This is a genomic window from Paenibacillus sp. Y951, from assembly GCF_056786395.1.
Genome location: NZ_JBXCIY010000002.1, coordinates 288,358 through 346,028 on the forward strand (window position 1 = coordinate 288,358; position 57,671 = coordinate 346,028).

Genomic DNA, 57,671 nt, shown 5'->3' on the forward strand with positions numbered 1-57,671 from the left:
ATGAGCCTACCAACCATCTCGATATTGAGACACTAACTTGGCTTGAAGGATACTTACGTTCCTATAACGGCGCTATTGTTGTCGTCTCGCATGACCGTTACTTCCTTGATGCCATGACGACGACTATCGTCGAGATCGAGCGTCACCAAGCAAAGCGTTACACTGGTAATTACAGTCGCTACCTTGAAATCAAAGAAGCAGAGTATGAAACTCAGCTGAAGCACTTTGAAAAACAACAAGGTGAAATTGCAAAAATGGAGCAATTTATTCAAAAAAACATCGTTCGTGCCTCTACAACAAAACGTGCTCAGAGCCGCCGCAAATCTTTAGACAAACTGGATCGGATGGATCGCCCCCAAGGTGATCTAAAACGTGCATCGTTCTCATTCGAAGTAGAACGGATGAGTGGAAAAGAAGTATTGAATATCAATCATCTGTCTATGCAATTCCCTAATGCTGCTACTCCACTGTTCAGCGATATTAGTTTCCAATTGCAGCGCGGCGAAATGGTGGCACTAGTTGGACCTAACGGAATCGGCAAGTCCACATTATTAAAGACGCTTGTCGCGCAATTAGAGCCGACAACAGGTAGCATCCAATTCGGATCTCATGTGAAGGTTGGCTACTACGATCAAGAGCATAATGTATTAAACAATAATAACACTGTGCTTGAAGAAGTATGGGGTACTTATCCGCATATGGAAGAAGCTCGTATTCGTACTGTACTTGGCAACTTCTTATTCAGTGGTGAGGATGTATTGAAAAAAATCTCAGCATTAAGTGGTGGCGAGAAAGCGCGTGTTTCGTTATCCAAATTAATGTTAGCTCAAGCGAACTTCCTTATTCTCGATGAGCCTACGAACCATTTAGATCTCTTCAGTAAAGAAGTATTGGAGTCAGCCTTGTTTGATTATGAGGGGACTTTACTATTTATCTCACATGACCGTTATTTCCTGAACAAGATGTCGGAGCGCATTGTCGAACTATCAGCGCAAGGCACTAGCTATTTCCTGGGAAATTATGACGATATGCTGGAGAAAAAACTCGAAATGGAAGAAGCTCGACTTGAAGCAGCAAAATTACAAAACAATAAAAACTCAGTTCAACAGCAAGTGACAGCATCCCCAGTCCAATCCTATGAAGCTGAGAAGCAACAGAAACGCGAAGAGCGCAATAAGCAACGTAAAATAGAGCAGTTAGAGCAACAAATTGCCGAATTAGAGCAACAAATTGCTGACTGGGAAGTTCAACTTACAGATCCAGCCATTTTCAACGATTATATGCGTATTCAAGAAATTCAAACGGAAATAGCTAATCGCAAGGAATCGCTTGATCTTTGCTACGAGCAATGGGAAGAAGTTATGGCTTAACGACGAAGAAGCTGTTCCACTGTAGAGAACTCTACTGTATGGGACAGCTTCTTGCATTAAGCTAGCTGTTTCACTAGTGCAGTAATCATAATATGATTACATTCTCGAGGTTTTTGCTGGAATATATCCCAGTTCAATGGCTACTGTAATAGCTTTTGCACGCGAACGAACTTCTAATTTGTCAAATAATTTACTTAATTGATACTCCACTCCACGTTGGCTAATATGGAATTTGTCAGCGAGTTCTCTATTGCTATAGCCATGTGAGATCGCCTCTAGTAGTTCTTTTTCTTTGTCAGTAATATAGGAGTTTTGCTTCTGCATAAGCTTTTGAAAAGCTCGTATATCCATAATACGTAAGCGTTGTAGCAACTCTATTGGCACTATAGCGTAGCCTTGGATCATACTTTGTATTGATAGAATAAGTTCATCACTAGAACTAGCTTTGTCGATAAACCCATTGACCCTTGCATCCATCATTTCATTGAAGTGTGGTTCCATTTCATAACCAGAATATAGCATTACTTTCACATCAGGCTGCTTGTCCTTCAACAGCGTGCATAACTCAATCCCATTCATAACTGGCATCTGCCAGTCACATAGCACAATATCAACTCGTTGCCGACTAATCATCTCAAGCGCTAATTTTGCTGATTGAACAAAACTAACTCTGACACGCATATTGCGCTCTAACATGTCCTTCGTTCCAATCCCTACTGCTGGATGGTCGTCCACAATAAGAATATGACTATACAATAATAGCCCTCCTATCTATATAAGTTTATAACCATCAACTTTGTGCGACTGCCTTATACATATGTTATGAGCTGGGTGATTTCACTTTTTGAAAAATAAGAGTTTGAATCAGAGTAAACTTAGTGGAGAATACGAGCAGTAATATGAAGTGAATATCGCGGGAGTTGGTGTACGTTCTGCATATATTATAGCGTTAATCATTAACAATATAAACATTTTTTTGAAATTGTTTTTTTATAGCGTAAGCCCTCAACAGTCGAGCGCAACTAGGCTCATCATTGAGGGCTTATTTATACTTTTACAATCTATTGTACATTTCCATTTCGCAATGCATCATTAGAGTTTTTAATATCAACTTTGTCACCGTTAATAAAAATTTCACCTTCATCGGGACTAAAGATACCAAACAAGCATTTCATCAACGTAGATTTACCTGCCCCATTTTCTCCCATCAATGCATGAACCGTCCCTGGCCGCACATTCAATGTGACATCATCTAGTGCCCGTACTCCTGGTAAGCTTTTCAACTTTAATACCCGCTTCTTCAATCGCTAATACAGAGCTACGAAGTATGCTTTATCCCATTTTGCAAGATCATCTGCTAACGGCTCACGGTTAAGGAATACGACAGGAATCTTTGCTTTTTTCGCTTTATCAATAATGACACCAGCAGCTGTACGGTCAACTGGGTTGATCGATCATCACGATCACTTTCATAATCGATTCTAGCAATTGTGCATTAGAAAAAGGCTTTAATAAATATTCTTCTACTTGAAGATGAATCGCCTGCTTCGCATATTGGAAATCATCATAACCAGAAATAATAATAACTTTCGTCAATGGCTAATGTTTTTTCAGTCATTCTGTTAGCTGTAATCCGTTCATATAAGGCATACTGATATCTGTTACAACAATATCCGGCTCTACACGATCGAACAATTCCATCGCTTCCTTGCCGTTAGTTGCCGTATAGATTCCAGTAATACGATAACATTCCCAATCAATTGCCTCTTACAAACCTTCGGTAACTTCAGGCTCATCATCAACAATGAGTAATTTATACAAAGTGTTTCCTCCTAAACTTCTTCTTTTACTCGATATTATACAATTATTATTCACCTATCATAGTATGTTTCGGAAAAAATATGAACTATTATCTAATTATTAATAATTAAAGTTATCAACATACTTATCAACAATAGTGTATAAATTGTTAGTCAATTCTGTCATTAATGCTATTAAGAAAATGCAATTATGAAGGGATTTTTAAGATTCAGTTAAGATACTGGAAGTTGTTAACAGTAGTTATCCACATTGTCCACAATTTTCACTGTTTATAGATGAAAACCTTATACACAACGTCATTTATTTTAGCTTTTCAAAATCGCCTAATTTTACTGTGTTTCACGAAGTTGCCCACATTTATTTGTGACTATGTGGATAACAATATACACAACAACAAAAAATGCAGCATACGATTGAAATTATCGTATGCTGCATTTTTAATTTTTTATTTAGTTAAAGCTACGTTAGCGTAATTACCGTTATCAGACGAATTGTAACAAAACCCAGCAACGTGTACGGCACGAATACACGAGCGGTCAAATGCTCGAAACTTCCAATAAAGGTTCAAAACATTCACTTGTCAGCATCAAGAAGATGACCCACAGCTAAAACGAGTAGCTATGTGTACGTTATTGGTACACGAGCACACGCAATGTAACAAAACCCAGCAACGTGTACGGCACGAGTACACGAGCGGTCAATTGTGCAAAGCTTCCAATGAAGTTCAAATGAAGGTTCAAAAAGCGGGCTTTCAGAACCGAGCAGGTGAAGCGTTACTTGAGAAAGGCGGAAGCGCAAGTGTACATGATTACGTACACGCGGCCCTACAATGTTTCTGCAAGAAACATGCATCGGAAGCTTATGCTATACTTTCCAAGTTCGCTTCAGATGCGATGCCAACTAAGCTCCGTCAGCATCCGCTTCGTTATCAAAGTCCGCTTTTTGAACTTCCCCTTCAATTAAAGGTTCAAAAAGCGGGCTTTCAGAACCGAGCAGGTGAAGCGTTACTTGAGAAAGGCGGAAGCGCAAGTGTACATCATTACGTACACGCGAACCGTACTTTCCAAGTTCGCTTCAGATGCGATGCCGACTAAGCTCCGTCAGCATCCGCTTCGTTATCAAAGCCCACTTTTTGAACTTCCTCTCACCAGGCTTCTAGTGAAAGTCCTGGATCCGCCCTCATATCAAGTCCCGCAAACTCCCCTTGCTTATATTTCACATGCGCCGCGGCACCGATCATTGCTGCATTATCTGTACAAAGACCTGGTGATGGGATAATCAGAGGCATCCGTTTCTCTTCGCATTTTTGCTGCAGCGTAGCACGCAGCCCACGATTGGCCGCCACACCACCGCATAGTACAACTTGTTTCACTTCATATTGCTTGGCTGCCCGTAGCGCTTTCGTTACAACAACATCGATAACTGATTCTTGGAAGCCGCGCGCTAATGCTGCTTCATTCAATTCCAAGCCTTTCATGCGATGCTGATTAATTTGCGATAGTACTGCTGACTTCAAGCCACTAAAACTGAAATCATAGCTTTCCTTCTCAAGCCAAGCTCTCGGCATCGCAATCACTTCATCTGCTTGATGTGCTAGACGATCGATATAAGGACCGCCTGGATAAGGAAGTTTCAAAGCACGAGCGACTTTATCATAGGCTTCACCTACTGCGTCATCACGCGTTCGACCAATAATAATGAATTTACCCTCTTCAGGGAGAAGAACTAACTCCGTGTGACCACCTGATACAACAATCGCCAACGAAGGAAATTGCAAATCATGCTCTAGTTGACTAGCATAAATATGCCCCGCAATATGATGTGTCGCAATGAGTGGAATCCCCAGCGACAAGGCTAAGCTTTTTGCTGCTACATTTCCAACTAATAGTGCTCCAACTAAGCCTGGACCTTCGGTTACAGCAATAGCATGCAAATCTGTCGCTTCATAGCCTGATTGTTCTACTGCCTGTTCAATAATCCGTGTAATGCTTTCAACATGCTTACGGGAGGCTATTTCAGGAACAACCCCGCCGAATCGCTCATGAATATCGATCTGACTAGAGACGATATTAGAACATATAACTTTGCCGCCTCTAATAACAGCAGCACTTGTCTCATCACAACTTGTCTCTATTGCCAAAATTAGTTCATTATTCAAGTTCATTCACTCCATTCACTGACTGCTGCAATTGTGCCCACATAATAAGTGCATCTTCGTTGTTATCTGAATAATATTGTGGACGAACACCAGCATCCTCGAAACCAAATTTACGATAGAGCGATTGTGCCCGCATATTACTTACTCTAACTTCGAGCGTCATCTTTTCCGCACCTAGAAATTGTGCAGTACGCTGAATTTCATAAATTAATTTCTTGCCGAGACCAAGCCCGCGATAAGGTGTTAGGATCGCAATATTCGTAATATGCGCTTCATCAATAATAATCCACATACCTGCATAGCCAATAATCTCGTTCTTATATTCCATCACCATATATTGTGCAAATAAATTATTCATTAGTTCATTACGAAAAGCCTCTTCCGTCCATGGTGTTTCAAAAGCATCTAGCTCAATTTGCACAATAAAAGGGATATCCTCAAGCGTCATTTTTCGAAAAATAAGTTCATTTTCTATAATGTTCATGCTTGACCCTCTTCCTGCTCCTTAGCATTTTGCTTCACTTCAGCCTCTGTCAGTTGAGCGTAATTAGGTACAAGATCATGAACGGCCGTAAGCTCCGCTTCCGTCATTTGCAACAGCTTCGCTGCTCCTAACTGCGCAATAGCCTCGCCGTACATCGCAGTAGTTAAGCTACGCACTGTCAGCGACTGTTGATTAGCAATGATCGTCAATCGTTCTATCGCTTCCTCATGAAGCTGCACATCGCCAACAAACCACAGCTCTGTCATCTCTTCTTGCCCATAATGTTGAAGCTGCTCTTGTAATAACTGACACCAATCATTCATCAATACAATGTGGTCGTTATGCAGCCGATCCCACTTACCCGCGCCATCGGCTTGGAAAGCAGCCGTATATACTTGTCCTCTACGAGCATCCATCAGTGGGATAATGACAGCCGTAGTACTATGCTGTAATGGGTCTTGTGCTTGTGTTTGAAGTGATGCGCCATAAGCTAGACCTTCCAAGCTGGATACACCAATAACCGGCTTCCCCGTACTCCATGCCAATGTCTTTGCTGCAGTGACCGCAATACGAACTCCAGTATAGGAGCCAGGTCCAATTCCCGTAACAAACGCAGTAATATCGCGAACCGACATGCTCGCTTCCTTCAGCATACTCTCGATATTAGTCATAATATGAAGAGAATGGTTACGCTCTGCCTCGGTCTGAACTTCCGCTAATACTTTCCCCTGCTGCAATATAGCACCTGCCATCATTGCAGTTGAAGTGTCGATCGCTAGTAGCGTATGCTGTTTCATCATTGTGATGTGCTCCCATCTATCAATTTCTCTAAACAGCCAACATAACGTTCGCCGTATGCTTTTATTGTAATTAAGCGCTGCTCATCATCGACATATTCAATGAATAACGATAAATAGTGCGGCGGCATAATGTCAGTAATAAGACTAGCCCATTCTATGACCGTTACACCTTGACCATAGAAGTAATCGTCCAACCCTAATTCATCGGCTTCCTCTATCGATAGTCGATATACATCCATATGATAGAATGGTAAGTCTCTACCTTCATATTCCTTAATAATAGTAAATGTAGGACTGCTTACAATACCTTGCACCCCTAACTGATCTGCATATGCTTTACTAAAGGTTGTCTTACCAGCACCGAGATCACCATCTAGCGCAATAACCATGCCACCCCATGCCAGTTCTGCTAAAGTTCTTGCTAGTTGTTCTGTTTGCTGCTGTGATGTCATATTCAGTTCCCATTGTTTCATCTCAATATTCATTATCTATCACCACTCATTTATGTAAAATGATTGTATCCTCTATTCATAATTTGGTTCCGTTTCTGCAATTGAAGCCCATCATTCCAGCTATCCATCCAGACTTCACCATTTCCAGCTATTACTTCTCCAATGGCGTAGAGTTGTAGTTGTTGCTCACGAAAGCTTGTCTCAATGCTCGTAAACTGTTCTCGACTAGCGGTACCAACTAGAATATAGTCTTCCCCACCATAGAGAACCCAATCAAACATCGATTGACCACTTTGCCCAGCATATTGAGACATATAATCCGATAGCGGTATGTTATGCTCGTCAATAACGATATCTACATGAGAAGCTTTCGCAATTTCCGCAAGTTCACTTATTAAGCCATCGCTAATATCATTTAAAGCATGACATGCATTAGAGGCATTCAATAATCTTCCTGCCTGTATATGTGGCTCAGGCTGCTGATGTGCGCGAATTAACGACTGTACGAGTGCTACTGGATACTCACTCGTGTTAGCATGCTGCAGAAAGTGCAAGCCAGCAGCAGATTGTCCAGGCACACCAGTCACAAATACGATGTCTCCTACATTAGCACCACTGCGCAAAATAGCTTTACCTTGCTCTACCATGCCAATAACAGTAATAGTGAGGATCAGGCTATGAGGTGATGACGTTGTATCTCCTCCAACTATTGCCACCTTATATCTGTTCGCACAATCATATATTCCATTATATATTTGCATGACGTGATCGGCTGAATAATGATCTGGTATACTTATCGCAATTAGTGCATGTAAAGGAATTCCACCCATTGCAGCAATATCGGATAAATTCGCAGCTAATGCCTTATAACCAATATGCTCAAAATCGGTCGTCTCGCTTGAGAAATGTATATCTTCAACCATCGTATCTACCGTGTATAGCGTTTCATATTGACTTTGATTCCGCCGGACTTCATATGGCAAAGCTACAACTGCCGCATCGTCACCAATATCTACTTTCACGCCTAAGCTTACCTTGAGGGCTTGCTCTTGCCGCTTGGCATTCCAATATCGAATTCGAGAAAACTCATCCACAAGCTTCCACTCCTACCTCACTAGTCATCGAATCGGTTACTCTCCATGCTATTCTTCATTTTACCTTAATCATCGCTACTTTCAAATACTACTAGAGGTCGTTCAAAACAGCAAAATAGGTCATACGAAACTTCGAATGACCTGATCCTATAGCTACCATATTTATAATTCCTTCACAATCGTAATATGAAGCTCATTTTTCAAATCTAATTGATAAGGCGTTGTAGGCGTGGAGCCATCGGCTTCTTTCAATACTCTTACCGTTGGGCGATGCAGAGCTAATTCGCTATTATGTACAACAACGACGGTCTGACCAGTGTTAAGGAGCAGCATAGTCGCAATCGGGTAGATTGATATATGACTACAAAATAATTTAATTAATTCATGGTCAAAGTACGTTCCTCCTGCAGCAAAGAGAAACTCTATCGCTTCACTTGTTGTATAGCGTTTTCGATGTGGACGCGGAGAGATTAAAGCATCATACATATCAGCTAACCCGACAATTTGGGCATAAATATGTGTTTCGTCACCTTTCAATTGTCTTGGATAACCTGAGCCATTGAATCGTTCATGATGCTGCAACGCACAATGCGCTGATACTAATGATACATCATGATACTTACGTAAAATTTCAAATCCTTCACGAGGGTGCGTCTCCAATAATTCACGTTCCGCTTTGGTAAGATCCCCTGTTTGCTTCATTACCTTATCAGGCATTTTCGTCATACCGATATCAAACAATAATGCTCCAACACCTAATTCCTCTAATTGGTTGCGATTGAATCCTTTCGCAAGTCCGATAATCCCTGAAAGTATTGCGACATTGACCGAATGCTGAAAGAGATAAGAATCTGCCGAATGTATGCTGCTTAAATTAACAAGTATATTGGGACGAGACGATAAATCGGACATAATACTTCCAAAAACATCTCTAAAGTTCTTTCCTATATTAGGAGCAATAATTCTCCCCTTGCCTAGTTCATTATCTTTGAACGCATTCATCGTCTTAAACACTTCATTGACTGCGACTGCACGAGTAGCCTCTGAAATCGGTTCATCAGGGATAATATCTTCGGTAAGCTTATCTTCAATATATAAATAATCGATGCCCATATTACGAAGTCTATTGATGTAACGAACTGTAAGTTCAACACCTGCTCCAAGCAATACATTCCCGTTCTCTTGGATGATAGTTCTCGCAATAACATCGCCTGCACTCACTAAATCTATGTGCAATCTTTTCATTACAACTTCCCTGCTTTCTTCTCTGCCTAGTAATATCTATAGGTCGTTATACGTATTGTATAACGACCTAATCTCTAGATAGCAAAACTACGATTGACAATCAGATTTCGCCCTTTGTATTTTGCTTCATATAATGCTGTATCGGCTAAACTCATAATCTCATGTAATAGAACTTTAGAATCAGTAATGTGAAATTGGTCATAATCTTCAATCGTTACAACCCCTACACTGATCGTTACTGAAATCTCATCCTTTACTTCCTCAATCCATATTCGATTATACTCAATTTCATTTTTGATATCCTCAGCTTTTTGTTGTGCCTCTGCTCTAGATAACTGCGGTAAATACACAATAAATTCTTCGCCACCATAACGGGCTAATATATCATGTTTGCGCAATGCTTCACTAACTTTACGTGCTGTTTGAACAAGAACAATATCACCATTCAAATGACCATAGGCATCATTAATAAGCTTAAAATAATCGATATCGATAATAATAATAGTAAATGGTACTCTATTCGTAATATTACGTGGTAGTTCATACTCCAAAAACTGCATAAGATACCTTCGATTATAACATTCCGTTAGCACATCTGTAACTGCAATTTTTTCTAACTTCTTATTCGCTTCATATAATTTTTCTTGAGTTTTAATTAATTCGGAATTTCGCTGCTGTAGCAATATATTTTGTTTCTTCGTACTTTCCGCTAATTGCTTAATTTCCGTCACTTCTTGCATCGTGAACATATAGCCCATTAACTTCGATCTTTGATTCAATATCGGAGTAGACTGAACTTGTAAATGACTCTCTTTAGGCATTCTCGTATATACTTCAAATTCAAGCTTATAATAAGGATCATGTTGTCGAATAATGAATTGTTTCTCGATCTTACCCCAATCCGTATCAGGAATATGTTCTTGAATACGTCTAATATCGAAAAAGCTACCAATTTGCAATGGAATAATCGCCTGCACATGTTGGTTCATCTCAACGATAAAATTATCTCGATCTAATACAAGAATACCGACCGACATCGTATTCATAACATCACGATGTGCCAGATTAATAATATCCATTACATTGATTCGATTCAATTTAAAGGTCATGTAGGAAGCAGCACACATCATGCCAATCGATAAAATCGGGAAGTATAGACTAAACCATGAAATATTAATAATATTAACAACAAGATCAAGGATACCGAAAATAAACATAAGTCCAATTCCAATAATTGCAAATTTACTTAGTTTACGAGTTACACTTCGCTGCCCGGACTTGCTATAAGACCATATTAACATACATAGTGAGGCGATAACATAAATAAACAGTTGTCCAATCGCCAAACCGAATAGTTTACCGTATGCAGATAGTTTTTCAGAATCACCAACTTGATATAACGTTATGAAGAGATCATTCGGATTAATTAATATAAATATAGTAGTAATTATGCATGGAAGCGATAATAATTTAAATGTGAAGGTTTTGATGAAGGAGCTTTTATTCATAATATACAATGTTAATACCAATGAACCTAAACCTGTTAGCGATAATGCTGCATAAGAAGCTTGTAAGTACATAAATTTATACGGTAAATATGAGGTGGTATCCGCAGCAAATTGCAAAAATGCCCAATGCATAAATGCAAGATGCAACGCTAAATACACCCGATGAAGTATCGACATTGTTTTAGTAAAAATAAGAAAAACTAGCAAGGCTAATAGGACTAGAAAAACACCTAAATCGATTAACATCGTGATTCCCATCAATTTCACCCACTTATGTATCCAACTTATCCCACTATATCAAACTATTTATAAAACTACAATTACAATAACAGTATACTATATGAATACAAGAGACTTTAGACTAGTTTTTTAACGGTAAATGAGACTTAAGAACTCCCTCTAGCGTGTGCTGAACAGCGATAAATTGTTTGAATTGTACGTATTGATCCCACTTTTGTTCATTAAAAGTTAAGACTTCCGGTCTAACCGCACGAATCAATAAATTTTTCGGAGTATGCTCAGGATCGATAAATTCTAGCATCTGCACGCGATAACCAATACTTTCAAGCAACTGACCACGAATCGCATCCGTTGCTAAACTCGCAAAACGCTCCTTCAACAATCCTTGACTGAGTAATGGAGTAAGAATATCATTGCTCACTTGTGGAAATAATTCATGCTGACAACACGGTACAGACATAATAACCGATGCACCCCAATTGACGGCTTTGCCGATCGCTGCATCTGTAGCCGTATCACAAGCATGAAGCGTAACGACCATATCCACTTCCGATAATCCTTCATACTCAGCAATATCACCTACTAAAAATGATAAGGATTTATAATCTAACCTTTCTGCAAGGTCATTACATAATTGAATAACATCACTCTTCAGATCAAGACCAATAATCTCAATATTACGTTGCTGCTGGACCGTTAAATAATGATAGAGGGCAAACGTTAAGTACGATTTTCCACAGCCGAAATCTACAATTTTCAACGTGCGATCAGTTGGTAAATATTCAAGAACATCTTCAACCATTTCTAGAAATCGATTAATTTGACGGAACTTATCTTGCTTCTTCGCATGAACTCGCCCCTCAGCCGTCATAATTCCTAGTTCAACGAGAAACGTAATTGGCGTACCTTCTTCAAGCACACGACGCTTTTGGCGATTATGCGGCTTTATAGTCTGCTCAGGAACTTGCTCTTCATTACGTTTTCTTTTAATAGAAAGCTGACCTTTTTTATTACTAAGAATATGAAGCTGCGTAGATTTCTCTTTAATAAGAATTTGCTTATACTGTTCTTGAATAAGAGGAATTAACGTTTCGATTGCTTCCGCTGCAGCTATATTTTGATGCAGCACCTTATTAGTATAGTATGATTCAAACTGATAAAATAAACCTTCTTTTAATTGAATTGGGCGCATCACAACTTTATTAGCAATTTGTTCACCCTTTATTTTCGGAGAGCTAAAAATCGCTTGATATAGCGTACCTGCTATTAACGATGGCTGAAGCTCCTTATGCAATTCCATTAGCTGATTATCTACGTTCACGTGTTGTATATCCCCTTCCAAATAAGTGTTGCTGTTATTGTTCGTTCACAAATTGTTGAATGATTGTTGCAAGTTGTACTGGCATCTCTAGCATACCCATATGTCCAGACTCCTCAATGATATGACAGTGGGTATGCTGATTACTCCCAGCAAACGTGCCCTCTGAATTAACCACTTTATCTTTGCCGCCTGATACTAGCAGCACTGGCATTGAAGCATTGCTAATTATTGCCGTCCGGTCTATTCGTTGCTGCATCCCTCTCGCATAGCTAATAACAGCGTGAGATGACGCTAATGTACCAATCTGCTGCGCGTAGTCTAACAACTCTGTTTGTCGCTCAGGCGCTGCAAATAACTTCACAACTAAGGCTGATACAAAGCTTACTACGCCTTGTTGCTGGACTGTCGCAATAGCTTGATCACGATTAGCTTTTGCCTGCTCACTATCTGGCAAAGCGGTGGAATGAAGTAACCCGAACGAGCGAAGATAACCCGGATTACGCTGGGCAACAGCTAAAGTAATATAACCACCAAGTGAATGTCCCAATATATGTATATCGGCTATTCCGATATTAGTTAACCACTCATCGATCCAAGAGGCCGCAAGCTCCATCGTGTAGATCGCTTGCGCACTAGCTGTAGAATGTCCATGTCCGATAAGATCAGGCACGAGAATACGATATTGATCGCTTAACAGTGGTATAAGCTTCGAGAAATATGCTGAGCTGCCACAATATCCATGCAGCAGAACTATAGTTGGCATATGCTCGGATGGTTGTGGCGCCGAATCGAAATATGCGATCGTTTCACCATTTAATAATGTATATGTTTTCGTAGCTAACGTTAATAACAAATCTTGTTCGTTCATTATGCTATATCTCCTTATCCAATGCCCAAGTATCGATCACCGCTTGTCGCAATGTAGCAACCATGCCTAGTACAGTATACAGCGACGTATTTTGAATTTTCCAATAAGCTTTAGGTCCATTTTCATTAATAATTGCTGCAATACTATAATGCCCAACTGGTGGTAATCTTCTTCCCGTTGCTGCTCCTGGTTGAAGGGAACCTTCTCTAATAATAAAGGTACCGACTGTTTTCTCATTACCAAGGCAAGCATCGATAGCAATAATTAATTTATGTGATGGAAGCTGTTGTACGGCTTGTTCTACTTTATATGCATCACATGGCTTAGCTAATGTGCCGATTACATGTGGAAATGCTAATTGTTGTAATACCGTGCCCATAAGTGGCCCAAAAGCATCTCCAGTTGAGCGATCTGTACCAATACATACAAATACAACATCCTCTTTCCTTAAGCCTTTACTATGAATAGGCTCGAGATCCTGCATTACCTTAACATAGATATCCTGCTCGATCGCAATCGGCTCGATCAAAAGTTGCTCCATGAATTGTTGCATTACAATGTCCTCTCTATCATAACTACTTTATTCGATCCCCAGTGCATACTGCTATTGTAGCGAATTTTCTAAGGCAGTTCAATTTGTTAAGCTTCATATAGCAAATCATGTTACAATAAGTGATAACTGAAAACTTGAAGGGGTGTTTAGATTGGCAGATTTACAACAAGCATCAATGGAAAATATGGTTATTATGATCGAAGAAATTAAATCCAAATTAAAAATGGCATCTGCTGCGGCGATGCAAGCTTCAAGTTATAACTTGGATAAATATGAAGATATTAAGGACATATATGAAGTGATTACTTCCAAAGATAAATTCAGTATTAGTGAAGTAGAAGCGATTGTCTCAGAATTAGGGAAACTACGTAACTAATACGAAAAAACCGCCTCCGATGTCATCGTCATCGGAGGCAGTTTTTATAGTAGACATGTACAATATACTAATCTCCAGAATTTCCTTGTTCTGTAACAATAACGGATAATTTCACATCGACTTCCTTCGCTTCACCGCGTAAGAAAAAAGCAATTCTTTCTAGCTTATCTGCTAGTTCTGTCCCTGAAAGTTTCGTATTGAGATGGAAGTTAAAATGATCTCCTGGTGTATTGAAGCTATTACCTCCGTAATTTCTCCAGATGCCATCTGTACCTAGTCGCTGATTATCAGGTTGTGGATAAAACTTATCAGACTTATTCACAACGCGCTCATAGATACGCAATTTCTTCAGTAGCATATAATACTGTGCAGAATGTTTAAAATTCCACGTTTCACGAATATCTTTGAGCGTGTAATCCATTTTCCAACGTTTTAACTTCTCAACTTGATCATCAGAGTCAAGCTTCAGAAATTCTTCCAGTGGTAACATCTTTTCAGCCATTACAACCCCTCCATCCTAAACTTTTATGTTCTTCATTGGATGCGACTTCTTATCAATAAAAGTAACATCGAAAGCACTAGCTTAGACAATTGTATAATAAATCACTATGAAATTTCATAATTACATAAAAAATACCATACCCCTTATATAATTACAACAAAAAAATCCCATTTGTTAGAAACAAATAGGATTTTTCTAATAATTCATCACTTAAACATATTATTGTTGAAAGCCCATCGACTTAATAAACGCTTTAAATGCTGTTTGACCAGCTTCTGTACGTTTATACACTCCTGCATCATGCAATACTTCAAGGAATTTTCCACCAGTTTGCGATTGTACAAGCGTATTAGCCTCTTGCGCAGACAAGCTAGTACCATGCTGCTCCGCTAGTTCAACAATCCAATGCGAATGATTATGAAGCGGATGAGTCGCCTCTGCTGTTGCTTGAATAGCTGCAGCGTCATCATTACTCAATAGATCAGCAATTTGAGACAGTTCTGCCTTCAAGCGACCAGGCAATACGGCAAGCCCCATCACTTCAATTAAGCCAATATTTTCTTTTTTAATATGATGTAAATGTTGATGTGGATGGAAAATACCATCTGGGTACTGCTTGCTTGTACGATTATTACGAAGTACAAGATCAAGCTCGAAATCACCATTATCCAGCAATCTAGCGATTGGCGTTATTGTATTATGAGGTGTAAGCTTGCCATCTTCTTCTTCCGTAAAAGCATAAATGTCTGCAGATGCATCACTGTATGCTTTCCATTGGTCAAGAATAGAAGCAGCTAGCTGTTTCACTTCTTCTTTAGAACTACTTTGCAGACGAATGACTGACATTGGCCATTGTACAATGCCTAGTTTCACACTCGGATATTGCTTAGATGTGAAGCTTAATTCGATTGGCGCTGTTTCCATTGGGAAAACATGTTTACCTGCTTGGAAATGATCATGCGATAGAATGGAACCACCAACGATCGGAAGATCTGCATTTGATCCGATAAAGTAATGTGGATATTGTTCTACAAAATCAAGCAAGCGCGCCATTGAGCTATGCGAAACAACCATCGGCTCATGTACACCTTTAAATACAATACTGTGTTCATTGTAGTACACATATGGAGAATACTGTATATGCCATTGTTCGTTTTGAAGCACAATCGGAATCGTTCTTAGGTTTTGTCTCGCTGGATGATTAACCCGTCCTGCGTAGTTGACGTTTTCTGCACATAATAAACATTTCGGATACTTTGCGGAAGGTAATGTTTTCAACAAAGCAATTTCCTTAGGATCTTTTTCTGGCTTGGACAAATTAACAGTAATTTGAAGATCGCCATAATTAGTAGCATGTAACCAGCTTGGATTTTTTGCGATACGATCCATGCGGATATAATTACTATCAATACTCAATTTGTAGAACATATCCGTTGCTGCTGAAATCCCTTTTTCCTGAGCAAGCTTATTGAAAATAGCGATTAACTCTGAAGGACGAGGCATCAATAAGCCCATTATTTTCGCATCAAGCAAATCACGATACGTTAATGTTTCTTCAGGAATTAAACCAATTTCAAATCCATAATCAAGTAAACCTTCCAATACTTCTACTGGAGAAGTTAATTGTTCTGTAGGAACTTCACCCTCGTATGGCTCATCGAATTTGAAAAGATCTAATAATGCATTTCTTGCGTAATCAATATCTGCTGTTTGAATCATCTGCTGCTGATCCGCAAATTGTACAAGACGTTCAATTTGTAATAATGCTTGCTCTGCGGTTGTAGTCGTTTGTGTAGTCATAAAGATACTCCTTCCTGCTGCGCAATAATGTTACTCGTTATATCCGTTTGGATGGTTAACATGCCAACTCCAAGCGCTTGCGATAATATCCTTCAAATTACTACGGTCAGGACTCCAGCCAAGCTCTTCACGTGCACGAGTTGATGAAGCGACTAGAACGGCTGGATCACCTGCACGACGTTGTTCCATGACAACTGGAATTTCACGACCGGTTACTTCACGAGCAATATCGATAACTTCTTTCACTGAGAAGCCATGGCTGCTTCCAAGATTATATACAGCGCTGTCTGAACCTTTACGCAATGCATCAACTGCACGCAAATGTGCATCAGCAAGATCACTTACGTGAATATAGTCACGAATACATGTACCATCTTCTGTCGCATAGTCATCGCCGAATACAGAGATATGCGGTCTTTTACCTAAAGCTGCTTCCAATACGATTGGAATAAGATGAGTTTCAGGATCATGTGCTTCACCAATTTTTCCGCTATCATGAGCACCAGCAGCGTTAAAGTAACGAAGTGAAATGTACTTAACACCGTAAGCAACATCAAACCATTTCATCATTTTTTCCATAGCTAGCTTTGTTTCACCATAAGCATTCGTTGGCGTTGTACGATCGTATTCATCGATAGGAACACTTTCAGGCTCGCCATACGTTGCTGCAGTAGAAGAGAATACGATTTGCTTAACATTGTATTCGTTCATCTTTTCAAGCAAGCAAAGTGTTCCAAATACGTTGTTGTTATAATATTTACCCGGATTCTTCATACTCTCACCAACTAGAGAGTTAGCTGCAAAGTGAATAACCGCATCAATTTCGTTTTCAGTAAACACTTTATCGAGAATATCATTGTCACGAAGATCGCCAACATAAAGCTTACCGCCTAGAAGCGCCTCTTTATGACCTTGTTGCAAATTATCAAGAATAATGATTTCTTCTCCACGCTCATGCAAAGCCGCTACCGTATGAGACCCAATATATCCCGCGCCACCTGTTACTAGAACTGCCATGATATCATCTCCTCAAATTTTTGTTTACTAAATGTACTTCTCGCCTTCGCCAGCAACGTGTACGGTATAAGTACACGAGCGGTCAATGCACGAAACTTCCAATGAAGGTTCAAAAAGTGGGCTTTCAGATTCGAGCAGGTGAAACGCTACTTGAGAAAGGCGGAAGCGCAAGTGTACGTAGTTGGTACACGCGAACCGTACTTTCCAAGTTCGTTTCAGATGCGATGTCGAATACGCTACGCTAGCCTAATCATCGATATCAAAGTCCATTTTTTGAATTTCCTCTACAACTGCTCTACGCCGTTGCCTATTGTGCACACATAGAACTCAGCCACAAGTCCCGTTTCAGCTGTATATTCACTAGCTACTTGCTCTTTGAATTGCTCGATAGAATCCTGATGAACAAGAGAAACTGTACATCCTCCAAAGCCTGCTCCCGTCATACGAGCACCTAATACGCCTGGAACCCTGCGAGCTGCTGCAACCATCGCATCTAACTCAGAACCTGTTACTTCATATAGATCACGAAGTGAATCATGCGAACCATTCATTAATTGGCCAAATTGCACAAGATCATTCGCTTTTAATGCCGTCATCGATTGCAGTACACGATCAATCTCTTCAACAACATGCTGTGCACGCTTCAATACAACTTCGTCTTTAATTAGATGCTTAGATGTATTGAATTGCTCAATATTGAGTTGACCAAGTAATGTTAACGCTGGGTGGTCAGCACGTAAATCTTGAACTGCCTGCTCACATTGTGCACGGCGCTCATTGTACGCAGAGTCAACTAATCCACGGCGTTTGTTTGTGTTCCCGATAACTAATTTATAATCACCAGAGTTGAAAGGTACTAGATCATATTCAAGCGTATCGCACATAAGTAGAATGGCATGATCTTTCTTACCATTAGCTACAGCAAATTGATCCATAATTCCGCATTGTACGCCATTAAACTCATTTTCCGATTTTTGAGCCATTAATGCGATTTTCACAGTGTCTACTGGTTGATTTTCTAATGTAAGTAAAGCAAATGCTGTTACTACTTCGATCGAAGCAGAAGAAGAAAGCCCAGCACCATTAGGAATTTCACCGTGGAATAGAAGATCATAACCGGAACTGAACACAACTCCCGTTTGAAGAATTTCGTTAACGATTCCTTTTGGATAGTTCATCCAGTCGTCTGCTTCATCATAGACAACCTTGTCTACGCTCAATACTTTCGTGTCTGCGAAGTTTGTAGATGCAAGGCCTAGTCCTTTATCTGCACGTTTACGTACAATTAATGTTGTTCCGAAAGTTAGGGCAGCTGGGAAAACATAACCGCCATTGTAATCTGTATGTTCACCAATTAAGTTAACGCGACCTGGAGCATGGAATACTTTAATTTCTTCATTAGAGGTTCCGAAGCGTTGTACAAATTGTTCTTTTAGTTCTTGAATATTTGCCATTGTTATCACATTCCTTTTTCATCAAATTTGTTAAGTGATATTGCATTCAGTATATAGTAGTTTAAGTACTAACAAAATGGTGGCAAGTGAAGTCTATATGGATTAATGTGACTTTACTACACATTTCATGATAATATGTAGACAAGAAAGGAGAGGTGATCTAATGGAAAAGTCCTCTCATGAGCTTCTGAAGCCGAATCAACATTATGCAGACGATGAAAGCACAAAAGAATCGTATCGTGTAGCTTCGAATCCTGATATGACTGAACCTAATCAGCAATGGCTTCATGTGTTGTTTGCAGGTGAAAGCTATACGAAACCGAACCATCGACTTGGTCCTAAAGTATATGACTTTTATCTTATGCATGTCATTCTTTCAGGTAGCGGAAGCTTTATTACAGAGCATAAGCGTTACGAATTAAATGCAGGTGATACCTTTCTTATTCGCCCTAATGAATTAATTTCCTATGAATCCGATAATAATGATCCTTGGCACTATCGCTGGGTCGCTTTTCGAGGCGAGCAAGCAGAACAACTCGTAACAATAGCTGGTTTCACTTCTGGTTGTGAAGTAATGAATAATGTTCCCGTTGAACCGGTCGGTTCCTACTATCAAGATATTTTAGAGGCATTCCGTTATAGCCACCCTACTTCATCGATATACGCCTCGGGATTACTACATATGATCATGTCCGAATATGGAAGAGCTCAGCAACCATCTGATCATGGATTGCATCGACAACAAATTAATGAACATCAGCTGCATAATCAGATTGTGCATTATTTGACAACTCAGTATACACACCCCGTCTCCATCGAACATATGGCAGAAGCACTCGGTTATAATCGTGCTTATCTTTCCCGTATATTCAAACAAAAAATCGGAGTTACTCCTAGCACTTTTTTGTTACAGTTACGATTAGATAACGCTAAACGTTTACTTAGAGAACGTCATGAACTAACGATCGAACAAGTATCTGCTTCCGTTGGTATTCAAGATGCGCTTTATTTTTCTAAACAATTCAAAAAGCGTTACCAACAATCTCCTACTTCATATCGCAAACGAGTATTAGATCAAATGTAATAATGGATATACTAAGCTCAGAGGTGAATATGATGAAAGAGCTTCATACAGGAGATTTTTATTGGAATACATTTGATACGATGCCATCCAACTGGCCTACATTAGAACAATCTCTAACAACAAAAGTACTTATTGTTGGTGGCGGGATATCTGGATTATTAATGGCCTACACGCTTCAAGAACAAGGTATTGATTTTGTCTTGCTTGAAGGCGATCAAATCGCAGAGGGTAGTTCCTTGGCTAGTACTGGCTTGTTGCAATATTGTAATGACATTATGTTACACGAATTAAGAAGTACGATCGGTCGTGAAAAAGCAGATATTTACTATCGCTACTGTTACCTGGCATTAGACTGGCTCAAGCGTATCGCCTCTACTCTCCAAAAACATGTGGGTGATGCTCATTTCTATCCTCGGACAAGCATGCAATACTGTAGCAGCGAAGAGGATATTATTAAGCTTCAGCAAGAATATGAGGCATTGCTAAGCTTGGATTTACCTTGCGAATTATGGGGTTCACAACAAATCGAGCAGCATTTTCCATTCTCAAAAGGTACTGCATTAATTACACATGGCGATGCCGAAGTCAATCCTTATCTGTTTGTATTAAGTCTTGCACAATACTTAGCAGAACAAGGCTGTCATTTGTATGAAAAATCGTTAGTTAGTGACCATGAACGATTATCTAACGGGAAATATCGAGTTACCGTCAATAACATTCACAATGTTGAATGTGAATATATTGTCTATGCCATTGGCTATCAGCCTGGACAACTTCATCAACAGTTCTTTCATTCTGCTCTTAACCGTTCTTATGTTATTGTTACAAATCCTGTGGACGATCTAACGAGCTGGTATGAAAAATATATGATTTGGGAAACTGCCCGTCCCTATTTATATTTGCGAACGACGATTGATTCAAGAATTATTGTCGGTGGACTTGATGAAAATATCCAGACTCCAAATCATAATAATGCATCTGTTGATGCCCATAACAATACATTGTTAGCAGAATTACGTAAACTTTTTCCCGAATATGATCTCCAGATTGATTACAGTTGGAATGCAACCTTTGCGGAAACGGCAGATCAGCTTCCCTATCTCGGTGTAGACCCTGCTGATGAACATATTATGTATATTCTTGGTTATGGCGGTAACGGAACTATATCTAGTATGCTTGGCGCTGAATTATTAACGAATATTATCTCTGGTTCGGGGGATATGGATGATCTAGCCGAAATCGTCAAGCTTGACCGCTAAGGGTAGTTCAAAAAGCGGGCTTTGATAACGATGAGTGTGCTAACGTAGCATATTCGACATCGCATTTGAAACGAACTTGGAAAGTACGGTTCGCATGTACGTAATCATGTACATTTGCGCTTCCGTCTTTCTCAAGTAGCGTCTCAACTGCTCGGTTCTGAAAGCCCACTTGTTGAACCTTCATTGTAAGAGGCAGTTCAAAACTAACATGGCCTAACGGCCACCACCTGAAAGGAGTTTTTCTGGGAAGACACCGTATAAAAAAGCGGACTTTGATAACGATGATTATGCTAGCGTAGGTTATTCGGCATCGAAGATGAAGCGAACTTGGAAAGCCCGCTTTTTGAACCTTTATTGGATATTTCGGGCATTTAACCGCTCGTGCACTCGTACCGTACACGTTGCTGGGTTTCGTTTCATTATATATTATCCAATATTTGAACTGCTTTGGTGTTGGGTATCCAATCGTTGTCGTCAGAATTGGACATATATAAGCTATCAAACAATGAGCCTCCGATTGCATCGTCGGTAATACATAGTAATAATTGTCCATGACGCAATGCTTGTAAGCAAGTACTTGCTACATCGTCATTGAGACCGTATGCTCGAAGCGCCTCCATACCATGTTGTTCATTCGCTTCACCGACAATTACACCAGGCATCCCATTAATCGGAATTTGCATCGAAGCTTGAGACACGAAGAAAGGTGTAATAAATATATTTTCATTATCTATGCCACTATTAGAGTTAGCTGAAGCAATTTCTGAGAGTAGATCTATATGAATCGTTGTTTCTGCATTAAGTAATTTGCTATGCTCCAAATCCGAAGCAACAATTTTCAATCGATCCTTCGTAAATCCATTGGCTTCTAATGTTTGAAGCGCCTCTGCTACCCCATGTTGACTTTCAAACAATAATACTTTGCTGATCATAATAAGCAGCCTCCTAAAACTTTTTGTTAACTTCCTTGAACAACTTCTACGTGAACAAAAAGTCACTTCGGAAGCATATACCAAACTTTTTGTTAGCTTTCTTATACAACTTCTACGTGAACAAAAAGTCACTTCGGAAGCATATACCAAACTTTTTGTTAGCTTCCTTGAGCAACTTCTATGGGAACAAAAAGTCGCTTCGAATGCATATACCCAACCTTGTGTTAACTTCCTGAACCAACTTTGCATTCTGCGCTAAGCTTATACGACTCATTGCAACCAAACCGTTATACTAGCGGACTGTAAGGACGTTATTGCTGCGTTTTCTGCTTATTTTGAGTTTTCGCGGACTCAGATGACCTTATTTACTCGTTCACTAGTGAAATATCAGCGGAAGACGATCAATAGCGTATCGTGTGTCCTCTTACATCCTAAAGTGTTGGTTTTAAACTAATTAGCGGTCTGTCTGTCCGCTCATTCACACACTAGTGTGCTACTGCGGCTTAATAAAGCCAAAAGGTTCACTTAATGTACAACAAATAGAGCTAATGCGACGCAACCAGTTTATCCACTCATATTTCATTAAGCGCTGGTTTTGAGCAATCATCCATATCATTTAATATTGCCCAAACAGGGAATAATCACTCATAATGTCGAAATATTAGAGATTTGTTCTAAGAATGTATATTTTGTTCGATTAGGTTGTATAGCACTTATCATTACGTTATGATGTACTGTAGAGAATATCTATACAAGCACATGCTTTCGATGCTACTTTTTATTTCAGGAGGTTATATCGAAAGAAGTATATAAAAAGTTTAAGGAGGAGGCAGATCATTTGATCCATCGAAATCTTCGTTATATGATGGGCTGGGAATGGAATGTTCTGCAGCTTCAACACAAACCAGTAATTCATGAGCCTCGTCCTAAATTTCAATCTAATATACATCACAATAATAAGCGCTTTTCTAGTGAAAAATATGAACTGATGCAAACATATCCAGAGGTATCTCAGTGGATCGAATCAAGTTATGATCGCACTACTAACAATATCGTGCTGCAGCATGTTGAACAACATGGAGTCATCGTTCAAGGTACTATTCTTATTCAATTATCTGAGGACTCGAAAGATACTACTCCTTTCCACTTCTGGTTCTCATCTAATAAATTATTTACGATGCAAACAGATACGAGAATTCCACTGCGATTGCAAAATCTTGATCATGTATCCCTCTATGAACAATGTCATAGTGCTCCCGAAGCATTCTTTTGTATGATCGGTATTTTACTCGAGAGCTTAGATACTGGCTTAGATCAGTTTGAAGAACGATTAGGTCAATTAGAAGCGGATATGCGTGAACGTAACCGTAAAGACTTGCTAGATGATATTATTGAACGAAGATATGAACTGCTTCATTTCAGTCATTTGTATTTACCTGTTCGTGAAATAGAAGGGCTGGCGAAAGAAGCTTTTCTAGATATACTTACAGCTTCCACTAGCTACGTCCGGATGCAGCATCGATTTGAGCGTATTGATAATTTATTGAATCATTACGCAATGGAAATTGATACATTGATCTCGGTAGATGATGCATTATCTAATTTTCGTGGTAATGAAATTATTCGTATATTAACGATTTTCACTGTTATTTGTTTGCCTATTACTTTATTTGGCGCTATTTGGGGTAGCAATTTCATAACGTTACCATTCAAAGACGATCCGCTTGGTTTTATATATACATTAGGCGCAATTATGCTCATCACCAGCTTTATTTATTTTCTATTGTGGAGACAGGGCTGGACAGGTGATATCCTTATGCATCGCAAAAAACATAAATCTTTGGCTAAATTAAGCTTAAATATACTTAAACCGTTGGAATTAGAAAAAGGAACTCAGCTTCCTTCTCGTAAATTGCGCAACAAAAAAGTAACACCATCCGAAAAGTCAAAAGCCGTATTGACCGAATATGCCAATGATGAGCCACTACCATCAAGGAAGCTTCGGCAATGAAATAAGGGAAGTTTACGCCATCATAATGACGTGAACCTCCCTTTTTTTGAATTTCAGCAATGCTACACGCTAAAGACGAATCGTTCGCGGAAAAGCACTAGCATAACCTAGCTTAATTTGATCACTTGACCAGTAGCCGCAGATTCATTGGCAGCCATTGTTACTAGATGAGTACGATGTGCATCCTCATACGTAGATCGAATAAGCGATGTATCTCCTGTCCGTACAGCATGTAAAAATGCTTTTGTTTCATTCTCATAAGCATTACTTTGGTTGTGGTAATCGATTGTTGAAGCGGTCGTTATGTCCTTTACGCCACCATGTCCAATCTCTAATTTACCCGCATCTGTATAAATATGAAGCCCACTAGCATAGCCAGTAGGAATAACACATGTATTACTAATCGTCGCAATGTTACCATTGTCTAGCTTCAACGTTACTGTGCCCGCATCGGCTACATTCGCGTTCGCGTCTTGCTTAGTTAATATTCCCTCGCTATATGCCGCATATACTTCCGTTACTTCACCAACTAGATAACGAAGCAAGTCAACAATATGCGTTGTTTGTTCGACGAATTGACCACCTGAACGCTCTTGTCTACGCCACCATGTGCCACCTGGTGCCCCACCCATCCAATAGCCTAGCGACATTGCTATATTACGATCAGCAAGTAATTGTCGCGCTTTGTCTGCGCTGTCCATATATCTAAAGTGATAGCCAACTGATGTAATTAATTGCTTGGCTTCAATCTTCTGTAGTAATTGTGCAGGAAGATCTGCTTCGCTGGAGAGTGGCTTCTCTATTAGAAATGGAATGGATCGCTCAATTAATGCTTCTTCGATATGTCCGTGTGCAAAAGGTGGTGTGCATATGTATACTGCATCTAATTTTTCAGCGTTAAGCATATCATCAACATTTTGAAATCCTTTCGCGCCGTTAAAGCGACTAGCAAATTCATCCGCTTTCTGTTGCGAACTACCCACTATTGCCGTTAGCTGTACATCTTCCTGTGCAGCTATTAATTTCGCATGTGTATCAGCAAACCAACCAGTGCCGATCAGACCAACTTTTAATGACATATCCCATTCCCCCTGAATATTTTTTTTGAACGACCTTTTATGACGAGATTATAATGATTGTCTACGCTTTCATTATAACCCTATTCGAATGTTGTGCAAATATTAAGCTGTGCAGTTACCCATTGCTATTTGCTGACATAGTATAGAGAATACTTACTCCATTAGAGACGGAGGTAATCAACTATGACTAATCTACAGCTACAAGCGCAAGTACGAGAACCTGATCTACCTAGTGCTTTATTTCTTGCAGCAATTTGCGGACAAACACATGTACAATTTACCAATAAAGAAACAGGACTGTTTATTATACCAGATGATTATAAGCTCGTTGGAGCAATTACTACGTCTACTATGGGAATTGATAATGATCGATATGGTTTTATTATTAACTCTAATCGGTACTCCATCTTAGCATTTCGTGGTACGAGTACTTCCGTTGACTGGGTTCATGATTTTAAGGCTCAGCAAATGGAGTTTACCCCAACAAAAAATGTCGGTAATACCCATAAAGGATTTACCGACATTTACTTAGCTCTACGCGAGAAAATATTCCATTTTTTATCATTACTTCAGCCTGACTTACCTTTGTTCATTACTGGCCATAGCCTAGGAGGAGCGCTAGCCACTTTAGCAGCCATCGATATTGCTACCAACTCTGGCTTCAATGCTCCAATTGTATACACCTTTGGTGCGCCGCGTGTAGGTGATCCTACCTTTGTGAAAGCCTACAACGCTACCGTCCCTACTCATTGGAGAATACAGAACAAATTCGATATCGTCCCACATTTACCAACATTAGTTTACCATTCACCTCAAACCGATGAAACTTATTTCTATCTGCATGTGAAAGGTGAAGTACAACGCTCATTCCGACATGGCTCTGTTTCATCCAATCATATACTATCCAGTTATTTCCATAATTTATCAGAGGATATGCCACAAATCGCTTCAGCTATTTGTGCCTCACCATTAGGTTTCTGTCCTAATGTCGAAGTAACTTAAGCAGGTAAAATGTAGAGGAAGATGGCAAAGAAATGGACGATCGAACCCGCAAGAACAAATAGATGCCATACTGCGTGATGATAAGGGAAGCTACGCCACATGTAAAATACAGTACCTACCGTGTATAAAATACCACCTACGACTAGTAATGTTACCCCTTCAGCTGATAAATTCGTAGTTAGCGGCTTCCAAGCAAATACGATACACCAACCCATTACTATATAAAGAATAGTCGATGTGAATAAGAATCGATTAGCGAACATTGATTTGAATACGATTCCTATAACCGTAATCCCCCATACAATCCCAAAGAGAACCCAACCTAGCGTACCTTGAACAGTATGAAATAAGATCGGAGTATACGTACCCGCAATGAAAATATATATGCATGAATGATCTAATGATTCAAACACTCTTTTTGCTTTTCCTTCAGGAAAGCTGTGTACTAACGTTGATGCGACATATAATAACAGCATCGATGAACCATAAATCGTAAAGCTAACTACATGTAAGGCCGTTCCCTTAAAAGCAGCAAATACAATGAGTAACACTAATGCTGCAATACTTAATAAAGCACCAATTCCGTGAGTTATTGCATTAGCAATTTCCTCACCTTTTGAATAGGTATGCGTGTTAGCCAATTTCCCACCCCTAACGCGTCATACTTTTCGTTATCTTTCTCGATAATGAGATGGACAACGGAAATCATGAGCTAGTATCCAATACTTATTAAGTGTATCGGATTACAGCCATTCCTTCAAGTAAGCATCAAGGCTAGTCATGGTCTTATCTAAATTACACGCACGATGTTCATCACTAAATTGTTCGCTTTTCCGAAAATAATCCGCATGTCCACCTATCGTATGAATACCTTCAATAAATCCGGGAGCATATTTTTGCGAATCCCAATGTAGTAACGGTCGCTTTGGAGTAAAGGAACTCCAACCGCCCCAGCTTCCTAGACGGCTTATCGGATCTTTCATTTTTCCATTATTATCAATGGAATGTATATAACCAACCCGCTCCTTCAGCTGCGGAATAATTTTCGTTTTCGGCGATCCTATTTGTACAACTTTAGCATTAATCGGCAGTTGATCCTCATGAAGCTTTCTTGCGATCTGATATGCGGCGACTCCACCGCCACTATGACCGATGAACAATAGCTTTGGAACCGTACCGTATGAGCTAATACGCTCCCATACCTTCCTCCCCCCATAACCCGCAAGCTTTGCCCTTCTTGAAAGATCAGCACGTACTTCATACAACTGACGCATTAAACTGCGCTCTGCCTCACCATATGGAAACAACAATTCAATATCTGGTGTAATGCCCTTCTGATGCAAATGGTTAACTAATGCTTGTTCAAGTGCATGAAAGGCAGACGGTGTTGTCTTGACACCAGCTAGTAAAAAAATTTTAAGTGACTGACTAGCTTGCATAAGTAACCCCTCCGTTAGTATGCTCATCGATTCATTCTCTTCCTTACATTATGCTAGGAGAGCAAGTTTTTCATTCAACCATTTGTTAGCATTTTCATCATTAATTAGAGCGGATACCGAAACACAAAAAGCCATGATCTAAGATCATGACTTTTTGTGGCATCCCGTAATCATTAAACCTTACAAAATACATTGCAAATGGATAGCAAACATTAAACTCCCATTTTTTTACGTTGGTTGTTAACTTTTTTTGTATTTTGGCTAGTTAATTTTTTCGTACCAGTTGACAAATCTAGTTTGCCAGGCCCACCTTGCTGTTGCTTACGAGCTGCAAGAAGCTGTTTTGCACGATCAGCTTGCGAAAGCTGCTTCGCTTCAACTTCTGGCTGTTGTGAATTTTCATTAGACATATATGTCCACCTACCTTTAGAGTTACATTTAATTATATTTTACTACAGATTGGCACCTTAATGATAGCATATCCTTCAACTATTGGAGAAGAATAACACACTCGTTTAGTATATGCAAAATAAGACAAACTATTTCTAACCTTTTTGTTGCTCTGTTTCCGTTGGCTTTACTTCTTCCACAATAACTTCCTCTTGCTCTATATGCTCAACATGTTCATCAACAGTGGAACCGGATAATTGTTTCTCATACTGCTTTACTTTACGTTGAAGAACATATACTCGCACTAGCCCTAATGCACCTACAGTTAATCCACCGAATAATGTAGAGAATAGGATAACAAGAATAAGTGGAGCCGTCGTTTTTCCAAAAAAGAAATTAACATCAGTAGGCGTGATGTTAATAACAGCAAATACAGCTATCACTAGTGCAAATACAAAAGCTAACAACAACATCCATTGACTTTTCATCATATTCCTCCTAAAACTTTTCATCTGCTGCCCGAAATACTACTTTGTAATGAAAAGTAGCATCGGAAGCATAAAGCATTTTTTATGTACGAAAAAACAGTATACATACGATCATCCATAACTAATAGCTTGTCCAATTAAGCATCATATTTAACAATTCATAACTTACAATACGATGTTAGCGTATCTTGTAACAAATGTACATAAAAAAAGCTAGTTCAACGTTATTTTCATAACTTTTGAACTAGCTTATATGCTGGTTGATAGCTATCTCCTATACGATGCTGTAATGCGCCTAGATAACTTCTTAATCTGCCACGATAGTGAAGTTCTAGTTGTGCATCAAGAAAATCACCAGGAGTAACGAGTGTTGTTTCTTTATTGAATAATTCTAGCTCCGCATTAAAAAGTATGGTTGAAACAAATTGTGAACAAAAATAATGATTCTGACGATCCCATGGGATATTAAAATAAACTGCGATCATCCCGAGAAAGTTATAATGATAATGATTAGCATAATGGATAAAATGATCAATTTGTGTTCGTAACGTATCATATGATTGCTGCGAAACCTTCATCCGGTATATCACACATTGCGAACGTAAAAATACTGGTCCTGTCACATCCTCTTGAATAAATCCACCAATGAAAGGGTTGCGCTGGTACTTACGTCCAAAACTATATACCTCTCTTAGATCACTATCAAATGCAATAGATACGTGACTAAGATGCTCTTTCGTACAATATGAAATAACATTGGCTAGAACAGTGCCAGTATTCGTTAGAACAATATATACTTCTCTTTCCTTCGCCATAGTTACCTCCCTGACATGTAAGCTCGTATTAATAGTCTAACTTGTAGTGGGAAACACTGTAACCTTCTAAAGTAATAGCGTATACTAGACTTAAGTCTTATTGACTCTTAATAATGAACCAGATATTTACAATACATTAGAATTTTACTTCATTTCACCTTTTGAAACAACAAAAAAATTTAAGAAGGGATGTTTTGATTAATGCCACAACCATATGATATGCCTCTAGAACAGCTACAGCAATATAAACCAGCTGCAACAGCAGCTGTAGACTTTGATGACTTCTGGGAAGAGACGCTTCAAGAGCTCCATACAGTGCCTCTTACTTATGAGCGTCATGAAATTTCATATCCTGTAAAAAATATGAAAGTATACCAAGTGTTTTTCAAAGGATTCAATAATGCACAGATTGAAGCGGTGCTTGCTATGCCTATCACCGATACGCCGCTACCCGGAATAATCGAATTTCACGGATATAACTGGGTAAGTGACCGTGATACACATGATGTCGTTAATCTTGCATTGAAAGGATATGCAGTTATGCGCCTGTTCTGTCGAGGTCAATATGCAGGTTCCATTGACAATGTCATTTCCAGTAACGGTCATGTCGCAGGTTGGATGACAAAAGGTATCCAAAATAAATATGAATATTATTATCGTGCTGTCTATATGGATGCTGTACGAGCTATCGATATTCTTGCAGCTATGCCTGAAGTTGATGCTTCACATATCGCTGTTACAGGTGGTAGTCAAGGAGGTGCTATCACATTGGCAGCGGCAGCTCTTTCTAGCGTTCCGATTGTCGCAGTAGCTGATCATCCTTACTTGTCTCATTTTGAGCGTGCAATTGATACGACACCTACTGGTCCTTACTACGAACTCAATGAATATTTCCGTAGATATAGTGGTAGACCTGACTTAGAAGAGAATGCCAAGAAGACATTAAGTTATTTTGACATGATGAATCTTGCTCCTAGAATCACTTGTTACACATGGATCACCATTGGACTTATAGATGATATTACCCCGCCGTCCACTGTTTTCGCAGCATATAATCATTTGCAATGTAAAAAAGATATTGCTGTATATCGTTACTATGGGCATGATCAAGTTCCAGCTTCAATCCCAGTAAGATTACAAATCTTTATGGATTACTTACAAACTACATAAACCTTCGTGCTAGTAGCTTATTTTTGTCAGTTGCTAGCTTTTTTATTAAGCAATGCCCTTCTAATATCATATCATGTAATGTAATAATGATCACTCACTTCTTAATGTATTCCTTTAGTTCATCTCTAATCATATTAATGTCATTGTTGCATGATGCAAAGTACGAAAAAATCTAACAGATTATGTATCTGCTAGATTTTTTCGTTACCTATTGCTTTCTATTCAACAGCTTCCTCAGTTGCTACATCTTCGGTAGCCACGTCTTCAGTAGTTATATCAGATGTTGTTGATTCGCCTGCTGCTTCACGCAGTATTTGTTCCTCGCTCATGTTCATATATTTTTGATGCTGCTCTTCCCAATATTTCTCTTGCTCTTCTTTTGTCATCTTCTCAGTTGCTAGCAATTCATTACCTCGTAATTGTAATTCTGCTAACGCCTCTGCAACAGTTATATCTCCAGTATTTAATTTATTGAATGCATCATAAGAAATTTGATAATACTCATATTGGTATCTTTCAGGGACCTTATTATAATCTACAGTTACATTTAATGGCTTTAACTTGTAGAATGCCGCATAATTGCGATCCCCACCTAATTCCAAATATTTCGTTCTTAGCGTCAAGTTGCCCCACGATAATTTTGATTTTACGCGTGCATACTCGTCACCAGTAATATACGCAATAAATTTCCATGCTTCTTCGGCATTTGTTGAAGCGGCATTAATAGCAAATAAATTGTAATAGTTCGTATATGCTGAAGAATCCGGATTTTGTGAACCTACTGGAGCAGTAACGATATCCCAGTTTTCAATAATATCTTCTGGATTTTGAGAATATATTTTTGCATCTTCAATTTGATTTACAAAATAGTTGCCGTCAACTCGCATCGCAAGTCTACCGCTCATAAACGGATCCATGCCATTATTAGCCTCGTCTTGCTTGAAGTACACTAATCCGTCTTCTCCACCACCCCATAACATATCATCATAAAATAATACATCGGATTTCAACACCGATTGCGCTTGCTCAACAATACTTGCCCATGCTGGAGTATCTATTGTCATTTGCAATGTATTTTCATCGAAAACTTTCAAACCTTCCGTATTAGCAAGTAAATTAACCATTTCACTCAAATCTTTATTCCAACCCATTTTCAATCCAAATATACGATCTAGTGGGTCTCCATCTCTAGGGAACATATTCGCAAGATTAATAATTTCAGTCCATGTCATCTGATCCGTTGGATATGGTATATTGTATTCATCGAATAGATCTTTGTTATAGAAAAGCGCTTGCGTAGAGAAGTTCGTAGGTATAGCGTACAAATTACCGCCGCCATATCCTTTCATAGCATCAATAACACCCGGAACTAGTCCCTCTGCATCATATTTGCTATCTGTTACATAGCTTTCGATATCATATAGTTTTCCTTCAGTTCCTAGTTTTTCTAATTGTGTCTGCTCAAGCATCAAAACATCTGGCTGCTCTTTTTCTATAAATGCAGCTAATGCTTTGTCATAGTCATTATCGTTTTCTTCCATCAGTGTGTTATAAATCTCGTTCGTGTTTACAACTTCAATTTCAATATTAGGATAAAGTGCACTATACAGCATTCCATAATCTTGGAAGAAACTGTTCTCGTCATAATACATAACCTTCAATGTACGCGCTTCATTTTCTTTACCAGAATTATCTTTTCCAAATCCAAAGCTACATCCCGTTAACATAGCTACAGTCAAACATAGAGCAATTCCACCTCTAAGCCATTTTTTCATCTCTCGGTTACACCCCTCAATTGAAATCGTTATATTAACATAACGTACCAGTAAGGTAAAAGGTTGCAGAAAAGCCAAATTTTCCGACCACTAGAAACTTTCATGATAGTTTCAATGAGGCGCTAGTGAAATTATTACGTCATGTATCGCTCAAACCACCAAAAGAACTAGCAGATATTATTATCTGCTAGTCCTCTTGGTTAATTTATTGCTTTCTATTCATCAACTTCCTCTATTGTTACATCCTCAGTAGTTCCTTCTTCAGTCGCTACCGATTCATCCTCTTCAAAAGGAATCATTATTTCTCCACTGGAGCTTCTCATATAGTTCAGATTCTGTTCTTCCCAATATTTCTCCTGCTCTTCTGGAGTCATCTTCTCTGTTGCTAGTAATTCATTACCGCGTAATTGCAATTCTGCCAACGCCTCTGAAATATTAATTTCATCATTAGTTACTTTACTAAAGGTTTGAGTGGCAATATTGTAGTATTCATATTGGAATCTTTCAGGAATCTTTGTGTAATCGATATTTTGAATTGCCGGTTTCAACTTATAAAATGCAGCATAATTTCGTTCCGAATCTAATTCCATATATTTAGTTCTCATTGGTAAGTTACCGTAAGATGATTTCGACTTCACACGTGCATACTCATCACCTGTAATGTAAGCGATGAGTTTCCATGCCTCTTCCACATTTGTTGAGGCTGCATTAATCGCAAACAGATTATAGTAATTTGTTGAATAGGAAGTATCCGGATTTTGTGATCCTACTGGTGCAGTAACCATATCCCAATTTTCAATAATATCTTCTGGATTTTGAGAATACGATTTTGCATTTTTAATTTCTTGCAAAACGTAGTTGCCATCTAATCGCATCGCGAGTCTACCAGAGAAAAACGGATCTCTGCTATAATAATCTCCTTCTTGCTCAAAGTAAACTATTCCGTCTTCGCCACCACCCCAAAGCATATCATCAAAGAATAATACTTCAGATTTCAATACGGATTGCGCTTCCTCTACAATGCTTGCCCAAGCTGGTGTATCTATCGTCATTTGTAATGTATTTTCATCATATACTTTCAAGCCCTCAGTGCTTGAAAGTGTATTAACCATGTCACTCAACTCTTTGCTCCAACTCATTTTCAGACCAAATATACGTTCTAATGGGTCACCGTCCGCCGGGAACATATTGGCAAGATTAATAACTTCGGTCCACGTCATTTGATCTGTTGGATAAGATACGTTATATTCATCGAATAGATCTTTGTTATAGTAAAGTACTTGCGTATGGAAGTTAGTAGGCAGAGCATACAAATTTCCGCCACCATATCCTTTCATAGCATCAATAACACCTGGAATAAGTCCATCTACATCATATTTTCCATCAGTTACATAGCTTTCGATATCGTATAGTTTACCTTCAGAACCCATTTCCTCCAATTGAGTCGTATCAATCATAAGTATATCTGGCTGCTCTTTTTCTATAAATGCAGCTAGTGCTTTGTTATAATCGTTATCGTTTTCTTCCATCAGTGTATTATGTATCTCATTTGTGCTAACTACTTGAATTTCAACATTAGGATAAAGTGCACTATACAACATTCCATACTCTCGGAAGAAACTGTCTTCGTTATGATACATGACTTTCAATGTACGTTCTTGATTTTCATTATCTGAACCCTCTTTGCCAAATCCTAAGCTACATCCTGTTAACATTGCTACAGTCAAGCATAGAGCAACGCCACCTTTAAGCCATTTTCTCATTTCTTAATTACACCCCTCTATTAAAATACTTACATTAATATAACGTTACATTAATGTAAAAAGTTTCATATTTTACATTATTTCATCAAGAAAGGCTAGCAGATACTATTATCTGCTAGCCTTTTCCGTTATTCTATTGCTTTCTATTCATCAACTTCCTCTATTGTTACATCCTCAGTAGTTCCTTCTTCAGTCGCTACCGATTCATCCTTTTTAAAAGGAATCATTATTTCTCACTGGAGCTTTCCATATACTTTTGCTGTTGTTCTTCCATGTATTTTTCTTGCTCTTCCGGAGTCATCTTCTCAGTTGCTAGTAATTCATTACCGCGTAATTGCAATTCTGCCAACGCCTCTGAAATATTAATTTCATCATTAGTTACTTTACTAAAGGTTTGAGTGGCAATATTGTAGTATTCATATTGGAATCTTTCAGGAATCTTTGTGTAATCGATATTTTGAATTGCCGGTTTCAACTTATAAAATGCAGCATAATTTCGTTCCGAATCTAATTCCATATATTTCGTACGTAACGATAAATCACCGGAAGAAGATTTTGATTTTACACGTGCATATTCATCACCTGTAATGTAAGCGATGAGTTTCCAAGCCTCTTCCACATTTGTTGAAGCTGCATTAATTCCAAATAAATTATAGTAGTTCGTAGAGTATGATGTATCCGGATTTTGCGATCCTACTGGTGCAGTAACAATATCCCAATTATCAATAATATCTTCTGGCTTTTGAGAATAAGATTTGGCATTTTCAATTTCATTTACAAGATAGCTGCCATCTAATTTCATCGCGAGTCTACCAGAAAAAAACGGATCACTACTAAAATAATCTCCGTTTTCCTCAAAATAAACTACACCGTCTCCCCCGCCACGACGCATATCTTCATAGAATAATACATCTGATTTCAATATGGATTGCGCTTGTTCTACAATACTTGCCCAAGCTGGAGTATCAATCGTCATTTGTAATGTATTTTCATCAAAAACTTTCAAACCTTCTGTGCTTGAAAGTGTATTAACCATGTCACTCAACTCTTTACTCCAACTCATTTTCAGACCAAATATACGCTCTAATGGGTCACCATCTGCTGGGAACATGTTTGCAAGATTAATAACTTCGGTCCACGACATTTGATCTGTTGGATAAGGTACGTTATGTTCATCAAATAGATCTTTGTTATAGTAAAGCACTTGCGTATAGAAGCTAGTAGGCATAGCATATAATTTACCACCGCCATATTCTTTCATTGCATCAATAGCACCAGGTACAAGTCCATCTGCATTATATTTGCTATCCATTACATAGCTTTCGATATCATATAGCTTTCCTTCTGAACCCATTTTTTCTAATTGTGTTGGATCAATCATGAGGACATCCGGCTGCTCTTTTTCAATAAATGCAGCTAGTGCTTTGTTATAATCGTTATCGTATTCTTCCATCAGTGTATTATGTATCTCATTCGTGTTAACAACTTGAATTTCAACATTAGGATAAAGTGCGCTATACAGCATTCCATACTGTTGGAAGAAGCTGTTTTCGTCATAATACATAATCTTCAATGTACGTGCTTCATTTTCATTATCGGAACCGTCTTGTCCAAATCCTAAGCTGCATCCTGTTAACATTGCTACAGTCAAGCATAGTGCAACGCCACTTTTAAGCCATTTTCTCATTTCTTGGTTACACCCCTCTATTAAATTACTTACATTAATATAACGTTATATCCAATAGATATGTTTCATTTTTCCATTTTTTCCTCAAATGACTTTTTAAGTTATATTGTTACTACTCAGGAAAGTAACCACTTTATGGGGTGTATAAATCACGAAAAGGCTAGCAGAAATTATCATCTGCTAGCCTTTTTTCGTTAACATATTGCATTCTATTCCATAATCTCAGTCGTTACAGCCTCAGTAAACTTGCCTCATCTACAGTTGCTTAACGAGCCATTTCTATACTTCCACTATTGCTTTCCATATACATTTGATTCTGCTCTTCCCAATATTTCTCTTGTTCTTCTTTCGTCATCTTGCCTGTCGCTAGCAATTCATTCCCACGTAATTGCAATTCTGCTAATGCCTCTGCAATCGTAATTTCACCATTATTTACTTTATTAAATATTTCAGTAGAAACATTGTAGTACTCATATTGATACATTTCAGGAGTCTTATTATAATCAATATCTACATCCAATGGTTTAAGCTTGTAGAATGCAGCATAGTTACGATCTGTACCTAATTCCATATATTTAGTTCTGAGTGGTAGATTACCATAGGATACTTTTGATTTTACACGTGCATACTCATCGCCAGTAATATATGAAAGTAAGTTCCATGCTTCCTCAACATTTGTTGAAGCTGCATTAATAGCAAATAAATTATAGTATCTTGTATAGACAGAAGCATCAGGATTTTGTGAACCTACTGGAGCAGTTACAATGTCCCAGTTTTCTACAATATCTTCTGGATTTTGAGCATATGTTTTTGCATCTTCAATTTGACTCACAAAATAGTTACCATCTACGCTCATTGCAAGTCTACCAGAGAAGAACGGATTATTGCTATAATAATCTCCGTCTTGCTCGAAATATATTACTCCGCCTTCGCCGCCACCATAAAGCATTTCATCATAGAACAATACATCTGAATTCAATACGGATTGCGCTTGCTCTACAATAGATGCCCAAGCTGGTGTATCAACAGTCATTTCCAATGTATTTTCATCAAAAGTTTTCAAGCCTTCTGTACTAGCAAGGATATTAACCATTTCGCTTAACTCTTTACCCCAGCCCATTTTCAGACCGAATACACGCTCTAATGGTTCTCCATCCTTAGGGAACATATTTGCAAGATTAATAACTTCCGGCCACGTCATCTGATCTGTAGGATATGGTACGTTATGTTCATCGAATAGATCCTTGTTATAGAAAAGTACTTGCGTAGAGAAGTTTGTTGGTATCGTGTATAAATTACCGCCACCATAACCTTTCATAGCATCAACAACACCTGGAGCTAGTCCATCTACATCATATTTACTATCTGTTACATAGCTTTCTATATCATATAGCTTACCTTCAGTAGCTAATTTTTCTACCTGTGTTGGCTCAAGCATCAGAATATCTGGCTGCTCTTTTTCGATAAATGCAGCTAGTGCTTTATCATAATCATTCTCATTCTCTTCCATCAGTGTATTGTGAATTTGATTTGATTCTACAACTTGAATTTCAACATTAGGATAAAGTGCACTATAAAGCATTCCATACTCTTGGAAGAAACTGCTTTCGTCGTAATACATAACCTTCAATGTACGTGCTTCATTTTCTTTGCCTGCACCATCTTTTCCAAAGCTGCATCCTGTTAACATAACTACGGTCAAGCATAGTGCAATTCCACTCGTCATCCATTTTCTCATCTCTTAGTTACACTCCTTAGTTGATCTACTTACACAATACTTACATCTATATAACGTGCAACAAAGGAAAAAGTTGCATATACCGATAACGTTCAGCTATTTCAATACTTTTTTCAGCAGTTTTAATTTATCCTTGTATGGCGGGAATAAAATACCAGGCTCTAACAGCGTCGTACGCTTCAACATACTTTTACGATGAGAAAATTGATCAAAGCTATGTTTGCCATGATAAGCACCAAGACCAGACGGTCCAACACCACCAAATGGAAGTTCATAATTAATGTAATGACTCAATGTATCATTAATACAACCACCACCGAATGAGATCGAAGCAACAATTCGTTGTTCAACCGCAGCATCTTCTGTAAATGCATATAAAGCGAGCGGCTTATCATATTGCTTGATAAATGCGATCGCTTCATCCAATGTATCATATTGAATGACTGTACAGATTGGTCCAAACACTTCTTCTTGCATCGCCTTCAGCGATGTAGGCTGCTTACAAGTCCCTCCACTTAGAAATGTTGGTGCAATATAACGTTGCTGTTCATCGTACTGACCACCGTATATGTAATGCTGCTCCACATTTTCTAACATCGACTTCAATCTTAAGAAATGAGTATCGCTCACAATTCGCCCATAATCTTCGCTTTCTAGCGGATTACTACTATAGAACTTGTGAATTGCCGCTCCCACTAATTTCATAAACGGCTCATAGATTGACTGCTCTACAAGTATGTAATCTGGTGCAATACAGGTCTGACCGTTGTTTAACAATTTGCCCCAGACCACTCGCTGCGCAGCGATTTCAAGCTTGGCTGTACGGTCCACAATAACAGGACTTTTGCCCCCAAGCTCTAAAGTTACCGGTATTAATCTTTCAGCGGCAGCCTTCGCCACAATTTTCCCAACCTTCGTACTTCCTGTAAAGAACATATAGTCAAATGGCGCATGAATTAACCAGCTTGTTTCTTCTTGGGCACCTTCTATTAATCGGATATATTGAGCATCAAATGTTTCTGCAATAAGATCGCGAAGTGCGGCTGATACATTGGGCGTATGTTCTGATGGCTTCACAATTGCACAATTTCCTGACGCTATTGCCGCTACTAATGGCTCTAATATAAGAGATGCAGGATAGTTGAACGGACCAATAATGAGTACGGAGCCATAAGGCTCCGATACAATATAGCTTGCTGTTCCAATTAGTGGTAACGGTGTCTTCACACGCTTCGGCTTTGCATAGCGATGTAAATTTTTGATCATATGAGAAATACTGTACAGCACTAAGCCAAGTTCCGAAGCATAGCCTTCTGTTTTACTTTTTCGCAAATCGAGATATAGTGCCTCTAAAATATTATGCTCGTGCTTTACAATCGCTTGCTTTAATTTCTGCAATTGTTGAATGCGAAATTGAAGCGAACGTGTTTCTCCACTTTCATAATAAGCCTGCTGCTGCTCCACCCATTGCGTAATCATTGTCTCCGTTACTTGACTCATACTATTCTCCCCTTCATATGCTATTATTATGGATTGCTCATAGGCAACTGCGCTGAATAGAGATCTGACATTTTCATTAATTCTAATATATAATCATAGTCGGCTCGCAAATCATTTCCAATATCAACCTGTTCCAATGTATTCAGATCAGTCGCTATACCATCGTTGAAGCCCAGACCTGGTACAAATAATACATCATCATTATAAAATGTACCCGTTGGCAAATAATATCTTACACCAATAATATTTGTTTCTGCATTCAGTAGATCAGTACCGAATAACGCTTGCTGATGAGCATCCATATCGATACCAAGAACATTGTAGATCGTTGGCAGCATATCAACTTGTCCAGCTACCGTCTCAATGACTTCGCCTTCCACACCAGGGATTGATAAAATAAATGGAATATTCATCCGACTAATTGTGCCGTGATAAGGAATTCCCAATTGCTCGGTAACCCAAGCTGGATCATTTTCTTTGGTTTGCAAGCCAGCGTGATCACCATATATGGCCATAATCGATTGCTCCCAAATACCAGCATCCTTCAATTGCTGAATGAAAATACCTAGTTGCTCATCTGTATAGCGTGCAGCCTGCAAATAATTACCTAGCTGTGTTTCAGCATATGCGCTAGGTAATATTAATTGCTGCTTTTCCTTTGGAACAACAAAGGGATGATGACTTGATGTCGTCAGTAGTTGCGCATAAAAAGATTGCTCTTCTTTGTGAAATTGCTTAAATTGCTGCAACACCACTTTATAAAATTGTTCATCCGAAGCACCAAAGCTATTGAAATGATCATTTTCAAAGCTTTTTGCATCGAAGTACTTGTTGAAACCTAGCGCAGGATACATTTTATCACGACTCCAGAAAGTTACATCATTAACATGGAACGTATAGGAGTCATATCCCTGTGTAGCCAATGTTCGTGGTAAACTTGGAACGATCTTTCCTTCCACAAAGCTACTCATATTAGGAGCCCCAAGCGGATATACTCCCGTATTCAGTAAAAATTCTGCATCTGACGTATTTCCTTCACCAATCTGCTGATATATACGCGGGAAATAGAAGCTATCTTGAATTAATGCGTTCAAATTCGGAGTAACCTCTTGATCTCCGACCTTCAATCCGATCACAAAGTTTTGAAATGATTCCAATTGCACTACGATAAGATTTCGACCTTCTGCTACACCATGATACATGGATTGATCAGGCTTATCCTGCTTTGCAAACCATTGCTGAATCTGCGCTAAATATTGAGCGCGCTCTTCCTCGCTCATTTTATCTACTGAATCCGTCTTTCCTTGTCCTAACACCGCAAATTGATACGTAATTACGCCTAAGCGATTAGCAAGCGCATGCTCATTTTCAATACTTGTCGAAGTGAAAACAATTGTACCGCTAACAATAAAGCTAAGTGTAAAAATAATTAATGCTCTAAATTTTGGACGTTTTTTCCTAGTTGCTGCCGTCCAATAAAGAGTTCTAACTTCTGGTCGACTGCCCCAAATAATCTTCATTATCGCCAGTACAATAAAGTCTACAAAATACAGACTCATATACGGCTCAATTGCTGACGTGATACTTTCACTAATTTGACCAACTTGCCCCAAATGAGTCAATGTTAAATAGGTAGGAATACTTCCATAGTAGCTATAGTATATTGAGGTAGCAAACCATATTAGTGATAACAGCATCGCGATAATATATTGTAGTGCAGTTCTCGCTTTACCACGCATAAAGATCGCTGGCAATGCCATCAGACAGATCATTGCTGCTATATCAGATACTACACCCCAAAGCGATAGATCTTGAATGGCGAATTGTCGAAACATAACTATTTTCAACAATAACATAATTGCTAATAAGACCCCTGGAAATTTGGTATACCATTGTACAAACTTTTTCATACTGTCCACTCCTTGGCTACGCATGTAGCTTACTTCATTACTTGTGTTCTTTCGATTATTGTCATTTTCAATGAGCAACAATAGTACAATCTTATCGCAACTGAGTGATCGATGAAAGCTTAACGATTAATCTATATGAATTCATTGTTGACATCATTAATATTTGCTATGATAGATATTAGAAATTTCTGACCCATTTAAGGAGGGCGAATGATGAGCGATCAATCCAATCAAAAAGATTTCCCTTACGGAAATCCAACAAGTAATAACGACTTGACCAATTCCGAGAGCCAACAATCAGACCAACAAACGAATCAACAAAATTCGAATAATGCTAATAACGAACAACATCAACAAGTGCCTTATAATAATCAATTCCAACAGCCTGGTCAACAAAATTTTCAACAAGCACAGCCACAATATCAACATTCTCAACAGCAACAGCAATATCAACAACAGCCACCTAACTATAATAATCAGCAGCCGTACAATGGGCAAGATCAATATTATGGGCAACCGCAAAATGGTAACTACCCCAATTATCAGAACAATCCATATCAGCAACCGCCTATCGTATATCGCACTAACAAAACGAATACGAAATCAATTATTGCGTTAATTCTCGGTATCGCTTCTATTAGTATTCCATATATAGGTTTTTTCATCGGGATTGCTGGAATTATATTAAGTGCGATGGCATTGAAAGAAATTCCTCGCAAGCAGGAGGATGGTAGAGGTCTAGCTATCGGCGGTTTAGTTACAAGCATTTTAGGTACACTGCTATACGGTATTTTGTTAATCTTTGTTGTTGGCGTGTTAATATTTGCAATGGATTCAAGTTCAAATATATATTATTAAAGCCTTTGAGGAGCAGCAAGAATGAAACTAAAATGCGTATCTTGGAACGTGAACGGCTTGCGTGCCGCTGTTACTAAAGGATTTCTCGATATTTTTCATGAGCAACAGGCAGATTTTTTCTGTTTGCAAGAAATTAAGCTACAAGCTGGCCAAATCGAGCTCGATCTAGGTTATTCATACCATCAATACTGGAATTATGCTATAAAAAAAGGGTACTCCGGTACAGCAATCTTTACGAAGCATAAACCATTATCCGTCTGGTACGGACTAGAAGATAATAGTGAAGATGAAGGTCGGATCATTACTCTAGAATATGAGAGCTATTATATATTGACTGTCTATACACCTAATGCGAAACGCGACCTCACTCGCTTACCTTATCGCCTTGAATGGGAGCAACGCTTCAAAGATTATGTGACGAAGCTCGCTGCCAATAAGGCTGTTATTATTTGCGGTGATCTCAATGTCGCCCATCTTGATCATGATGTGAAAAATGCGAAGGCTAACCTCGGTAATTCTGGTTTCACCTTTGAAGAACGTGCTTGTATGAGCAATCTACTGCGAGATAGCTTCACAGATACTTTCCGACATCTACATCCACTGGTTGAGGATAAATTTTCATGGTGGTCCTTTATGCCGAAAGTTCGCGAACGTAATATCGGCTGGAGAATTGACTACTTCCTTGTCTCTTCACAGTTAAAAGATCAGATTATCGAGGCAACGATTGAGGATCGTATACTAGGCAGTGATCATTGTCCAGTAACACTCACCGTAGAGGTAGTTTAACTTCCCGGCTCCATTAGTAAATCCACAACCAAATGAGGTTGTGGATTTTTGCTAATTTTGGAACGGATAAAGTTTCTATAAATTGTAGCGCAGTAGAAGGTTATTAATGTAATGGGGCGAAATCAGGAATTCTAACCAGAATTCAGTGGTGCTTACACTTATGCTATAATTTAATAAAGCGCTTCTGTGCTTTCACGAAAAATTGGATAAAGGATGCATTGACCAACCATGTATGAGAATCAGACTTCTATGCACCACAAGCTGTTTATTATCGGCGCAGGTGCTGCAGGACTAATAGCCGCTGTTACTGCGCGGGATCTGGGTATCGATACTGCCATTCTGGAGAGTAACGACCGGATTGGCAAGAAGATATTAACGACAGGTGATGGCCGTTGCAACATTACGAATGAATCCACTGCGACGGGTACGGATGAAGCGGCCGCTTTATCGCGCAAGTATCACAGTAATCAGGCCGGATTTCCATTGACGGTATTGCAGCAATTCGGCATCCGTCAAACCATTGACTTTTTCTACTCCCTCGGGCTTCCACTTACAAGATTGAAGGAAGGCTTGATGTATCCGATGTCGCTGCAGGCTGCATCGGTGCTGGATATTTTTGAGCTAGCGCTGAAGGATCGGAATGTTCCAGTATACCTCAATAACAAAGTGTTGGATGTTACCGTTTCGAAGGATCATCCCCGCTTCACGATTATATGCCAAACGGAGACAGAGGAGCAGGTTGTTTATACTAGCGAATATCTGTTTTTATGTGCAGGTGGCCTTACTGGTCCGAATACGGAAAAAGATAGCCCTAGTTATACGCTTGCCGAGCGTCTGGGACACACCTTGGTCGAGCCTATGCCGGCTATTGTGCAATTGAAGCTAGAACATCCACATATGAAGGCACTGGCCACTATCAAATTTCAGGGACAAGCCCACATCATCGTAAATGGTAAAGTCATCAGCAGCGCATATGGTGAAATTGCCTTCACGAACTATGGAATCTCAGGCCCGCCAATTCTCCAGCTAAGCAGGAAGGCAGCGTATCATCTTGCACAAGGAGACTCTGTAACCGTATCGGTTGATTTGATGCCGGGTCGGACCGATGAAGAGCTAGTTGAGTTTTTGGAAATGCACTGGGTGGACTTCGGACACCGGACTGTTGTTGATTCCCTCGTCGGCATCTTCAACAAGAAGTTGGTTCCCGCCCTGCTGAAGGAGGCAGGCATCGATCAGCAGCCAGACCTGCTTTGCCAGGATCTACCGCGAAAAGCCAAGGTGAAACTTTATCGAATCTTGAAACATTGGGAATTTAAAGTGACTGATACCAATGGCTTCGCGAATGCGCAAGTGACAGCGGGCGGCATCGATACGACTGAGCTAATCGAAGGAACGTTGGAATCTAAGCTAGTACCTGGGCTTTATTTGGCTGGCGAGGTGATCGATGTGGACGGGGATTTCGGCGGCTATAACCTGCAATGGGCCTGGAGTTCTGGTTATGTAGCCGCGATGGCGCTCGCTAAGCAAATGTAATGAATTTATAGGAAAAGGGATGCATCGATCACTATGTATAAGAATCAGAAGGCTAAGCACCATGAGCTATTAATTATCGGTGCAGGTGCTGCTGGTATAATGGCTGCCGTTACTGCGCGGGATCAAGGTATTGATACCGCAATTATTGATAGCAATGACCGGATTGGAAAGAAGATATTAACGACGGGCAATGGGCGCTGTAACATTACGAACGAATCCACTGCGACGGGTACGGATGAAGCAGTCGCTTTATCGCACAAGTATCACAGCAATCAAGCTGGATTTCCACTGCATGTGCTGCAGCAATTTGGTGTACGCCAAACGATCGACTTTTTCGCTTCGCTCGGGCTTCCTCTTGTAAGCCTGGAGGATGGTCGGATGTATCCGATGTCGTTGCAAGCTGCGTCTGTGCCGGGTGTTTTTCGACTTGCTCTCGAGGATCGGAATGTGCCGTTATATTTCAAGAATAAAGTGTTGGATATTACCGTCTCGACGGAACATCCGCGCTTCACGATTAAATGTCAAACGGAGACAGAGGAGCAGGTCATTTATACCAGCAAATACCTATTTCTATGTGCAGGTGGTCTTACCGCTCCGAAGACCGGAACAGATGGATCGGGTTATACGCTTGTCCAACGTCTAGGGCACACTGTAGTCGAACCAGTGCCGGGCATTGTGCAATTGAAGCTAGATTATCCGCATTTGAAGGAACTATCCGGCGTCAAATTCGAGGGACATGCCCATATTATCGTAAACAGTGAAGTCATCCGCAGCGAATATGGCGAAATTCTTTTTACGGACTATGGCGTCTCCGGCCCACCAATACTCCAGCTAAGCAGGAAGGCTGCGTATAATCTCGGAAGAGGAGAATCTGTGACTTTGTCGGTTGATTTGATGTCGGACCGTACGGAGGAAGAGGTAGTTGAATTTCTAGAAATGCACTGGGGGATCTTCGGACACCGGACTGTTGCGGATTCCCTTATCGGCATCATCAACAAGAAGTTGATTCCCGTCCTGCTGAAGGAGGCTGGAATTGATCAACAGCTTCACCTGCTTTGTCAGGATCTATCGTGGAAAACCAAGGAAATATTTTATCGAATCATGAAGCGTTGGGAGTTTAAAGTGACCGATACCAATAGCTTCACGAATGCGCAAACAACAGCCGGTGGTATCGATACGACTGAGCTGATCGAAGGAACGTTGGAATCTAAGCTAGTACCTGGGCTCTATTTGGCAGGCGAAGTGATGGATGTGGATGGAGATTGCGGTGGCTATAACCTGCAATGGGCCTGGAGCTCCGGATATGCCTCTGCTATGGCGCTTGCTGATCGACGTACAAGGCAACCACGTAAGTGAATAGAATAACCAAAACTAATATGTAACTATGATAAATGCCCTTGTCAGTAGGAATTTACCTCCTACTGACAAGGGCATTTATCATGGGCAACCTAAAGATTAGTGGTGCAATTATGCTAATGGAATACGATATTCTGAATGGGTTTCAACAATATGTTCCCCTTGATCGAATATCCAGCTGAAGTGAAATTGATTCCCTTCATAACTAGTACGCTGACGAATATCAGGTATAATCGTCGTTTCCAAATGAGTCTGGATCACTTGCTCCATATCTTGCAGCTTCTGCAACGTTTCCTGAGCTAAAGCGTTAGCCTCTTCTTCCGGTAAGCTCTGCAAAAAATAGATTTGTGCAACGTCCTCTGTAGTCAAGCCATCCTCAAGAACAATCCCACCACCACGAAATACTTCCTTCACAATACTGATCCAATCCGCTACTAGATCCATTTCAATCTCATACATATGTTTTTATGCTCCAATCTGTCATATAAGTTCGTGATCACAAGCGAAAATCTTAATCGAGTTCTACTTCGCCTGAACCACCATTCGCAAACTGACTCATGTATAGCTCCGCATAGAATCCACCACTAGCTAGCAATTGATCATGAGTACCTTGCTCGATTACCGAACCTTGATTCATTACTAGTATAAGATCAGCATCTTTAATTGTCGATAGACGATGCGCAATCACGAAGCTCGTCCTACCTTCCATCAAGTTGTTCATCGCTTGCTGAATATGAAGTTCTGTACGTGTATCAACACTACTCGTTGCTTCATCAAGAATAAGCATCGCTGGGTCCGCAAGAATAGCTCTAGCGATCGTAAGTAATTGCTTCTGGCCCGAGGAAATATTAGATGCTTCTTCATTCAACACGGTATCATAGCCTTCTGGAAGCGTACGAATAAAGTGATCCGCATGAGCTGCCTTCGCTGCTGCAATAATTTCTGATTCAGTAGCGCCAGCACGACCATAAGCAATATTATCGTGAATTGTACCGTTGAATAGCCATGTGTCTTGTAGTACCATACCGAACAATGAACGGACGTACGAACGCTCCAATTGATCAATGGGTTTACCATCAATCGTAATTGCACCAGCTTGAATATTGTAGAAGCGCATCAATAGATTAACGAGTGTTGTTTTCCCTGCACCTGTCGGTCCAACAATCGCAATCATCTGACCACTTTTCACATCAAGATTCAAATCTTCCATCAGTACGGCATCATCCTTATAGCCAAACTTAACATGTTGGAATGATACATCGCCCTGTGGATTTTCAATTTTCACATTAGTGTTCACATCTTTTTGTTCTTCTACCTCATCCAGTAATTCGAATACACGCTCTGCTGAGGCAATCGTCGATTGAATAATGTTAGCAATATTAGCTGTCTGTGTAATTGGCATTGTAAATTGTCTAGCATATTGAATGAAGGCTAGTATACCACCGACGTTAATGCTGCCTTTCGTCACTTGAATACCGCCGACTACACAAATAAGTACGTAGCCGATATTACCGATAAAGCCCATTAGCGGCATCATAATCCCCGACATAAACTGGGCGCGCCAGCTCGATTGATAAAGCTTATCGTTCATTTCCTCAAAGTGCTCAATCGATTCCTGCTCACGACCGAATGCCTTCACAATGATATGACCTGTAAACATTTCTTCTACATGACCATTCAATTCGCCTAATTCTTTCTGTTGATTTTTGAAATGGCGTTGTGATTTCTTCGCGATAAAGGCAATCACGACAAAGCTTAATGGTAAGGTAAGAATAATAATTAGCGTCAATAACGGGCTAATCGTTAGCATCATAATGATAATCCCGATAATGGTTACAACGGAAGTAATCATTTGCGTTAAGCTCTGTTGCAGAGTGTTTGCCACATTATCTACATCATTGACAACTCGGCTAAGAATATCTCCATTGGAACGAGAATCAAAAAACTTAAGTGGTAATCTACCTAATTTATGATTCACATCTTCTCGCAGCTGATAGACGACACGCTGTGCTACTTTTGCCATGAGAAACTGCTGGACAAACCCAAATACCGCACTAATTACGTATAAAAGGGCTAATATCGCAAGGAGAAAAGTAATCTGCTTAAAATCGATTCCAGCATCGGCAGCACCCTGTATTTTGGCAAACCAACCCTCAAAAATAACATTAACAGCCTCACCTAATATTTTAGGACTTACAATGGCAAAAATCGTGCTTAAGATCGCCGTTAGGAACACAACAAGCAGCCGTACTTGATATGGCTTCAAATATTGCAATAATCGCTTGAGTGTACCTTTAAAGTTTTTCGCCTTCGCTCCTGGCATCATCATGCCCGGAGGGCCACCACCTGGGCCACCACGAGGTCCGCCTGCACTATGTTTATTATCTGTGTGAGTTGCTCTTTCACTCTTACTCATGCGCTCTCCTCCTCTGTTAACTGGGATTGCACAATTTCACGATAGACGTCTGATGACTCTAACAGCTCCGCATGAGTTCCTTTGCCAACAAGCTCGCCTTCATCGAGCACAATAATTTGATCGGCGTTCATAACCGTACTAATACGTTGTGCAACGATGATCATTGCTGCATCAGATACTTGATCCTTGAGCGCATCTCTAAGCGTTGAATCTGTCTTATAATCTAACGCTGAGAAGCTGTCGTCGAACAGATATAGACTAGGACGTCGAACAAGTGCACGAGCAATCGATAGACGTTGCTTCTGTCCTCCCGATATATTCGTTCCACCTTGAGCTAATATCGTATCAAAACCTTGCTCCATTTTCTCAATAAAGCCAATCGCTTGAGCAATCGTTGCCGCTTCGCGAAGTTCCTCATCTGTGGCATCTTGCTTTCCTTGACGAATATTTTCAGCAATCGTTCCACTAAAAATGGTCGTTTTTTGCGGTACCAGTGAAATATTTCCTCTTAATTGTTCAATCGACCAATTTTTCACGTTAACGCCTGAAAAGTCAATGGAGCCTTCATTACAATCAAAGAAACGCTCAATAAGGTTAATAATCGTCGACTTACCTGAACCCGTCCCACCTATAATTGCCGTTACTTCTCCAGGTCTACATTCAAAGTTAATATTCGAAATAGCGGGTTTTTCAGCCCCCGGATATGTAAATGAAACATTATTAAAGTTAACTGTACCTAATGCTTGCTTAGTACTCACCGCTTGTGCATGATGATCTGTAATCGTTGGTTCTATATCTAATACCTCATTAATACGAGCAGCCGATACTTGCGCACGAGGCAACATCACAATCATCATCGACATCATCACAAGCGAGAACATAATTTGCATCGCATATTGGATGAACGCCATCAGATCACCTACCAGCATTTCTCCCATATCAATCCGCTGACTACCAAACCATATAATACCAATTGTAGATAGATTCATAATAAGCATCATTAGCGGCATCATAAATGCCATAATTTGATTGACTTTCACAGCCGTATTCATAAGATCAGCATTGGAATCTGTAAATCGTGTTTGCTCATAGCCCGTACGGTTAAATGCGCGAATAACACGAATACCCGTTAAGCTTTCACGAAGCACTAAATTAATACGATCTAGTTTCTTCTGCATAATTTTGAAGAACGGCATACCTTTTCTAATGATTAGCAGAATCGTTACTACTAACACCGGAATTGATATTAATAGTACCATTGAAAGTTGACTATCTTTGGAAAATGCCATAATCAGACCACCGATACACATCATCGGTGCCATGACCATCATTCTTAACATCATTAATAATACTTGTTGAACTTGATTAATATCATTCGTCGTCCGCGTAATAAGCGAGGCTGTTCCTACTTGATCAAACTCTTGCAACGAAAATCCTTCTACTTTAGTAAATACCTTTTTCCGTACAATTTTCCCGAACACTGATGATACTTTAGCAGCAAAGAAGCTTGCAAATATGGCTACGATTGTACCCCCGATGGAAACGAGCAGCATCACTCCACCCATGCTCCAAATATAATTGAGATCACCTTTATTGATACCTAGATCCACAATATCTGACATCAATGTGGGCAAATACAAATCCGATAATGCCTGCAATAGAACCAATATTAAAATGCAGATAATTGTAAACGTATAAGGCTTTAAGACTCGAAATAATTTTAGCAATTAAACACTCCTTCTTTCCTTATGTAGATACACTCGACCATACATTTAACAATATTAACTTCTTTTAGTTCTAAAATTTATTCGCTAAGCAAATTATATCAATTCTTTCATTAAAATATCAACTTATTGCAAATGGCATCCATCCTCAACAAAAAATCAGTTCTCCACTCTTTATAAAGAGTGGAGAACTGATTTTATTACGTCTGCTTCACTTTTTCAAACGATAGCTTATTTCAGTTAACCTTCTAATTAAAGGAGCTAGACGACTATTGGACTCATATTGACGATTAGTGGCAGCTGCAACCACTTTCGTCTTTTCTTGAATTTCCAGTGTGAAATTGCTCATTTCGATAAGCGAGGTAGAGGCTTGCATCGTACTGGCTGCTACTTTCTCTGTAGCTTGTGAAGCCAGTTGAAACTTTCCCACCGACTCATCGATTAATGTTATTATCTCCTGTAGTAATTGACCCATTATGGCAATACGATCGATCCCTTCCGTTACCTCATCGACAACTAATTGCATCGCTTCGACGGAACGATTCGTTTCATCCTCAATCCCACTAACCAAGCTGCTAATATGACTGGCAGCTTCGCTGCTTTGATCTGCAAGCTTTCCTACCTCATTAGCTACAACCGCAAACCCTTTACCATGTTCACCCACCCGTGCTGCTTCGATCGATGCATTAATGGCAAGCAATCGAGTTTGCTTCGCAATTGCTTTAATCGTTGTCGCAATCTGTTGCACCGTACCCGATCTTTCGTTCAAGCGGCTAATCGTGTATGATGATGTTGTTGAAACATCATTGAGCTGATCCATTTGGACTAAAATTGTATTCATCATTTGTTGACCTTGACTAGCTTTGTGCGACATATCAGTTGCCAGCTGAACGACTACAATATTGGCATTCGAAATCTCTTTAAGCCCTGTTGAAATATTATATACTGCTGCGGATGTATTAGAAGAAAATTGACTATTCGCTTCGGCATCATATGAGATGCTTTGCACTTTCGATACAATTTGTTCTAGCTCAGTTTGCGTATTATCATAAAGTGTCTGTAACTGAACAGATGCTTCCAATAATTGATCCGAGCTAACAAGCATTTGCTGCATTATAGTTTGTAGCTGAGCTTGCTCCTTCACTGTCTCGTCTAGTTGTAGCCTTAATTGACGTTTGTGATAAATTTGCCAACTTAATGCCCCAGATGTCGCAACAAGGAAAATCGCATGATAGGCTACCATCGATAAGCTGTATTTCCCTGCTGGAACTCCGAATACATACAAAGTAAATACAAAGAAACCAAGTATATGCTGAATTGTAAATAGTATGGTCATCGCAGCTATTATTTTAATATTTTCATAGTAGCTAATCATAGCTAGCACCATAAATATAGAAAAGTGATATTCAATCATTCCATTGCCTGCTGCAATCATGCCGATACTAGAAAACGTCAGCGTCAACATATTGAGCCATGATATTCCATTACTTTCAGCATTCCATCTCAATAGCAGCCATGTCATACTATAGAATATGGCAGGAATCATTACTAATATTAGCGTAACTCGTTGATCTGTAAGTATATGATACGTAGCACCATGAAATTGAAATTGACGATGGAGAAAATAAACAGCTATCGTAGCGATAACTATAATTAAGGATAATCTTGTCACAACTTTATGTTGCTGCATAGCCATCATCCCTCCTAAATTAATTAGTCATTTACATCTCTATCTAATCCTTCTATAATTGTATAATTGAAATTCATGAAAAGAGAGGACAACATGAACAAGCATAAGTTACACATATTATATGTATCCCTACTAACAATGGTGCTTCTCATCGTTTCTTTCGGGCCAGCATTTTCTGCTTTTGCTGAAGAGGCTACTTCGCAACCGAAAAAAGTATTAGTTATGGGTACATCACCAGATTTCCCCCCTTATGAAAGTGTCGATGCCAAAAATAACGGTGAAATCATCGGATTAGATATCGATATAGCCAAACATATTTTGAGCGAGCTTGGCTATGAATTGAAAATCGCTAGCATGGACTTTTCTGGACTAATTGCTGCAATGCAATCAGGTCGAGTTGATTTCATCATGTCCGGTATGTCGGCAACGGAGGTAAGAAAGCAAAGTGTTGATTTCTCTGATCCATATTACTTCGCACGGAATACAATCGTCTCCAAAGAAGGTAATATCTTCGATTCCATTGAAACACTACATGGAAAAATTATTGGAGCACAGCTTGGTTCTGTTCAAGAAACTATCGCTAACAGCATAGAAGATGCCGCCGAAGTTCGTAAGCTGAACAAAGTACCAGATCTAATACAAGAACTCAATTCTAATCGTATTGATGCTGCAATCGTAGAAGATGCGGTAGCCGTTGAAATGACTAATGCGAATGCAAAGCTAGTCATGAACTTCCTGCCTGCTGATAACAACGAAAACGGCTATGCGATAGCATTTCCGAAAGGATCACCTTATGTTGCTGAGTTCAACACTGTTATTGCGCAAATGAAAGAAAGCGGTAAGCTTGATGAGCTACTATTGAAATGGTTCCCTGACGCTAATGCAAAGTCAGCTCGTAATGATAAACTTATCGACTTTAGTACATTACAAGGCTATGTTCCTTATATTGTAAAAGGTGTCGGCGTTACATTATTGTTCACGCTAGTGTCTGCTGTCCTTGGACTTATTCTTGGTAGTATACTATCACTTTTCAAAATTTCAGGTATTAAGCCATTAGAGTGGTTTGCTACTGCCTATACATCAATTTTCCGGGGCACACCACTGCTTGTCCAACTACTGCTAATCCATTATGCTACGCCACAGCTTACTGGATTTGATATTCCAGCTTTATTGTCGGCAGGTCTTGCCTTCGGATTAAACTCTGCAGCTTATCTATCAGAGACGATTCGTGCAGGAATTATGGCCGTTGATAAAGGGCAACGCGAAGCAGCGATTGCACTTGGCATTCCTTATCGTAAAATGATGATCTCGATTATTTTCCCGCAAGCGCTGCGTAATATTTTACCAGCACTGGTGAATGAATGTGTTGCACTAATTAAAGAATCATCGCTCGTATCGGTCATTGGTGTTGCCGATCTGTTGCGTCGTGCTGATTTCGTACGTGCTACTACGTTCCGCTCATTCGAAGCATTATTGCTCGTTGCAGCGATCTACTATGTGCTAGTACTTATATTGACTTCGTTAGCTCGTATGCTCGAAAGGAGATTACGTCGTAGTGATTAATATAGAGAATTTAACCAAATCATTTGGTAAAAATAAAGTACTTAACGGAATTACAACCTCGATTGCAAAGGGCGAAGTTGTTGCTGTTATTGGTCCGTCGGGATCAGGTAAATCGACTTTTCTGCGTTGTCTTAACTTGTTAGAGGTTCCTACTAGTGGCGTTATTACAATTTCCGGAGATGAACTAACTGCTCCGAAAGCTAATGTGGCGGCGATTAGGCAAAATATCGGGATGGTATTTCAGCATTTCCATCTCTTCCCACATATGACGGTACTGCAAAACATTACGTTTGCACCAATGCAAGTGAAAGGCATTTCACTTGCCGCTGCTCAAGCAAAAGCAATGGAGTTACTTGCCAAAGTAGGCTTGTCTGATAAAGCAGATAGCTATCCTTCGAAGCTGTCTGGAGGTCAAAAGCAACGTGTAGCTATTGCTCGTTCGCTAGCTATGGAGCCTGAAATTATGCTATTCGATGAACCTACCTCGGCACTTGACCCAGAGATGGTCAAAGAAGTACTTAATGTTATTAAAGACTTAGCAGACAGTGGCATGACGATGCTAATTGTGACGCATGAGATGAAATTTGCCCGTGAAGCTGCTGATACGATCTACTTCCTAGATCAAGGTATGCTCATTGAAAAAGCTACTCCGGAACAATTTTTCACACAGCCACAAAGTGATCGTGCTATCCGTTTCCTAGAGCAAGTATTGTAATAGTCGCTATATTTCATAGAAATAGAACAGACAAAGGGAGTTCACACAATGATGAAAATCATCGTGTGAACTCCCTTTGTCTATGCAGCACCAGCTCCGTATGGTGCATATTAACGAAACTTTTTGCTTTATTTCGATGCACCAGATCCGTATGGTGCATATTAACGAAACTTTTTGCTTTGTTTCGATGCACCAGCTCCGTATGGTGCATATTAACGAAACTTTTTGCTTTGTTTCGATGCACCAGCTCCGTATGGTGCATATTAACGAAACTTTTTGCTTAATTTCGATGCACCAGATCCGTATGGTGCATATTAACGAAACTTTTTGCTTTATTTCGATGCACCAGCTCCGTATGGTGCATATTAACGAAACTTTTTGCTTTGTTTCGATGCACCAGCTCCATATGGTGCATATTAACGAAACTTTTTGCTTTGTTTCGATGCACCAGCACCAATCCTCTATGCGAGAAAATGGTACTGTCGTCGAATATGCTCTACATAATCCCTCGTAATTTGCTCGCCTTCATCAATATATTGTTTGAAATCTTTGAAGCCATTTTGAATATGATCTAATTGGGGTCGAATAACGACATCAGCCATTTGAAGTTCTTCCTTCACTATCTTCGCACTCATAATATCGATCGTATTGAGCAAGGATTTCACAAAATTCGTAGGCGGACCTTTCGTAAAGTCTTGTGAGCATACATCGACTGCAATGACAATATCAGCGCCCATACTTCTTGTTAATGCCGCAGGAACGGGATGCACAAGGGCACCATCTACAAGTGTTTTCCCTTGATATTCCACAGGCCGCATTACCGCTGGAATAGCTGTACTCGCTGCGATCGCTCTCGCTAACGAACCTTTACGCATAATATGTGCCTCACCTGTATTAGAATCCGATGCAACTGCGGCAAATGGTATCGACAATTGCTCGATTTGAATATCACCTAAGTAGCTTTCAATAAAACCTACTAATGGATCATTATGTACAATTGATTTTTTGGGAAAGGTGGGACTAACGATATTGTTCCATTTCAGCTTCATCACAGCTTTTTCCAGTTCATTGACCGTCATTCCAGCTGCAAAAGCTCCACCAACTAATGAACCTGCACTTGTTCCTGCAATAATATCAATCGGAATTTCTGCTTGCTGTAGCGAGCGAATCACCCCGATATGTGACATGCCGCGCAATGCACCACTGCCAAGCGCTAAGCCGACGGTCGGTCTTGTGCCTTGCTTTCGCGAACGATTGAATTTCAGATGTGAGCTTTGAATCGTTCGACCTTCACTTACAATATAGGCTGCTTCCACAATTGCAATCAGCTCTGCTATATTTTGTGTTAGATATGGGAAAAGTGCCAGCATTCGAAGTGCCTCTTCCGATATCGACTCTGACAGCTGTTCATTCGTTGCTGTATGTTGTGTCTTCTGCAAATAATACTTTGCCAAAAGCGGTATATCTTCCGCTCGTTCACGTAATGGCTCAATCGCTATCATATGGCAGTCTGCTAACACTCGGTCTTCGCAGCAAGTCATAATCAGATGCATTTGTCCGCTCCGCTCAACTAATTGTTGAATCGTCGCTTGATCTAATTGTTCGATATGTTCAAGCAATAATGTCCCTCTTTGACTTGCTGCTACGAGCGAATCCCATTCACTCCATTGAAACTGCACGGCATCTACAGCGATCATCGGCTCTGATTGACGGCTGGAGGTATAATGTAGCCGCTTCGCTACATGCTGCTTGCCTACGCCAGCCTCACCAGTAACAACGATAATCCCCGCTTCATTGCTATACCGCTTAATTAATGAGCGAATTTTCACCATATGATCACTGTTACCGACCAATTCACCGTAACGATCTCGATCATCTAGTTCATTTCGCTTTAATAAATATAAGCTTTTCGAATATTCTTCACTTACTCTTACATTAGATTGCTGAATACGTTTAACCATTGCCTCGATCATATGCTGACGAAACACTGCGCTACTATTCATCAGACTTAGCATACCATCTCTACTTAATGCAAAAGCTTGTACATCTGATCTAGCGGTAACTTTCGCGCTAATCGGATCTCCTGTAAGACAAGACATTTCACCAAAAAAGTCTCCAACTGTAAGTGTTGCAATATGAATATCGCTCGGTTGCTCCAACGATATATCTACCGTTCCTGCTTCAATGATGTACAGTCTTGCTCCGATATGCCCTTGTTGTATAATAGTTACATCCTGCTGAAAAAACTCACTTGATATGTAAGGTAATAGTTGCTGTAGTTCCTCTTCACTCATTTGCTGAAATAAGGGAAGCTTCTGTAATCTATCAATCATGTAAGTTATTATTCTCCTTTTGTCATCATTAATTTCCGATACTTAATATTACATCTATTTCATAATTACAATAATCTATTGTTCAAAATGATAAGGTACACACTCTCTTATAACTATAGACTCTTGCTTTATAATAGTAAATAATGAAAAGTCCATCCATAGAAATTACCCCTTATACGATTGGAGCTTAACTTATGATAACCATTACCCCACCATATTCACTTATTACTATGCCTGAAGATCATGCTGCGGAAATTTGCGAATGGCGATATTCTGCACCCTACCATATATACGACTGGCCTGAACTATTGACCGTTGAATATTGATTATTAACCGCTTAGCTTCGCGGTAGAATAATAATACTAATATTAGCCATAATATCCCTAAAGCTATTAAAGTCATATGGAGGGGTATTAAGATGAGCAATCGTAAAGACGAACAACTAGAGCATTATAGAGTTCATGATGAAGGAAAAATATTAACTACGAATGAAGGTCTTAAAGTTACTGATGACGAATTCTCGCTCAAAGCAGGTGTTCGTGGTCCTACACTTATTGAAGATTTCTACTTTAGGCAGAAAATGACGCATTTTGATCATGAGCGTATCCCTGAACGTGTCGTACATGCTCGCGGCTTCGCAGCACATGGACATTTCAAAGTATACGAATCATTAGCACGCTATACGAAAGCTAAGTTTCTTTGTGACCCTTCGATTACTACTCCTGTGTTCACTCGTTTTTCAACGGTCGCAGGTTCAAAAGGCTCCGCAGATACCGTTCGCGATGTACGCGGATTTGCTACCAAATTTTATACGGAGGAAGGAAATTACGATCTTGTAGGCAATAATATGCCGGTGTTTTTTATTCAAGATGCGATTAAATTTCCTGATGTTATTCATGCTGTAAAACCCGAGCCACATAATGAAATGCCACAAGCCTCTTCCGCTCATGATACATTTTGGGACTTTGTAGCCAATAATCAAGAGTCTGCTCATATGATTATGTGGGTTATGTCTGAGCGAGCACTGCCACGTAGTTTTCGGATGATGGAAGGTTTCGGCGTACATACGTTTAGACTTATTAATGAGCAAGGTGAAGCGCATTTTGTCAAATTCCACTGGAAGCCGCTACTAGGTAGACAATCGCAAATATGGAAAGAGTATCAGAAGGTTGCAGGCTATGATCCAGATTTTCTTCGCCGTGATCTTTGGGAAAACATTGGGATGGGCAATGTTGTGGAATACGAGCTTGGTCTACAAATTATTGCTGAAGATGAGGAATTCAAATTCCCTTTCGATATTCTCGATCCGACAAAAATATGGCCTGAAGAAGATGTACCCGTGCAAATCGTTGGTAAATTAACACTTGATCGTAATGTCGATAATGTGTTTGCTGAAACTGAACAGGTTGCCTTCCACGTTGGCAATATTGTGCCAGGTATCGATTTTACCAATGATCCGCTGCTGCAGGGGCGTTTATTCTCATACACAGATACACAGCTTATCCGTCTAGGCGGACCTAATTTTCATGAGTTGCCGATCAATCGACCTGTTTGCCCGTTCCACAACAATATGCGCGATGGATTTGGCAGAC

The 57,671-nt window shown here is 39.6% G+C and carries 52 protein-coding genes and 2 pseudogenes (2 of these 54 only partly in view); 16 read left to right on the plus strand and 38 right to left on the minus strand.

Annotation, left to right across the window (positions count from 1 at the left end):
• On the plus strand, positions 1–1,370 hold the 3' portion of the coding sequence (locus tag AC1TPB_RS04090) for an ABC-F family ATP-binding cassette domain-containing protein (RefSeq protein WP_482075311.1). The gene continues 568 nt to the left of window position 1, outside the view; 1,370 of the gene's 1,938 nt are visible here — the last part of the coding sequence; its start codon lies off the left edge, out of view; its stop codon occupies positions 1,368–1,370.
• 96 nt (positions 1,371–1,466) lie between these two features.
• Here AC1TPB_RS04090 and AC1TPB_RS04095 read toward each other — a convergent pair whose 3' ends face one another.
• The 5 genes and pseudogenes from AC1TPB_RS04095 to AC1TPB_RS04115 form a co-directional block, all read right to left on the minus strand.
• A complete protein-coding gene (locus tag AC1TPB_RS04095) occupies positions 1,467–2,126 on the minus strand; it encodes a response regulator (protein WP_482075312.1) in 660 nt (219 codons plus the stop codon).
• 317 nt (positions 2,127–2,443) lie between these two features.
• Positions 2,444–2,674 (minus strand): annotated as a pseudogene (locus AC1TPB_RS04100) (ATP-binding cassette domain-containing protein); the annotation flags it as partial.
• 15 nt (positions 2,675–2,689) lie between these two features.
• Positions 2,690–2,821 (minus strand): annotated as a pseudogene (locus tag AC1TPB_RS04105) (methyl-galactoside ABC transporter substrate-binding protein); the annotation flags it as partial.
• Positions 2,808–2,966 (minus strand): response regulator, encoded by a 159-nt coding sequence (locus AC1TPB_RS04110; RefSeq protein ID WP_482075313.1) that lies wholly within the window; start codon positions 2,964–2,966, stop codon positions 2,808–2,810. The pseudogene AC1TPB_RS04105 and the gene AC1TPB_RS04110, both read right to left, overlap by 14 nt.
• Positions 2,967–2,984: 18 nt before the next feature.
• Complete coding sequence (locus AC1TPB_RS04115) at positions 2,985–3,131, minus strand: response regulator (RefSeq protein WP_482075453.1); 147 nt, start codon at positions 3,129–3,131, stop codon at positions 2,985–2,987.
• 788 nt (positions 3,132–3,919) lie between these two features.
• Between AC1TPB_RS04115 and AC1TPB_RS04120 the strand changes: the two genes are divergently transcribed.
• Entirely contained in the window at positions 3,920–4,285 is a 366-nt protein-coding gene (locus tag AC1TPB_RS04120; protein ID WP_482075314.1) for a hypothetical protein, read from the plus strand.
• Positions 4,286–4,335: 50 nt separating this feature from the next.
• Here the strand turns inward: AC1TPB_RS04120 and tsaD are convergent, their stop codons facing one another.
• The 10 genes from tsaD to yyaC all read right to left on the minus strand — a co-directional run bounded on the left by tsaD (position 4,336) and on the right by yyaC (position 13,914).
• Positions 4,336–5,349, minus strand: a complete 1,014-nt coding sequence (tsaD, locus tag AC1TPB_RS04125; protein ID WP_482075315.1) for a tRNA (adenosine(37)-N6)-threonylcarbamoyltransferase complex transferase subunit TsaD — start codon at positions 5,347–5,349, stop codon at positions 4,336–4,338.
• Positions 5,342–5,833 carry a ribosomal protein S18-alanine N-acetyltransferase gene (gene rimI / locus AC1TPB_RS04130; RefSeq protein WP_482075316.1) on the minus strand — a complete coding sequence of 164 codons (492 nt, stop codon included), beginning with the start codon at positions 5,831–5,833 and terminating at the stop codon, positions 5,342–5,344. Before rimI ends, tsaD begins: the two co-directional genes overlap by 8 nt.
• Positions 5,830–6,633 (minus strand): tRNA (adenosine(37)-N6)-threonylcarbamoyltransferase complex dimerization subunit type 1 TsaB, encoded by an 804-nt coding sequence (gene tsaB / locus AC1TPB_RS04135; protein ID WP_482075317.1) that lies wholly within the window; start codon positions 6,631–6,633, stop codon positions 5,830–5,832. The genes rimI and tsaB overlap by 4 nt, the downstream gene beginning before the upstream one ends.
• The gene (tsaE, locus tag AC1TPB_RS04140; protein ID WP_482075318.1) at positions 6,630–7,118 is read right to left on the minus strand and encodes a tRNA (adenosine(37)-N6)-threonylcarbamoyltransferase complex ATPase subunit type 1 TsaE; all 489 of its coding nucleotides are present in this window, start codon (positions 7,116–7,118) and stop codon (positions 6,630–6,632) included. The genes tsaB and tsaE overlap by 4 nt, the downstream gene beginning before the upstream one ends.
• A gap of 17 nt (positions 7,119–7,135) precedes the next feature.
• Positions 7,136–8,179, minus strand: a complete 1,044-nt coding sequence (gene thiL, locus AC1TPB_RS04145; RefSeq protein ID WP_482075319.1) for a thiamine-phosphate kinase — start codon at positions 8,177–8,179, stop codon at positions 7,136–7,138.
• Between the two features lie 162 nt (positions 8,180–8,341).
• Complete coding sequence (locus AC1TPB_RS04150; protein WP_482075320.1) at positions 8,342–9,424, minus strand: HD-GYP domain-containing protein; 1,083 nt, start codon at positions 9,422–9,424, stop codon at positions 8,342–8,344.
• A gap of 74 nt (positions 9,425–9,498) precedes the next feature.
• Positions 9,499–11,190: a sensor domain-containing diguanylate cyclase gene (locus tag AC1TPB_RS04155; RefSeq protein ID WP_482075321.1), complete on the minus strand. Its 1,692-nt coding sequence runs from the start codon at positions 11,188–11,190 to the stop codon at positions 9,499–9,501.
• Positions 11,191–11,293: 103 nt separating this feature from the next.
• Positions 11,294–12,493: a class I SAM-dependent methyltransferase gene (locus tag AC1TPB_RS04160; RefSeq protein WP_482075322.1), complete on the minus strand. Its 1,200-nt coding sequence runs from the start codon at positions 12,491–12,493 to the stop codon at positions 11,294–11,296.
• Positions 12,494–12,527: 34 nt separating this feature from the next.
• A complete protein-coding gene (locus tag AC1TPB_RS04165; protein ID WP_482075323.1) occupies positions 12,528–13,361 on the minus strand; it encodes an alpha/beta fold hydrolase in 834 nt (277 codons plus the stop codon).
• A gap of 4 nt (positions 13,362–13,365) precedes the next feature.
• Positions 13,366–13,914, minus strand: coding sequence for a spore protease YyaC (gene yyaC / locus AC1TPB_RS04170; RefSeq protein WP_482075324.1), 549 nt, complete (start codon positions 13,912–13,914; stop codon positions 13,366–13,368).
• Between the two features lie 151 nt (positions 13,915–14,065).
• Here yyaC and AC1TPB_RS04175 point away from each other — a divergent pair, with 151 nt between their 5' ends.
• The gene (locus AC1TPB_RS04175) at positions 14,066–14,290 is read left to right on the plus strand and encodes a DUF1128 family protein (RefSeq protein ID WP_482075325.1); all 225 of its coding nucleotides are present in this window, start codon (positions 14,066–14,068) and stop codon (positions 14,288–14,290) included.
• A gap of 67 nt (positions 14,291–14,357) precedes the next feature.
• Here the strand turns inward: AC1TPB_RS04175 and AC1TPB_RS04180 are convergent, their stop codons facing one another.
• From AC1TPB_RS04180 to galE, 3 genes are all read right to left on the minus strand, one after another.
• Positions 14,358–14,792 (minus strand): hypothetical protein, encoded by a 435-nt coding sequence (locus AC1TPB_RS04180; RefSeq protein WP_482075326.1) that lies wholly within the window; start codon positions 14,790–14,792, stop codon positions 14,358–14,360.
• A gap of 219 nt (positions 14,793–15,011) precedes the next feature.
• A complete protein-coding gene (locus tag AC1TPB_RS04185; RefSeq protein WP_482075327.1) occupies positions 15,012–16,592 on the minus strand; it encodes a UDP-glucose--hexose-1-phosphate uridylyltransferase in 1,581 nt (526 codons plus the stop codon).
• Positions 16,593–16,622: 30 nt separating this feature from the next.
• On the minus strand, positions 16,623–17,609 hold the full coding sequence (galE, locus tag AC1TPB_RS04190; RefSeq protein WP_482075328.1) for a UDP-glucose 4-epimerase GalE: 987 nt from the start codon (positions 17,607–17,609) through the stop codon (positions 16,623–16,625).
• 101 nt (positions 17,610–17,710) lie between these two features.
• Here galE and AC1TPB_RS04195 point away from each other — a divergent pair, with 101 nt between their 5' ends.
• A complete protein-coding gene (locus AC1TPB_RS04195; RefSeq protein WP_482075329.1) occupies positions 17,711–17,854 on the plus strand; it encodes a hypothetical protein in 144 nt (47 codons plus the stop codon).
• Positions 17,855–17,893: 39 nt separating this feature from the next.
• Here AC1TPB_RS04195 and AC1TPB_RS04200 read toward each other — a convergent pair whose 3' ends face one another.
• Positions 17,894–19,063: a galactokinase gene (locus tag AC1TPB_RS04200; protein ID WP_482075330.1), complete on the minus strand. Its 1,170-nt coding sequence runs from the start codon at positions 19,061–19,063 to the stop codon at positions 17,894–17,896.
• A 163-nt stretch (positions 19,064–19,226) separates the two neighbouring features.
• Between AC1TPB_RS04200 and AC1TPB_RS04205 the strand changes: the two genes are divergently transcribed.
• Positions 19,227–20,147, plus strand: a complete 921-nt coding sequence (locus AC1TPB_RS04205; RefSeq protein WP_482075331.1) for an AraC family ligand binding domain-containing protein — start codon at positions 19,227–19,229, stop codon at positions 20,145–20,147.
• 29 nt (positions 20,148–20,176) lie between these two features.
• On the plus strand, positions 20,177–21,406 hold the full coding sequence (locus AC1TPB_RS04210) for an NAD(P)/FAD-dependent oxidoreductase (protein ID WP_482075332.1): 1,230 nt from the start codon (positions 20,177–20,179) through the stop codon (positions 21,404–21,406).
• 7 nt (positions 21,407–21,413) lie between these two features.
• Here the strand turns inward: AC1TPB_RS04210 and AC1TPB_RS04215 are convergent, their stop codons facing one another.
• Together AC1TPB_RS04215 and AC1TPB_RS04220 are read right to left on the minus strand one after the other, a co-directional pair.
• Positions 21,414–21,590: a hypothetical protein gene (locus tag AC1TPB_RS04215; RefSeq protein ID WP_482075333.1), complete on the minus strand. Its 177-nt coding sequence runs from the start codon at positions 21,588–21,590 to the stop codon at positions 21,414–21,416.
• 235 nt (positions 21,591–21,825) lie between these two features.
• A complete protein-coding gene (locus AC1TPB_RS04220) occupies positions 21,826–22,338 on the minus strand; it encodes a hypothetical protein (protein ID WP_482075334.1) in 513 nt (170 codons plus the stop codon).
• An 838-nt stretch (positions 22,339–23,176) separates the two neighbouring features.
• Here AC1TPB_RS04220 and AC1TPB_RS04225 point away from each other — a divergent pair.
• Positions 23,177–24,349 (plus strand): magnesium transporter CorA family protein, encoded by a 1,173-nt coding sequence (locus AC1TPB_RS04225; protein WP_482075335.1) that lies wholly within the window; start codon positions 23,177–23,179, stop codon positions 24,347–24,349.
• Positions 24,350–24,456: 107 nt separating this feature from the next.
• Here AC1TPB_RS04225 and AC1TPB_RS04230 read toward each other — a convergent pair whose 3' ends face one another.
• Complete coding sequence (locus tag AC1TPB_RS04230) at positions 24,457–25,428, minus strand: Gfo/Idh/MocA family protein (protein ID WP_482075336.1); 972 nt, start codon at positions 25,426–25,428, stop codon at positions 24,457–24,459.
• A gap of 183 nt (positions 25,429–25,611) precedes the next feature.
• Here AC1TPB_RS04230 and AC1TPB_RS04235 point away from each other — a divergent pair, with 183 nt between their 5' ends.
• Positions 25,612–26,430: a lipase family protein gene (locus AC1TPB_RS04235; RefSeq protein WP_482075337.1), complete on the plus strand. Its 819-nt coding sequence runs from the start codon at positions 25,612–25,614 to the stop codon at positions 26,428–26,430.
• Here the strand turns inward: AC1TPB_RS04235 and trhA are convergent.
• The 5 genes from trhA to AC1TPB_RS04260 all read right to left on the minus strand — a co-directional run bounded on the left by trhA (position 26,427) and on the right by AC1TPB_RS04260 (position 29,562).
• Complete coding sequence (trhA, locus tag AC1TPB_RS04240) at positions 26,427–27,071, minus strand: PAQR family membrane homeostasis protein TrhA (RefSeq protein ID WP_482075338.1); 645 nt, start codon at positions 27,069–27,071, stop codon at positions 26,427–26,429. The two genes, AC1TPB_RS04235 and trhA, sit on opposite strands and share 4 nt — an antisense overlap.
• Before the next feature lie 102 nt (positions 27,072–27,173).
• On the minus strand, positions 27,174–27,869 hold the full coding sequence (locus tag AC1TPB_RS04245; RefSeq protein ID WP_482075339.1) for a hypothetical protein: 696 nt from the start codon (positions 27,867–27,869) through the stop codon (positions 27,174–27,176).
• A gap of 212 nt (positions 27,870–28,081) precedes the next feature.
• Complete coding sequence (locus tag AC1TPB_RS04250; protein WP_482062805.1) at positions 28,082–28,279, minus strand: hypothetical protein; 198 nt, start codon at positions 28,277–28,279, stop codon at positions 28,082–28,084.
• 135 nt (positions 28,280–28,414) lie between these two features.
• Positions 28,415–28,750, minus strand: a complete 336-nt coding sequence (locus AC1TPB_RS04255) for a LapA family protein (protein WP_482075340.1) — start codon at positions 28,748–28,750, stop codon at positions 28,415–28,417.
• Between the two features lie 227 nt (positions 28,751–28,977).
• Complete coding sequence (locus AC1TPB_RS04260) at positions 28,978–29,562, minus strand: hypothetical protein (RefSeq protein ID WP_482075341.1); 585 nt, start codon at positions 29,560–29,562, stop codon at positions 28,978–28,980.
• A gap of 201 nt (positions 29,563–29,763) precedes the next feature.
• Between AC1TPB_RS04260 and AC1TPB_RS04265 the strand changes: the two genes are divergently transcribed.
• Positions 29,764–30,732 (plus strand): acetylxylan esterase, encoded by a 969-nt coding sequence (locus AC1TPB_RS04265; protein WP_482075342.1) that lies wholly within the window; start codon positions 29,764–29,766, stop codon positions 30,730–30,732.
• A 218-nt stretch (positions 30,733–30,950) separates the two neighbouring features.
• Here AC1TPB_RS04265 and AC1TPB_RS04270 read toward each other — a convergent pair whose 3' ends face one another.
• From AC1TPB_RS04270 to AC1TPB_RS04295, 6 genes are all read right to left on the minus strand, one after another.
• Entirely contained in the window at positions 30,951–32,507 is a 1,557-nt protein-coding gene (locus tag AC1TPB_RS04270) for an ABC transporter substrate-binding protein (protein WP_482075343.1), read from the minus strand.
• A 215-nt stretch (positions 32,508–32,722) separates the two neighbouring features.
• Positions 32,723–34,270, minus strand: coding sequence for an ABC transporter substrate-binding protein (locus tag AC1TPB_RS04275; RefSeq protein WP_482075344.1), 1,548 nt, complete (start codon positions 34,268–34,270; stop codon positions 32,723–32,725).
• Between the two features lie 226 nt (positions 34,271–34,496).
• Positions 34,497–35,957 carry an ABC transporter substrate-binding protein gene (locus AC1TPB_RS04280; protein WP_482075345.1) on the minus strand — a complete coding sequence of 487 codons (1,461 nt, stop codon included), beginning with the start codon at positions 35,955–35,957 and terminating at the stop codon, positions 34,497–34,499.
• Between the two features lie 265 nt (positions 35,958–36,222).
• Entirely contained in the window at positions 36,223–37,695 is a 1,473-nt protein-coding gene (locus AC1TPB_RS04285) for an ABC transporter substrate-binding protein (protein WP_482075346.1), read from the minus strand.
• Between the two features lie 96 nt (positions 37,696–37,791).
• A complete protein-coding gene (locus tag AC1TPB_RS04290; RefSeq protein WP_482075347.1) occupies positions 37,792–39,195 on the minus strand; it encodes an aldehyde dehydrogenase in 1,404 nt (467 codons plus the stop codon).
• 26 nt (positions 39,196–39,221) lie between these two features.
• Positions 39,222–41,105 (minus strand): LTA synthase family protein, encoded by a 1,884-nt coding sequence (locus AC1TPB_RS04295; protein WP_482075348.1) that lies wholly within the window; start codon positions 41,103–41,105, stop codon positions 39,222–39,224.
• 210 nt (positions 41,106–41,315) lie between these two features.
• Between AC1TPB_RS04295 and AC1TPB_RS04300 the strand changes: the two genes are divergently transcribed.
• The 4 genes from AC1TPB_RS04300 to AC1TPB_RS04315 all read left to right on the plus strand — a co-directional run bounded on the left by AC1TPB_RS04300 (position 41,316) and on the right by AC1TPB_RS04315 (position 45,638).
• The gene (locus AC1TPB_RS04300; protein ID WP_482075349.1) at positions 41,316–41,963 is read left to right on the plus strand and encodes a DUF4190 domain-containing protein; all 648 of its coding nucleotides are present in this window, start codon (positions 41,316–41,318) and stop codon (positions 41,961–41,963) included.
• 21 nt (positions 41,964–41,984) lie between these two features.
• A complete protein-coding gene (locus AC1TPB_RS04305; RefSeq protein ID WP_482075350.1) occupies positions 41,985–42,749 on the plus strand; it encodes an exodeoxyribonuclease III in 765 nt (254 codons plus the stop codon).
• A 228-nt stretch (positions 42,750–42,977) separates the two neighbouring features.
• Positions 42,978–44,282, plus strand: a complete 1,305-nt coding sequence (locus AC1TPB_RS04310; RefSeq protein ID WP_482075351.1) for an aminoacetone oxidase family FAD-binding enzyme — start codon at positions 42,978–42,980, stop codon at positions 44,280–44,282.
• Between the two features lie 33 nt (positions 44,283–44,315).
• Entirely contained in the window at positions 44,316–45,638 is a 1,323-nt protein-coding gene (locus AC1TPB_RS04315) for a BaiN/RdsA family NAD(P)/FAD-dependent oxidoreductase (RefSeq protein ID WP_482075352.1), read from the plus strand.
• 111 nt (positions 45,639–45,749) lie between these two features.
• Here the strand turns inward: AC1TPB_RS04315 and AC1TPB_RS04320 are convergent, their stop codons facing one another.
• The 4 genes from AC1TPB_RS04320 to AC1TPB_RS04335 form a co-directional block, all read right to left on the minus strand.
• The gene (locus tag AC1TPB_RS04320; RefSeq protein ID WP_482075353.1) at positions 45,750–46,097 is read right to left on the minus strand and encodes a hypothetical protein; all 348 of its coding nucleotides are present in this window, start codon (positions 46,095–46,097) and stop codon (positions 45,750–45,752) included.
• A gap of 52 nt (positions 46,098–46,149) precedes the next feature.
• Positions 46,150–48,054 carry an ABC transporter ATP-binding protein gene (locus tag AC1TPB_RS04325; RefSeq protein WP_482075354.1) on the minus strand — a complete coding sequence of 635 codons (1,905 nt, stop codon included), beginning with the start codon at positions 48,052–48,054 and terminating at the stop codon, positions 46,150–46,152.
• Positions 48,051–49,781: an ABC transporter ATP-binding protein gene (locus tag AC1TPB_RS04330; protein WP_482075355.1), complete on the minus strand. Its 1,731-nt coding sequence runs from the start codon at positions 49,779–49,781 to the stop codon at positions 48,051–48,053. Before AC1TPB_RS04330 ends, AC1TPB_RS04325 begins: the two co-directional genes overlap by 4 nt.
• A 208-nt stretch (positions 49,782–49,989) precedes the next feature.
• The gene (locus AC1TPB_RS04335; RefSeq protein ID WP_482075356.1) at positions 49,990–51,468 is read right to left on the minus strand and encodes a methyl-accepting chemotaxis protein; all 1,479 of its coding nucleotides are present in this window, start codon (positions 51,466–51,468) and stop codon (positions 49,990–49,992) included.
• Positions 51,469–51,561: 93 nt separating this feature from the next.
• On the opposite strand from AC1TPB_RS04335, the gene AC1TPB_RS04340 reads away from it, so the two are divergent.
• A complete protein-coding gene (locus tag AC1TPB_RS04340) occupies positions 51,562–53,031 on the plus strand; it encodes an ABC transporter substrate-binding protein/permease (protein ID WP_482075357.1) in 1,470 nt (489 codons plus the stop codon).
• A complete protein-coding gene (locus AC1TPB_RS04345) occupies positions 53,024–53,746 on the plus strand; it encodes an amino acid ABC transporter ATP-binding protein (RefSeq protein WP_482075358.1) in 723 nt (240 codons plus the stop codon). The genes AC1TPB_RS04340 and AC1TPB_RS04345 overlap by 8 nt, the downstream gene beginning before the upstream one ends.
• Positions 53,747–54,207: 461 nt before the next feature.
• Here the strand turns inward: AC1TPB_RS04345 and AC1TPB_RS04350 are convergent, their stop codons facing one another.
• Positions 54,208–56,079 (minus strand): patatin-like phospholipase family protein, encoded by a 1,872-nt coding sequence (locus tag AC1TPB_RS04350; RefSeq protein WP_482075359.1) that lies wholly within the window; start codon positions 56,077–56,079, stop codon positions 54,208–54,210.
• A 418-nt stretch (positions 56,080–56,497) separates the two neighbouring features.
• On the opposite strand from AC1TPB_RS04350, the gene AC1TPB_RS04355 reads away from it, so the two are divergent.
• Positions 56,498–57,671 carry the 5' portion of a catalase gene (locus AC1TPB_RS04355; RefSeq protein ID WP_482075360.1) on the plus strand. It continues 848 nt past the right edge of the window, so the window shows 1,174 of its 2,022 coding nt (coding positions 1–1,174); its start codon is at positions 56,498–56,500; its stop codon lies beyond the right edge, outside the window.

What these genes read in the sequence shown, in the direction of transcription:
- AC1TPB_RS04285 (WP_482075346.1), bottom strand. Translation starts at nt 37,695, where the DNA reads ATGAGAAAATGGATGACGAGTGGAATTGCACTATGCTTGACCGTAGTT.
- AC1TPB_RS04165 (WP_482075323.1), bottom strand. Translation starts at nt 13,361, where the DNA reads ATGAACGAACAAGATTTGTTATTAACGTTAGCTACGAAAACATATACA.
- AC1TPB_RS04270 (WP_482075343.1), bottom strand. Translation starts at nt 32,507, where the DNA reads ATGAAAAAATGGCTTAGAGGTGGAATTGCTCTATGTTTGACTGTAGCT.
- AC1TPB_RS04150 (WP_482075320.1), bottom strand. Translation starts at nt 9,424, where the DNA reads ATGAAAAGATTGCACATAGATTTAGTGAGTGCAGGCGATGTTATTGCG.
- AC1TPB_RS04310 (WP_482075351.1), top strand. Translation starts at nt 42,978, where the DNA reads ATGTATGAGAATCAGACTTCTATGCACCACAAGCTGTTTATTATCGGC.
- galE (WP_482075328.1), bottom strand. Translation starts at nt 17,609, where the DNA reads ATGGCAGTTCTAGTAACAGGTGGCGCGGGATATATTGGGTCTCATACG.
- AC1TPB_RS04350 (WP_482075359.1), bottom strand. Translation starts at nt 56,079, where the DNA reads ATGATTGATAGATTACAGAAGCTTCCCTTATTTCAGCAAATGAGTGAA.
- AC1TPB_RS04295 (WP_482075348.1), bottom strand. Translation starts at nt 41,105, where the DNA reads ATGAAAAAGTTTGTACAATGGTATACCAAATTTCCAGGGGTCTTATTA.
- AC1TPB_RS04185 (WP_482075327.1), bottom strand. Translation starts at nt 16,592, where the DNA reads ATGACTACACAAACGACTACAACCGCAGAGCAAGCATTATTACAAATT.
- AC1TPB_RS04300 (WP_482075349.1), top strand. Translation starts at nt 41,316, where the DNA reads ATGATGAGCGATCAATCCAATCAAAAAGATTTCCCTTACGGAAATCCA.
- AC1TPB_RS04245 (WP_482075339.1), bottom strand. Translation starts at nt 27,869, where the DNA reads ATGCAAGCTAGTCAGTCACTTAAAATTTTTTTACTAGCTGGTGTCAAG.
- AC1TPB_RS04250 (WP_482062805.1), bottom strand. Translation starts at nt 28,279, where the DNA reads ATGTCTAATGAAAATTCACAACAGCCAGAAGTTGAAGCGAAGCAGCTT.
- AC1TPB_RS04315 (WP_482075352.1), top strand. Translation starts at nt 44,316, where the DNA reads ATGTATAAGAATCAGAAGGCTAAGCACCATGAGCTATTAATTATCGGT.
- AC1TPB_RS04340 (WP_482075357.1), top strand. Translation starts at nt 51,562, where the DNA reads ATGAACAAGCATAAGTTACACATATTATATGTATCCCTACTAACAATG.
- AC1TPB_RS04265 (WP_482075342.1), top strand. Translation starts at nt 29,764, where the DNA reads ATGCCACAACCATATGATATGCCTCTAGAACAGCTACAGCAATATAAA.
- AC1TPB_RS04235 (WP_482075337.1), top strand. Translation starts at nt 25,612, where the DNA reads ATGACTAATCTACAGCTACAAGCGCAAGTACGAGAACCTGATCTACCT.
- AC1TPB_RS04305 (WP_482075350.1), top strand. Translation starts at nt 41,985, where the DNA reads ATGAAACTAAAATGCGTATCTTGGAACGTGAACGGCTTGCGTGCCGCT.
- AC1TPB_RS04205 (WP_482075331.1), top strand. Translation starts at nt 19,227, where the DNA reads ATGGAAAAGTCCTCTCATGAGCTTCTGAAGCCGAATCAACATTATGCA.
- AC1TPB_RS04275 (WP_482075344.1), bottom strand. Translation starts at nt 34,270, where the DNA reads ATGAGAAAATGGCTTAAAGGTGGCGTTGCTCTATGCTTGACTGTAGCA.
- AC1TPB_RS04335 (WP_482075356.1), bottom strand. Translation starts at nt 51,468, where the DNA reads ATGCAGCAACATAAAGTTGTGACAAGATTATCCTTAATTATAGTTATC.
- AC1TPB_RS04290 (WP_482075347.1), bottom strand. Translation starts at nt 39,195, where the DNA reads ATGAGTCAAGTAACGGAGACAATGATTACGCAATGGGTGGAGCAGCAG.
- AC1TPB_RS04230 (WP_482075336.1), bottom strand. Translation starts at nt 25,428, where the DNA reads ATGTCATTAAAAGTTGGTCTGATCGGCACTGGTTGGTTTGCTGATACA.
- AC1TPB_RS04215 (WP_482075333.1), bottom strand. Translation starts at nt 21,590, where the DNA reads ATGAAGGTTCAACAAGTGGGCTTTCAGAACCGAGCAGTTGAGACGCTA.
- AC1TPB_RS04220 (WP_482075334.1), bottom strand. Translation starts at nt 22,338, where the DNA reads ATGATCAGCAAAGTATTATTGTTTGAAAGTCAACATGGGGTAGCAGAG.
- AC1TPB_RS04260 (WP_482075341.1), bottom strand. Translation starts at nt 29,562, where the DNA reads ATGGCGAAGGAAAGAGAAGTATATATTGTTCTAACGAATACTGGCACT.
- AC1TPB_RS04255 (WP_482075340.1), bottom strand. Translation starts at nt 28,750, where the DNA reads ATGATGAAAAGTCAATGGATGTTGTTGTTAGCTTTTGTATTTGCACTA.
- AC1TPB_RS04195 (WP_482075329.1), top strand. Translation starts at nt 17,711, where the DNA reads ATGAAGGTTCAAAAAGTGGGCTTTCAGATTCGAGCAGGTGAAACGCTA.
- AC1TPB_RS04120 (WP_482075314.1), top strand. Translation starts at nt 3,920, where the DNA reads ATGAAGGTTCAAAAAGCGGGCTTTCAGAACCGAGCAGGTGAAGCGTTA.
- AC1TPB_RS04155 (WP_482075321.1), bottom strand. Translation starts at nt 11,190, where the DNA reads ATGGGAATCACGATGTTAATCGATTTAGGTGTTTTTCTAGTCCTATTA.
- AC1TPB_RS04210 (WP_482075332.1), top strand. Translation starts at nt 20,177, where the DNA reads ATGATGAAAGAGCTTCATACAGGAGATTTTTATTGGAATACATTTGAT.
- tsaB (WP_482075317.1), bottom strand. Translation starts at nt 6,633, where the DNA reads ATGATGAAACAGCATACGCTACTAGCGATCGACACTTCAACTGCAATG.
- AC1TPB_RS04320 (WP_482075353.1), bottom strand. Translation starts at nt 46,097, where the DNA reads ATGTATGAGATTGAAATGGATCTAGTAGCGGATTGGATCAGTATTGTG.
- AC1TPB_RS04280 (WP_482075345.1), bottom strand. Translation starts at nt 35,957, where the DNA reads ATGAGAAAATGGCTTAAAAGTGGCGTTGCACTATGCTTGACTGTAGCA.
- AC1TPB_RS04325 (WP_482075354.1), bottom strand. Translation starts at nt 48,054, where the DNA reads ATGAGTAAGAGTGAAAGAGCAACTCACACAGATAATAAACATAGTGCA.
- tsaE (WP_482075318.1), bottom strand. Translation starts at nt 7,118, where the DNA reads ATGAATATTGAGATGAAACAATGGGAACTGAATATGACATCACAGCAG.
- yyaC (WP_482075324.1), bottom strand. Translation starts at nt 13,914, where the DNA reads ATGCAACAATTCATGGAGCAACTTTTGATCGAGCCGATTGCGATCGAG.
- AC1TPB_RS04200 (WP_482075330.1), bottom strand. Translation starts at nt 19,063, where the DNA reads ATGGCAAATATTCAAGAACTAAAAGAACAATTTGTACAACGCTTCGGA.
- rimI (WP_482075316.1), bottom strand. Translation starts at nt 5,833, where the DNA reads ATGAACATTATAGAAAATGAACTTATTTTTCGAAAAATGACGCTTGAG.
- AC1TPB_RS04180 (WP_482075326.1), bottom strand. Translation starts at nt 14,792, where the DNA reads ATGGCTGAAAAGATGTTACCACTGGAAGAATTTCTGAAGCTTGACTCT.